We start from the raw sequence: 57,671 nt of genomic DNA, 5'->3' as shown, positions 1-57,671 counted from the left end.
GCGGTCACCGAGGTGCTCGGGCTCGACGAGTCCGCAGGCTTCCGAGCGCTGCGTAACGCGATCCTCGAAGTGCTCCTGGTTCGCGCGTTCAGGAGGCGAGTTCCGAGCGCCGCTCTCATCGTGATCTACTGGCATGCACGGCAGTTACTCGGAAAGTAGTAGAGCTTCAGTCCTGTGATCAGTAGTGCCCGACGGCTCGTGAGCGGAACGGGTCAGCGAAATTGAACGTCGGTTCGTCGCACTCCGGGGTGAAGCAGACTTCTGGGCCATCGCCGGAATAACGCGGTGTGTCATAAACGGTCTTTTCGCAACGTATGGCGTCAGTGACGCGAATGTAGGGAGGGGGCTCCGACGCCGCACCTCACTCATCAGCGCCATTGCTGAGCAACTGAGGCCCGCTTCGTACAAAGTGACTGCGTTCTAGCGAGGATCTGTGCAGGTCAGCGCGGAGAAGCAGTTGTTCGTCGATACCCTGTCGGAGTGAATCCGCTTGCGCCGTTCGACCGTCAGGACCCGTGTTGGTGTGGCTCGGGGAAGACCTATCGACTCTGTCACAAGCGGTTTGCTACCCCTCGTAGTCCTGCTGGCGCACCTGTGCCCCCAGACACCGGGGACTTCATCAGTCTGAGTCCCGATGTTCGTCTCGCTCGTTCCGCTCTTGGCGAGATGTTGCCTCAGGGAACACCCATCACGATGCCATCCCCCGAGCCCGCTGCTCGCCAGTTGACCTCGACCGCATTCGAGCGCGCGGTCGCAGCTTCGACGTCGGCAGACGAGCCTTCGGATGCGGCCGAGCTGGGTCGAATCCGGGTGGCATTGCTTCGCGAGCTTTCGTCGTTACCGGACAACTCGGAGTCCGCAAAGGACAACATCGTCGAGGCGATTGCCGAGTTTGCGGTTGAGGCATGGAAGACATCCGCTGGTCTTCGTCAAATCGTCCCGCGTCGAACGATTCTATGGAACGAAGAGCTCGCGCCCAACAAGCTCATCGAAAGGACCATGCTCCTCGCAGATCACGTGCTCTACCCGGACAAATTGTTGCAGGCGCTGAGAGGGTCGTCGACGAATCGAAGGATTCGCGCAGAAGCCACTCGAGAGTTGCAGTTTCAGCATCTGATACGCGCGGGCTATGCCTTGCCCATGCCGGACGGCGTCGCACAGACCACTGGGGTCATGCAGATCGAGGAGGATACGCGAGCGACTCTAGCGAACACCGAACTCGTTCAGTGGGTCAGGTCGCAACTCGTCGTCGAAGGTCCAACCGCCCGTGACGTTTTGTTTGTGAATGCCATAGACGACCTTGAGCGAAATAGTGGCATGTGGTTTCATGGGCGCATCGACCCGAGCCGGACCGATCCGGAGTCGGGAACTTTCGAGTTCAGGACGCTCGGAAAGTATGACCCAACGTTCGATTATTCGCCCTGGATCAGTCAAGTCACTGACGGCGCGGTCGCCAACTACGTGCAGCGAACCGAGCGCAGACTCGCGGTGTCGGATGTTCTTGGAGCTGAGTACGTTGCGGCCTCTCCATTCGAGGCGCGAATGCTTCAGCGCCGTGGTCGAGGTTCCGGAGCGTCAAACGCGACTCTCTGGGCTGATGTACCGGCCCTACGGGATGTGCGAGCCAGGGATCTGGCAAAGATGTTGTCTATGGAAGATGCCGTGGAGGATCTCCGGGCGCAAGTGCGGGCGGCGATGACTGCAGCGCAGGATTTTGGCTCTGAGGTCTCCGCAGTGCAGGCGCTGGCGTCCGATATCGAGCGGTCGTCCCGGACTCTCACGAAGCGCATGGCCACCTACCGTAATTTCAGTGTTGTCGCGCCTGCGGCCGCCGGCGGGCTTGGAGTGGTCGTGGGCGCGGCGGGGGGTGTGTCGGGCGTCGTCGGCGCGGCGCTTGGGCTCGCCGGCGGTCTCAGCCCTGCTATCGGGGAGTACTTGAGCCAGCGCCGGGAAGCGGCCTACCTCTTCACGATGCCGAAACGTAGGCTTCGTTGATCTGCTCGGAGCTGTCGACTCGAAGATAATGAAAACCCGCGGTAGACGGGACGGTTTGGTCGCAGGTGCTCGACGCAGAGGGACCCGCAGCACTTTGGAGGTACGAGTTACTGAATGTCCCCGGTTCCGGCTGTCGCGCACGATAGCATCCGGACGATCTTAGGCCTGTCGGGTTGGCCAGCTCCAGGACCCTGGCGGGGGTCGAGCGCGGGAGACTGGTCAGACGGTCCGCTGCTGATACGTCGCGTAGAGTCGAAGACGGTTACGTCTGACGGTGGGATCTGACCTGACGCGGATGGGTCAGAAGTCCATGTGCATCGGGGCTTCGTCCTCCCAGGGCTCCGGCTTTTCGAGTCTCTTGACCTTGACACGGCGCTTCACTCGATGCTCGGTGACGTCGTCTCTTGAAAGCGTCAACGCGGGCTCATTGGAAGTACGCCGTTTCTCTGTTTCGGTAGGCGGATCCGTTCGGAACTCATGACCTGGGCCAAAGAACAGTGCAACGTTCTTCCCGTTCCCTGCACCGACGTGAGAGGGCCAGGCGATGCCGTCGATGCGAGTTTCTGGGACATATCGCAGGTACTCCGCCACGACCTGAGTCGGTGCGTAGTCAACCAATTGTCTTCCGTCGAGGAGCACGGGTGCCGTGATGTGCTTCGTGAATCGCTCCGCGAACCGCGAGAACAGCCAACGGTTTCGGCTCTCCTCATCGGTCGCAAAGATGCTTGGGAGCGTTGTGAGACTTCGGGTGAAATCGAGGACCTTCAGGTGGCGCTGCGTCACGAATCCACCCATGATCGCCACGTCGTATGGCGAGTGGAGTGCGATTTCGCCAACTGCGGTGTCGACGTCGTCGGCAGCGTAAAACAAGCTGATGCCCTTGCTGTTGAGGCGTCCCGCCTCCGCTTTCTCCGAGGGAGCCGGGCCAAGTCGCGTGCTGGGCTCCGCGGCGATGGCTGCACGATGGTTATCAAGTTCATCCACCATGCGCCCGCGGTACAACTTGGTTCCCCGAGGAACATCGACGAGTAATTCGGACTCGACATAGGTGAGCAACGCGTTGAGAAACTTGGCGAGGCGTGCTGGCGGCTCGTCCTCATGGCCCGGTCTAGCGGACGTCCCGATGAAGACAAATCTCGACTGTGTCTTCACGGTTTCCTGGAAGGCGGCCCAAGACAGCGAGAATCTGTAGTCGTGGTCGTTGTAGCTCCAATATTCGCGGTCGTTGATGGCGTTCGTCAGAGCGAGGAGCACGTCATCCAGGACAGCCTCCTCCAAGGCGTCGCCGGCGATGTCGTACATGACTTCGTTGTTCTCGATTAAGCCCTCAGTGGACCATGGTTCGCCGTCGTAGTACTCGATATAGCCGGGGTCCGAGTACATCCACGATGCCGCTTCCCAGACGTACTGGCCGAGGAGGTCCATCGAAACCGCGAACGGTGTTTCAGCAGCGGGTTTCACTAAACCGCAAAAGCTGCACTCGAACCCGTCTAAATCAGGCAGGAGGCGCTCCCGTAACACGTCGTCGGTGACGTGTCTGATGCATAGCGTTGCGTTGATGCTGCTGAAGCCGTCGGGATACTCCACGATCAGATCATCGCATCGAGCGAAGCTGTTCGTCGAGGGTTAAGAAAGCCGGTGTCGGACGTTCGGAACGCCCTGGGGCAGCTGGGCGATGCTCCGAAACGACGGACCGTCCAACATCCCCAGCGCGTCGACACTGTCTCGCTCGGCCAGTCAAATCACCCTTGGGGATCTCTTAGATGGAAGGGCGTTTCGCTCTCCCGCGTCGGGCGAGGGCTGCGACACGGAGCGTCAGCGCTAACGGATGCGCCTATCTCTCCAGCAAAAGTCGTTCTGATCTGTGCAGATGTGCACTTCAAGGTTCCGTCCCGAGAGCTCTGACAGCACGTGCGAGTGAGGATGGGCGTTGCCCGTGCCACCGTGCGCATTGTGTGCCTGAATAGTTACGCGTCTCACGTTCGGCAATGAGTCCCAGAACTGAGCCGACGAGTCCAGTCGCGAGCCGTGGTGTGGCGCAGACGTGATGCCGACCCTATCGAGCCTGTGAGTCGTGAGAGCGACGCGGAGACCATCAACGTCTTGAGGGCGAAGTAGGCCTGCGTCGCCGGTGCCGAGCCAAGCCGGCGCTATTGGGATGGCGGTCGGGGTGACCGCCAGCGGTAGCCACCCGTTTCGGAAGTGACACCATTCGTACGGCGAAGCCGGGCCCGAGTACACGCAGAGGGAGGAGAGATTGGAGCCGGTTCGAGCGCTTGATCGTCGCGTCGTCCGGGAGAGCCCTCGGTGATGCGCCAGCACGGCATCGTGGAAGTCTTTTCGCAGCATCGCGTCGCCGGCGAGGGCCACAAGCTCGTCGATGGTGCAGTCCGCGACTCCCTTCCCCGTCACGCGTCTCACCGCCGCCTTGACGTTGGCCGCGCCCTCGAGGACAGAGGGGATGACGTATGGCTGAATTTCCCACAGTACCTCGCGCTTAGCGGCACCACCTCGTCGGGCGACCAAGCCCCTCCCCGTCGGTGCAGGTTCGAGGAGGACCTCGTCACCGTCGATGTCCTCCTCAGCATCGGCTGGATCCCGACTGGTCGGAGGGAGGGGGATGGGCTCCCCGTCTGCACGAATCATTGACACCTCGGCACCCGCAAACAGCTCGGTGAGGCGTCCAGTGGGATCAAGGAGCAGGCTGTCGTATGTCCCTGATGCGCCGCCCGCGTCGTCAGACGATGTCATGGCGTAGAGCGCTTCGAGCTTCGACAGCACCGGCGCCCACACCCGGGAGACTCCAATGTGTCGCTTCTTCAGTTCGGCGGCAAGATGGTCGAGCCCATTCACATGGTCGCGGTCAAAATGCGAGATGACGAGAAGGTCGATGGTCGAACCTTCAGGGATATCCCTGAGCATCCTCGCGACCGCGTCGGCAAGAGCCGGCTTGGGGGTTACGCCTCTGCCCGACCCACAATCGTAGATTAGCCGAAGCATCGAGCCCGCGCCCAACGGTCTCCTCGGTGCGCGCAGGTGCCTCCGGAAGAAAAGCGATTGTGAATGGAAGCCGCCGTGGCCCACGCCCCACTGGTTGAGCGTCAATTCATAAGACCCCTGCCACACGACTGGTCCCCCCGGTTCTGTGCTTCGACTTCTGACATACAAGCAGATCACCAATGAAGTCGTTTAACCGGGCCGAGCAGACTCGCTCTGCGCCGCGCGCTACAGCTCCTCATCGCGACGCTGGAGAGGGGACCGCTGCCAATGTCGGTGGCCGCTCGTACACTGAACAAAGCTGCAGTTTGCAGTCAGGCGGACAGTTGTATTGGCGGGTCTGCCGGCCTGGGGGCAGGGGCTCGTGTTCTGGGGAACGCGGACTCACGACAATGACAGATCCTCCGCGGCAAGCCGTTCTTGAACTGGCTGTAACTCAGAAGGAGGAACAAGTAATGACCGATGCACTGCCCACCCGGGGCGCTGTCTTCTGGCCCGTCGGCACCGGTGACAGCACCACACTGGTCATCAGCGAAGAACTCGTCATGCAGATCGACTTGCATGACATGGCGAAAGCTGACTCGGAAAGCTCCCCGGAGCGGCCGGTCGTCGATGAACTCGCCGCGAGCCTGCCCATCCGAGACGGCCGCCCATATCTGGCTGTGTTCGCGCTCACGCACGCAGACAAGGACCACTGCCTCGGATTCGCGGATCTGCTCGAGAAGGTCACCATCGGCGAACTATGGGCAACCCCTCGGTTGTGGCGTGAGTACCTCGACGGCGCAGAGGATGACTTGTGCGAGGACGCGCGAGCATTTCAGGAGGAGGCGGAGCGGCGGGTTGCTGCGGTTCTGTCTGACGTTGCGAACGGTAAGACGCCTGAGAGCGGTGACAGGATCATTGTTTTCGGCTACGACACGGACCACGACAAGCACGCGTACAACGAGCTTCCTACGGAGTTCAAGAGCGGACCCGGCAAGCCTGTCACTGCACTGGACGGCGTCGACTGCAGTGATGTCTTCGAGGCTTTCATTCATGCTCCCTTCGCGGCAGATGCGGCAGCGGCACGCAACGAGACGTCCCTCGCGATGCAGGTGACGCTCCGCGATGAGTCCGGAGTCGATGGGAAACTCTTGCTTTTCGGTGACCTCGCTCACGACACCATCATGAAGATCATGAGCTACAGCGAGGAGCACGAACGCGCGGAGAAGCTGCAGTGGGACCTTCTCCTTGCTCCTCACCACTGCTCGAAGAAGGTGATGTACCTGAAGTCGATTGATGGCTCCGAGCAGCTTCTCGACGATGTGCTCGATAAGTTCGTGGAGCACCAGCGCGATGGCGCCGTTATCGTGTCCAGCAGCCACATCGTGCCGGACGCAGATAACGACGGAGCCAACCCTCCCCACAAGATGGCGGCGGACAGGTATCGCGAGATCGCGGACGAGTTCCTGGTCACCATGGAATGGCTCGACGTCAACGAGCCGTCACCCATCGTCTTCGGCGTCTCCGCCTCCGGAGCCGGCATCGTGCGCGATGAGACAGTCGAGCTGGCCGCATCCGCGAATCTTTCCAAGGAGGCCGCTTTCGCCCACTCGGATTCGAGACTGGCAACAGTGCTCGCGCGCGCAAGCATCCTCGCAGGAGCCGTTGCAGCCTTCGGGACCACGGCTGCGGCCGCCTCGGGTCCTGAGCAGGTGCGTGCGGCAACAGCTCAGGACCGTGGGGGAGAAGATGCGCCGGAGACTGCGGTCGGTTTCGGTCAGTGAACGAGCTCGCAGTCGGACAGATCGAGGCGCTCTCGACCCCCGACGGGCCTATACAGCTGCTGTCCACCTCAGAGAAGGACGGGTGGACGTATCTTGACGTCTCTCTCGACACCCGAGGCATCATGCACGCACCTGGAGGCATTCAGGTACGTGCGCGCGAGCGGTTCACGATCACGGTGCCCGAGGCCTTCCCGTTCGCAGCCCCGAGCGTTTCGTCACGGCACACGCGTTGGGCGGGAACAGCGCACGTGCAGTGGGGAAGGCACCTGTGCCTCTACGCTGCGCCGGCCGTTGAATGGAAACCTGGAGATGGGATCCGCGGTTTCCTGGATCGGCTGACGAGCTGGCTAGAGAACGCCGCCGCAGGAACGCTGGACCCGGAGGGGCAGCCTCTCCATCCTCCTGCCGTCTACCCCACCGCGTCCGCTGGCCACCTCTTGGTCAAGCCCAACCTCGGACACCTCGTGCCCTGGGCGCGCGACGAGCAAGCGCAACGCACCCAGATCTTGTATGCGTGGTGCGTGATGCGGGCTCATCGCAGCGAGGTCGTCGAGTGGCTCACTTGGTTGGAAGCACTCAATCGGATACTAGATGACGACTTCGCGCCACTCGACTCGGATGGTGGCACCTTCTTCCTGGCCACCACAGCGTTGATCTCCGACCAGATTGCGTTTGAGTTTCCTAGCGGAGCGAAGCCGCTCGTTGACGCTCTTGAACTCAGCGGAGTCAGCCGGGAGGACCTCCTTCACGAGCTCTCGAGAGTGCGGCTCGTCAACCGGGTCGTCGAAGACAAGTTGTCGCGCAACGAACAACTGCCGGCCATCGTCATTGTCGGAACGCCGGCACGTCGAATCGATGAGGCCCTTCTTGCTCACTTGAGTGCATGGAGGCTTGACGACACCGGGGCGAAAGTCGCGGACCTCCTCGCCGCCGGCGACTTCGGTGTCATGAAAGACAAGCGGGAGGAGATGTACGAGCTCGGGCGTCTCTGGGTCGAGCATTCGAAGGTCGCCTGGATGCGCGTGTGGGAGGGGCGCTCCGAGGTCACCCGTGCCCGCGATGGCGAGTCGGACTCAGCGTTCCTTCGCGGCAAACGCGTGCTCGTCCTCGGGTCAGGAGCCTTGGGGGCGCCCATCGCTGAACACTGCCTGCGGGCCGGAGTGAGCGAACTGACGGTGGCAGACAATGGTCGCGTGAACCCGGGGATTCTCAGTCGGCAGCCGTACGCAGATGCGGACATCGGTCGATTCAAAGCACAGGTGCTCGCTGAACGCTTGAGCGGGATTCGGGGAGACCTGGTTGTGCAACCGCTCGTCGGCGACGTCGTGGCCAGCCTGTTCTCCGCGACGGCTGAGCAACCTGATGTCGACCTGGTCATCGACGCAACAGCTGATGTGGGAGTGCGCCACGCGATTGAACGCCACCGCATGGTTCGCCGCGAGCAGTGGCCGAACCTGCTCAGTGTGATGATTGGTCACGACGCGAAGAACGGGATCGGAACGGTGGCCAGGCGAGGTGTTTCGGGTGGGCCGGTAGACATCCTTCGCCGGGTTGCCATCGAGGCTATCGCCTCGCCCAGCCTCGACGACATCGCCGACGACTTCTTCCCGCGCGAGTCGCGCACCGCGCTCTTCTTCCCCGAGCCCGGGTGCTCGTCACCGACGTTCATCGGATCGCACGCTGACGTCAGCGCACTTGCGGGCATGCTCCTAAACGAGGCCCTCGCAGCGCTCGCGGAGCACTCCGATGAGATGTCTGCAGTACTCGTGCGTCGCTCGAGCCGAACGAGACCTGCTGTGGACATGCGGACGTGGGCGTCGGATCTGATACTGCCGGATAGTAACTCCGGAGCTTACGAGATTCGGATGTCTCGGCATGCCCTCGCTGACATGCGCACGGAAGCTCGTCGTGGGCGGCGGCTTCGAGGCCAGCGCGTCGAAACCGGCGGGATGATGCTCGGAGCGTTCGATGACGCGTGCCTCATCCTTCACGTCGACCGTGCGATCGGCCCGCCGCCTGACAGCACTCTGTCGGCCAAGTTCTTCGACCACGGGATCGTCGGCACCCAGGAGCTGGTTGACCACCGCCGCGAGGCAACGCACAACCGACAGAGTTTCGTCGGGCTCTGGCACTCGCACCCGCACGGTGTCGCGCACCCGTCCATCACGGACGACGAGGGGATGTGGCGCCTGGTCAATCGGGAGCGCGTCGGCAAGAAAGCCCTCATGGTCATCGTCGGAGGTCAGTCCTGGGAACGGTGGCTCGACGATGACGTGGAGCCGTCGATATACGCGCGCCTCTCCACGCTGAGTGGACAACACCCGGAAATGCCGATGATGTTCGGCGCTGGTTCTCACGGTGCGGATAGAGCCTTTCCGGGGGGCTTCGCGTATCCACCGGGATTCCACTCAGTTCCTGGAGCAACATCGTGACCGCCACGTCGAGACGGATCGGACTTGCGCTATCTGGCGGAGGTTTCCGGGCGATGGCTTTCGGGCTCGGTGCGATGCGCGCGCTCCACGACCAGGACTTGCTGAGCTCCGTGCGGGTGGTGTCCGGGATCAGCGGTGGGAGCGTGCTCGCTGCGATGTGGGCGTACGGGCCGCGCGACTTCGACGCGTTCGATTTGAACGTTCGTCAGCTTCTTCGGAAGGGTCTGCAGGCCGAGCTCGTGCGACGCGCGTTCAATCCTGCCGCCATAGCACGCTCGACCGCGGCGTCGGTGGAAGGTGCGTGGCTGGGAAGGCCTCGTGGCTTTTCGAGGACAGAGGCCCTGGCCAGGGCGCTACGCGGACGAGGGCTTGACGTTCCGATGAACGCGGTCAACCGTACCGACCTCGACACCGTCATCACGGCAACGGACCTCAGCCGCGGACAGGCGGTGCGATTCGGCAGCAAGGTGAGTTCGAGCTGGTCGTTGGGCCGCATCACCGACAAGGTCACGGTGGCGGATGCGGTGGCCGCGTCTGCGGCGTTCCCGCTGTTGCTGCCGGCGCTGGTCCGGCATTACGAGTTCGAGTACCGCGACGGAACGAAGACCCGGACGAAGCTCGCCCTCACGGACGGAGGGGTCTACGACAACCTCGGAGTGACGCCTCTGTTGCCCGGACGTTCGACGGATCACACCGCGCACGTCTACGACCTGGACGCCATCATCGTCGTCGACTCCGGGCGGGGACAGTACCGTCGCAACCCAGCCAGCTACCTCCCGGGCCGGGCGGCACAGACGTTTGGCATCGCCCACGGGCGGGCGCAAGACGGGACGCGTAGCCGTCTCCACCACCACGCTGCAGAGCTCAACGGAATGCTGCACATCTACTTGGGGACGAACGACCGGAAGCTTCCGCCGATCGCTGATCTGGTTCCGCGGGAGACCATCGCGCATTACCCCACAAACTTCGCGAAGATGCCTGCGGACAAGCTTGAGGCGCTCTCCGTGCGTGCAGAGCAGATCACGAGGACCCTGGCAGCCGAGTATCTGCGATAGAGCAAAACTGCGGCTGCGTGGTTGCTTGTCGGTGATAGCTTCACTTGCCGCCAGGTCAATCCTTTGACTCGAAAACCGCGGTCGACGGATGCCGCGCCGCGAAGGGAGAGAACTGTCCGACCGTGAATCGCGAGGCAAGCGTGTCTGCCGAGCAGCCAGGTTGCGTCCGCCACGCGGGCGAACGAACCGAGATCTCGCTCGTCACGCCGAACGGCACGTGCAGCTGCCGGGGCGTCTCGCGTCTTCACCATCCACCACGGCGCCTGCATGAGATTCGCTTCGAGATTCACACCGTGACTCTTGGTCTGCTTGACGTGCGCACCGGTGTGAGTGATCCTTTCAAGCCTCGTCAGAAGCGACCGGTGCGCATCGGTGACCACGAACCGGACGACCCGCCTACCTCTCGCTGCTGAGCAGGCTCGAGATCGAGGTGGCGGAAGCGGCGACAGAGTTCGCGGCGGCCGCGAACCTTCGGCTCACGGTCGAGGCAACTCACGCTGGCAGGGCTCTCTGCAGCCTGTGGCTGTCCTCGGCGACGCTTGCCGTCTTTCGGGACGGTGAACAAGACGACCGACACGATGTCTGCCGCAGCTTCGTGGAATCCCTCTTCGCGGCGAGACCCAGCGCGCTGGCGGAAATCGCAAGAACCCGGCCGAGCTGTCTCCTGGCTGGCCGAACACTCGGTCCGAGAACATCGCCGCCGAGATCGCGCGCGGCATCACTCTCCATGTACGCGACGCTGTCGCACGGATCGTGGCCACGGAGCTCGCGGCATCCGCCGGCGTGACGCTCGAGGAGATCCGGGCTGTTCTCGACGGAACCGCGTGGCCGAACGTCGTCTTCATTGTCCGCGTTGAGCGCGCCTTAGGACGACAGATCTGCCCGCGGCTGTAGATCAGTCGAACGTTCGGACTGTGACGGAAGTGAGGCCGGGTGTCGAGCAGCGACGGCGCGACGCCCGTTCTCCGTAGCGGTGATGAGGCGGCGGCGTGCATCCTCCTCATCGACGGTATAGGTCAGAAGGCCGAGCCGAGCCAGCGGCTGGATCTAGACCCTCCAGGGACGGCCGGGGTGCGATTCGGGCCGGATGCTATCCGCGTCGATGCGAACCTTCTCCGCTCCACGCGCACGGCCGCGGGCATCGAGTGCTGGGTGTGGGGGAGCGAGTGTTCCGGTGGTGGGTGTGGGGGAGCGCGGTCGAGCTGGCTAGGGATGTTTGAAAGGGTGGGGCACCGCCCGAGGCGAACATCGTGGCGGGGGCTGGGCCTTGTGCAGCCACCATCGCGATCCTTCGTCAGACACGGTGCGAGGTTGGAGCGGTGTGGCGGTCGAAGGGATGGCTACAGTGAGCACGTGACTGAATCGCAGCCGTGGTCTGATGACCCCGTCCACAGCTCAGACCAAGACCAATTTGGCCGGTCGCCGTTCGCCGCGCTCGTAGCAGAGACCATCGACGCGGTCCGCCTGGGAAGTGCCTCGACAGTGTTCGGACTGGTCGGACCCTGGGGAAGCGGGAAGTCCTCCGTCGCGGCAATGGTCCGGGAAGCGCTGCCGAGTACTTGGATTACGACGTCATTCACCCCGTGGTCCGCTTCGGGCACCGCGGAGTTGCAACTCGAATTCGTGGCCGTTCTCGACAAAGCACTTGGGGGTGCGCTACAAGACAAGAAGCGGGCCAAGCGAGAATTGAAGCGGTATGTGGATCTGCTGAGTCCGCTTGTCGCTGTCGCCGGGGGCTCAGGTTTGGCTCGCCTTGTCGGAACGGCAGCGAGCAACCTCACCAACCGAAAACCCTGGTCTGAGGAGTTCGGGGCGTTGTCCCAGTCTTTAGAGGCGATGGAGCAGCGCGTCCTTATCGTGTGCGACGACATCGACCGGCTCGACGCCCCCGAGCTGTTGCAGTTCCTGAAGGTAGTGCGACTGCTTGGGCGATTCCCCAACATTCACTATCTGGTCGCGTACGACGCGGACACGGTAGAAGATCTGCTCGCTGCGGAAGGCATCAGCGGACGCACAAGCTCCTTCATGGAAAAGATTGTTCAGCATCCATTTGAGCTTCCGCAGATAGATGTCGCGAGGCGCTGGCACCATCTATCGGAGACGTTAAACCGTGCGCTCGGGGACCATGAGATCTCGCTGGGCGAAGAGGGAATCTCTCGGTATCGGTTGCTCGTCGATAGGCTCGCAGCCGCCCTCAAGACCCCGCGCCAGATTGCTCGGTACGAACAACATCTGCGAGCCGTTGCGAAGCTCATCCCCGGGGAGGTAGACATGCTCGACTTCGCTGCGCTCGCCTACCTCCGGCTGAATCACCACGAGGTATACGAGGCGCTATCAGACTGGGCTCCGAAGCTGCGCGCTGGATTGAGCTCCGACTCCACCGATGCGGTTCATGAGATTGAGAAGTGGAACCGGGAGATCCGCGACATCTCTAGGCGCAAGGACGTCGCGGGCGTGTGGCCCATACTCGTTTTCCTTTTCCCGAGTCTCGACTCCGCCCAGCCGATGTCATTGCATCCGCAAGCGCTCGCGGATCCCGTGTATGAAGAGCGCTACTTCAGCCTCGGCATCCCGAGCAATGACTTATCCGATGTGCTGGGTCGTCGAGCACTCCGGTCGTTGCTTGAGCAAGCGGAAGATCAGATTGCCGAAAGTCAAGTGTTGACTCAGATTAAGAGCGTTGAACTCGTTGCCGTTCGGGTGTTCCTGAACAGACTCTGGCAACAACGCACCGAGATGGGGGACACTCAACAGGTCTCGCGTCTGGTCAGCTTCCTTCAGGCGTTGCAGATAGCTTTTGAACCGACGCGCGGAGACTCCGATTCCCCGGTTGACTTGATTTTCGAGTGGCTGGGGAGGGAGGTCCTTCGGGGGTACTCTTCTGGTGAGTTCAATCGTGTGCAACTCCTTGAGCGGTTCGGAGAGGGGGATGCACTCAAGGTTGTCATGCGAGCTATCTCAGTGCCGGGCGCGAGCAAGGACGCACGGAAGGCCCGATTGTTGGCCGACTTCGCGCAATTCTCCTCCGACTCACTCGCGCGGCCAGGTGCGCTCGTCGTCGACAGTCCCGAGATGCTCCGTGCGAAGATCGCATTGCAGGTTCGGGCGGCTGGACACGATGCGATGCGGAATGCTTTCGATGATCTTGTTGATGGTGATCTTGAAGCGTTCTTGGCGCTAGCAACTGCCATGGTGACGACAGAAGCTTGGTACAGCAGCAACGGGTCCCGAACGGAACTTGCTTTTGATCCGGAGACTTGGATGCTCCTGGTCTCGAATAACGTTCGAACCCGGATGACTGCGCAGATGCCGGCTGAGGCCGACGAGGTTCGTATCGACGATATGGATCTTTCTGACTCCAATCGGCGGCGTTATGCCATGCAAACCCTGCGCGCGATGGGGAAGTCGGCGGCCGGTGAGGCGTGAGGGCGATGCGTCCGCCGATGTGAATCGTTCACGAACTTATTGAGTCGTCTGCGTCGGGCGGGTCTGCGGGCTCGCGGTTTGCGGATGCGGTGGCATCGCGTTCAGTGTTGCCGAACTCCTCAGCAATGAGCTTCCACGTCATCCACCAGGCATAGAACGGGTACGGCGACTGTTCGTCGCGGTCTGAGAGCAGTCCGTGCGCCGACTGATTCCTCAGGTTTGCCCCGCCGTTGCCGCCGAATATCGCGCGGATCTCGAACGCCTCGTTATGCCCGAAGATCGACTCCATCTTGTCCGACTCGACCAACGTGGCGAGCGGGGCGGAGAATGCCCGCCTTGTCGGAGGAACATCATCGTCGGTCGAATGACGAGGAGCATTCCACTCGAAGCAGATCTGGATCGTAACCTCGTTGAACGTCCTCAGACAGAGCGCCCGCCAACCGTAGGCCGGGTTCGCGACGAAATCACAAAACCCACTCCGTTGTGATCAGTAGTTGCATCTAATGCAACTCCAGTGAGTGGATATCCGATAATGCACATTATGTCAGATTGCGGGAAACCGGCCTATCCCCGATCACCGAAGATCTGCTGTGCGCGGGCCACGATGTCGTCGAGACGGGATTGCAGGTAGGGACCGGGGCACTCGGTCCCCGACCAGGCTTCGCGATGAGAGATGACGTGGGCTCGGTCGATCGTGAACGACACCGGCACGCCGTCCAGACTCTTGCCGTCGAAGGTCGCAAGCCACGCGATCATCTGCGCGAGTTCTTCGAGTTGCGCCTCCGTCACCGCGTACTCAGGTGCCCCGCTGGCGTTGAGAGTCTCCACCGCGACGGACCGCCAGTTCCAGTCAGCGCCGGTTGCGGACGGTTTCGCGGACGGACGAATCAACTCGATGACGGAACCGTCGTTGCGTAGGTAGAAGGTCGGTGCGGATGATCGCTTGTTGCAGCGGGACAGGAAGTCCAACTGGTCCGCGGTCGTCCCGGTGTGGTGGATGATGAACCGGTCGATGACCGGTCTCACCACGTGGCCGTCGCTTCCCGCGGTGTCGCGGTTGGCCCGGTTCGTGGGATTCGCACAGTCCGTGAACCCGAGAGGCGCCTCGAGGCCGCGAACCGCCCGCTCGTAGACAGGGTCGTACTCCGGCAGCCCTCGCGGATTGTCCGGGTCCACTGCCGGCGTCGCATCGTCGGGGCCCTCAGCAGTCGTGGTGAGCCAGATCCCCACTGCGGTCACGGCCGCCCCCGCGCCGGCAGCGATGAGAAACCGCCTTCGGGTATGCGCCTCCGGGCGCACAGCAGGCTCGGGCGGGTGAGAGTGCGGCATCTGCCCATTCAACACGGCCAGCCGTCACCAGGCGTGATGATCACCGATCTACCCGCCGCGGGTTGCGAGAATGGTTCGATGGCTGACACCGGCAGTGACTCCACCCGTCTCGTCATCTTGCGCGGCGATGCGGCGTCGGGCAAGACGACGACGGCGACGGCGCTGCGGCCGGAGCTCGGTGTGCGGGTGGCTCTCATCTCGCAGGATCACTTTCGCCGGGAGCTGCTGCACGATCCCGATCGGCTGAGGCGGTCCAGGGATGCCAGCGTCCTGATCGTCGGCGCTGCCAGACAGGCACTCGACCTCGGATACGACGTGATTCTCGATGGGGTCTTCAACCTGCGCGACTACTCCGACGTCTTCGAGAGCTTGTATCGCGACCACCGCGGGACGACGTGCATCTACCAGTTCGACGTCGGTCTCGACGAGACGATCCGGCGCCACGCGGGGAGGCCGCTCGCGAACGACTTCGGTGAGGACAGGATCCGCGGATGGCACGACGGGTGGCAACCACTCCCCTGGTTCGATGAGCGGCGGGTCGGACCGGAGACGACTACCGAAGAACTCGTGAAGATCATCGTGGAAGACCTCGGCGGCGGCATGCCCGTGTGATTGCGCCACACACGATCACCGGACAGTGAGGCGACCGAGATCGACGAGTCCCGCCCGCCTGCGCTGCCGCGGTCTCAGCTGGCTGTAGACGAGCATGTCCCTGCGCTCATCACCGATCGTCTGCCGCGTTCCCGGAGGAGTAGCGTTGGGGAGGTGCAGCAGGTCTCCCACTCCCCCGTCTCGACACCGGGGTGGCGAGCATGGCTGATCTGGTCCGTCGGAGTCGCGGCATATGTGCTCGCGATCACGAACCGCACATCTCTCGGCGCCGTGGGCGTCGAAGCGGCGGACCGGTTCCAAGCGGATGCGTCGACGCTGGCGCTGTTCGCCGTGGTGCAGCTCGCCGTCTACGGCGGCATGCAGATCCCCGTCGGTATTCTGCTGGATCGCTTCGGGTCGCGTCCGATCATGACGATCGGCATGTTGCTCATGGCCGCGGGGCAGTTGACCATGGCGCTCTCCCCCAGCATCGGCGTCGCGATCTTCGCACGCGTGCTGCTCGGCGCAGGCGACGCCGCGATCTTCCCCGCTGTGCTGCGTCTGGTGGCGACCTGGTTTCCTGCGCAACGAGGGCCGATCATGGTCCAGTTCACCGGCATCATCGGCCAGACCGGCCAGCTGATCGCCCTGGTTCCCGTCGCTGCACTCCTGCACGCCACCAGCTGGAGCATCACCTTCGGCAGCATCGCCGGCCTCGGCGTGCTCTTCACGATCCTCGTCGCCTTGGTCATCCGCAACCATCCCGCAGAGCGCGGTGCCGACGTGACAGTGAACACCGATACCGGCGTCATCCGCGTCGTCACCTCCGCGATAGATACCGGAGTCGGCATACGCGCAGCCTGGGCGCACCCGGGAACGCGTCTCGCGTTCTGGTCGCACTTCACCACGCCGTTCGCGGGCACCGCGTTCGTCCTCCTCTGGGGTATGCCGTTCCTCACCGCTGCGGAGGGACTCGATACCGCGCACGCCGCAGGCATCATCTCGGTATATGTCATTGCAGGCATGCTTCTCGGACCGATCATCGGCGATCTCTCCCGCCGGCTGCCGAATCACCGCTCCCTCGCTCTCGTGCTCCCCGCCGTCGGAGTGCAGATGGTCGCCTGGATCGCCGTCATCGCCCTGCCAGGCACCGCACCGAGCTGGCTCCTCTACGTACTGGCCATCGCGCTCGCGACCGGCGGACCCGCATCGATGATCGCCTTCGATCACGCGCGCACACACAACCCGTCCCACAGGCTCAGCACGGCAACCGGGGTGACGAACGCCGGCGGCTTCATCGCCGCACTCATCGCCATCTTCCTGATCGGACTCGCCCTCGACCTCCAGGGCGCCGGCACTCCCGAGACCTATTCGCTGGATGCCTTCCGGATCGCGTTCCTCATGCCGATCCCCCTCTGGATCATCGGCACCGTGTTCATCCTCATCGAACGCAAGCGGACGCGGATCCGCATGGGTCTGGATCCCGAACGGCGGCGCTGAACCTCAATCCGCACAGCGTTTCCCGCTAAGTGGCTCGAAATCTGCGCGCGGAGTCCGGTGCGGTCACGGCGGCGCTGACGACGGTGAGATCAACGACCGCGCGGGGTCCACCCAGAGGGAAGCGGCCCCTCCTGCACGGCTCGCTCCCGGTCGGCCCGTGCGGACCAGCCCTGTGCACGGTCGACCGTGTCGAACGCACCACGAGCCAGTCGAAGACCGACATCCTCATGATGCATGCGCGGTGCTCCCCCACGGCGGACAGATGCGCGCACGCTCCAGGCGTCGTCGGCGAACCCGCCGCCACGGAACACGCGGTAGTCGTCGTAGCGGGCGGGGTCCAACAGGTCCCAGCACCATTCCCAGACGTTGCCGAGCGTGTCGAAGAGACCGTGGAGGTTCGGCAGTTTGCCGCCGATGTCCTGCGGCGACGAGACGCCGTCCGCGCTCGTCCACGCGGCGTCGGCCAGAGGCGCATAGTGCGGTCCGGTGGAACCGGCCCGGCACGCGAACTCCCACTCCGCTTCGGTCGGCAATCGGTACCCGTCTGCGGTCGTGTCCCAGGAGACGTCCTCACCATCGAACAGGTAGACCCGATCCAGGCCCTCCCACTCGGATGCGGCGTTGCAGAAGTGGATGGCCCGCAGCCAGCTCAGGTCGGATGCGGGGCGACGAGGGTGGCGCACCGGGATGCCCAGCACCTCTGCGAGCTGCTCCTCCGTCACCGGATACACACCGATCTCGAAAGGCTCCAGAGCGACCACGCGCTGCTCCTCGCGACGTGCGTCCCGCAGTGTCAGCACGCCGGCGGGGATGCGGGCGAACTCGAAGTCGCTCACCGGTCCCCCGCGTCCAAGCGTCGGACTCGATTCACGAGGGCACTCGCTCTACCCAGGACGGGAACTTGGCCGTGCGACCGTCGCCGGAGGATGTGCGGGTCACGCGCCGACGGACCCAGGGGCCCACGAACTCCCGATAGTAGGCGAGCCCCGACGGCCCCGCACCGAGGCGATCGCTCGGCGCCCACCAAGTCTCCGGCGGCTCGAAGCCGAGAGCATGCAGCACCCGAGCCGCCACACGGTGATGGCCCGCCGCGTTCATGTGCAGCCGGTCGTCCGCCCAGTAGGCGCCACGGGAGAGCTCACGATCCGGCCAGTTGAATGCACGGACCACATCGGGGCGCTCTTCGATCCGTCGAAGCACGGCATCAGAGAGGAGATCTCCGCGCCGTTGAACGAGGGATCCCATCGGAAGCTGTCCACTCGGGTTCGCCCCGGAGAGCAGGATCATGGTCACCCCCTCCTCGTCGCACCGGCGCAGCACGCGGCTGAACGCATCGGCGATGTGCTCGACATCGGTGCGTGGGCGAAGCATGTCGTTGCCTCCGCCGTTGAAGGAGAGATGTGTCGGCCTCAGCGCGAGCGCGGGCTCGAGCTGCTGCTCGACGATCGGCCAGGCGAGCTTGCCTCTGATCGCGAGGTTGGCGTACTGGATCGAGTGTCCTGCGGCATCCGCCCACCCTTGAGCCGCGAGATCCGCCCAGCCGCGCTCACGCCCATCCGGGAGGACATCGCCGACCCCCTCGGTGAAGGAATCGCCGATCGCCACGAACCGCACATCTGCCATCGTCCCAGCCTATTGCGGCAGACGAGAGCAGGCGTCAACGATCGTCGAGCGCCTGCCCGCCGCGGTCGACGAGCCCCCATGCTGCGGCCGCAGCACCGAGGAAGCACACCCCGAACACCGCGAACAGCAGCGGCGCTCCACCGGCGAGCAGCAGCACCGGAACGGAGAGCGGCGCCACGATCGATGCGATGCGACCCACTCCTGCCGCCCAACCGGCGCCCGTTCCCCGCAGCGAGGTGGGATAGATCTCGGGGGTCACGGCGTACAGGGCTCCCCAGGCACCCAGGTTGAAGAACGACAGAGCCATGCCCGCGGCGATGATGGCGCCCTCGGTCGTCGCCGTGCCGAAGACCACTGCAGACACCGCAGAACCGAGCAGGAACACCGACAGCGTCAGCCGACGCCCCCACACCTCGATCAGCCACGCCGCGACAGCATAGCCCGGCAGCTGGGCCAGCGTGATGATGAGGGTGAAACCGAACGAACGCACCAGATCGAACCCGGCATCCACGAGGATGCTCGGTATCCAGATGAACGCCCCGTAGTAGGCGAAGTTCACGCCCAACCACACCATCCACAGGCACAGTGTGCGCACTCGGAACTCCGGGTTCCAGAGCGTTGCCAGCCGCGCGCGTGCGGTGACCGCGATCGCACGTGATGCCGGCTCCTTGCGGATAGCGGGGGCACCGCCCAGCCCGGCATCGGCCTCGAACGCCGAGACGATGCGGTCTGCTTCCGCGATGCGTCCTCGCGAGGCGAGCCAGCGGGGCGATTCCGGCATCCGCCACCGGACGAAGAGTGCGTACACGGCGGGGATCGCGCCGAGCGCGAAGGCCCAGCGCCACCCGTCATCGGAGGCCGGTATGACGAGGAAGCCGATCACCGCGGCCGCGGTCCATCCGAGTGCCCAGAAGGCTTCCAGCACCACGATCAGCCGGCCGCGGATCCGGGCCGGAGCGAACTCGCTCACATACGTCGAAGCGACCGGGAGCTCGGCGCCGAGACCGAGACCGACCAGGAAGCGCAGAACGAGCAGTGCCGCGAGACCTCCGACGAGCGCGCTGGCACCGGTCGCGATGCCGTACACGAGCAGCGTGAGCGCGAACACCTGCCGTCGTCCGAAACGATCCGCCAGCAGACCACCGAGCGTCGCGCCGATGGCCATGCCGATGAACCCGACCGAGGCGATCCAACCGGCTTCGCCCTTCGTCAGCCCCCACTGCTGCGTGAGAGCGGCGAGGATGAAGGAGATCAGACCGACATCCATCGCGTCCAAAGCCCAGCCGAGCCCCGACCCCGTCAGGAGGCGCAGGTGGCGACGGGTGAACGGCAGGACGTCCAGGCGCTCGGCCAGAGATGAGCGGCTCGGCAAGGCGGTATTGGCCATGCTCTTCATCGTAGAGCCGAGCGCCCGACGTCCCGCGCCCGATGACGTCAGTCCTGAGCGTCGAGGATCCGCTTCACCCGCGGGATCACCTCGGTGCCGTACAGCTCGATGCTGCGCATCATCGACTCGTGCGACAGGGTGCCTGTGGCGTACTTCAAGTCGAACCGGCCGAGTCCCAGCGTCGTGATCGTGTCGGCGATCTTCGCCGCGACGCGATCCGGCGAGCCCGCGTAGATCGCTCCTTCAGGACCGATGTCGTTCTGGAAGCGCGCACGGCTGTATGCCGGCCATCCGCGCTCACGTCCGATCGTGTTGTTCATGGCCTCGAAACCGGAGTAGGCGGCGTCCCAGGCCTCCGCATCCGTCTCGGCGATATGGCCGGGCGAATGCACCGAGACGGGGTGCGACGTCGTGCCGAAGGAGGCCACGGAGCGGTGGTACAGGTCGACGAAGGGCTTGAACCGCTCCGCTGATCCCCCGATGATCGCGAGCATCAGGCCGAGGCCATGGCGTGCGACACGGACGACCGACTCAGGGCTGCCCCCCACACCGACCCAGGTGCGCAGACCCTTCTCGGTCTTCGGGAACACGTTCGCATTCTCGAGCGAAGCGCGCATGGTGCCCGACCACGTCACCGGCTCCTCCTTGAGGAGCTCGACGAACAGCTCGAGCTTCTGCTCGAAGAGTGCGTCGTAGTCGCGGAGGTAATAGCCGAACAACGGGAACGACTCGATGAAGGAGCCGCGGCCGAGAACCACCTCGGCACGACCGTTCGAGAGAGCATCCAACGTCGAGAACCGCTCGAAAACGCGCACAGGGTCGTCGGACGAGAGCACCGTCACCGCCGTGCCCAAACGGATGTGCGTGGTGCGGGCCGCGATAGCGGCCAGCACCATCTCCGGGGCAGAGACCGCGAACTCCGCGCGGTGGTGCTCCCCCACCCCGAAGAAGTCCACACCGACCGTGTCGGCCAGCTCTGCCTGCGCGACGATGTTGCGGATCGTCTGCGCGCCGGTGAGGAGCTCTCCGTCCGCGTTCCTGGTGATGTCGCCGAACGTGTCCAACCCGAATTCGATGCCCATGTCATCCCTTCCTATTCAGATGAATGAACACGCCTCGGCCGGACCGCATTCCCGTCAGCGCGGAAGCAAAGCGCTGCGCAGCGTGTCGAGGCCGACACCGCCCATGTCGAGTGCGCGCTTGTGGAAGTCCTTGAACGAGAACGCATCGCCTTCGGCTGCGCGGACGCCGTCACGGACCTGTTCCCAGATACGCTGACCGACCTTGTAGGACGGCGCCTGACCAGGCCAGCCCAGGTAGCGATTCACCTCGAACTGCACGAACTGATCGGACATGTTCACGTTCCGGCGCATGAAGTCCAGTGCGTACTCGGCGTCCCAGACACCCGTGCCGTCGAGTCGAGGCTTGCCCAGGTGCACGCCGATGTCGAGCACCACGCGGGCAGCCCGCATGCGCTGTCCGTCGAGCATGCCGAGACGGTCGGCGGGATCGTCGAGGTAGCCCAGCTGCTCCATCAGACGCTCGGCATACAGAGCCCAGCCCTCGGCATGACCCGAGGTGCCGGCGAGCAGACGGCGCCAGGAGTTGAGCTCGGCCCGGTTGTACACGGCCTGGGCGATCTGGAGGTGGTGTCCCGGCACGCCCTCATGGAACACCGTGGTCAGCTCGCGCCAGGTGTCGAACTCGGTGACGCCCTCGGGGACCGACCACCACATGCGGCCGGGGCGAGAGAAGTCGTCCGTCGGCCCGGTGTAGTAGATGCCGCCCTCCTGCGTGGGGGCGATCATGCACTCGAGAGTGCGGATGGCCTCCGGGATGTCGAAGTGCGAGGCGCCGAGCTCGGCGACAGCGCGGTCGCTTGTCTCCTGCATCCACCTCTGGAGCGCGTCGGTGCCGACGAGCTTGCGGGCCGGGTCGGCCTCGAGGTGGGCGACGGCCTCTTCCACGGATGCACCGGGCAGGATCTCGTTCGCGATCGCGGTCTGCTCCGCCACCATGCGCGCGAGCTCCTCGCGCCCCCACTCGTACGTCTCATCGAGGTCGATCGTCGCCCCGAGGAAGCGACGGGAGTTGAGCGCATACAGGTCGCGTCCGACTGCGTCGACCTCGCCCGTCGCGGGAGCGAGCTCTTCCACGAGGAAGCGACGAAGCTCGTCGTAGGCGACCCGTGCCGCGGCGGAGTTGTCGGCGAGGCTGCGCGCGAGCGAAGCGGGCAGCTGCCCCTCGTCGGGATCGGCATCGGCCACGAAGGCGGCGAAGAAGCCGTCGTCGGCCGTGTAGCGGTCGATCTGCGTCGCGACCTCGACGACCTGGCGTCGCGCCGGCGTCACGCCCTCGGCGATACCGGTCCGCAGGGTCTCGATGTAACCGCGCAGTGCCTCGGGGACCGCGGCGAGCCTCGTCGCGACCACATCCCAGTTCTCGACGGTCGCGGTCGGCATCAGATCGAACGCCGCGCGCACATCCTGTGCGGCCGAGGCGATGACGTTGAGGTCCCGCAGATGCCACTTCGCGTCGTGCAGCTCGAGGTCGAGACGCAGCTCGGCTCCGAGGTCGGTCTTGGTGACCTCGTCGATCGCATCGACCGGCTCGAGTGCGGAGAGCTTGTCGAGCGTTGCGCGGGTCGCCGCGGCGATCTCCTCGTGCCCCGCCGGGCTCAGGTCGCCGAAACGGTCGTTCACCTCATCGCGGCCGATATACGTCCCGAGCGTGGGCGCCAGGACCGCGATCGTGTCGACCCATTCATCGGCGACGGCGTCGATGGCGGAGGGGGTTCGGGGAGCTGAAGTCATAGCTGTCAGCCTAATCCCCGGCCCCCTTCCGCCGCCGGACCTCAGTGCGCGGCTTCGTTCCAGTCGCGACCGCGTCCGACCTGCACGTCGAGCGGCACCGACAAGTCGGCGGCGTCACCCATCCGCGCCCGCACGATGCGCTCCGTCGCTTCCCACTCCCCGGGAGCGACCTCGACGACGAGCTCGTCATGGATCTGGAGCAGCACGCGCGAGGAGAGCTGCTCGGAGCGGAGATCATCGTGGATGTGCAGGAGCGCGATCTTCATGATGTCTGCGGCGCTGCCCTGGATGGGGGCGTTGAGGGCCGCGCGCTCGGCGTTCTCGCGCAGCACCCGGTTCGGGCTCGCCAGGTCGGGAAATGGACGGCGGCGGCCGAAGATCGTCTCGGTGTAGCCGACCTCCTTCGCCTTCATGACCGACGCGCGCAGATAGTCGCGCACCGCGCCGAACCGAGCGAAGTACTCGATCATGAGCTGCTTGGCCTCGGACTGCTCGATGCGCAGCTGCTTGGAGAGGCCGAACGCGGAGAGCCCGTAGACCAGGCCGTACGACATCGCCTTGACCTTGGTGCGCATGGCCGCCGTCACCTCGCTCGGCTCGACTCCGAAGACCCGCGCACCGACGAAACGGTGCAGGTCTTCCCCGCTGTTGAACGCCTCGATGAGGCCTTCGTCGCCGGAGAGGTGCGCCATGATGCGCATCTCGATCTGCGAGTAGTCGGCGGTGAGAAGCGCCTCGTAGCCCTCGCCCACCTCGAACGCGCTGCGGATGCGACGGGATTCCTCGGTACGCACCGGGATGTTCTGCAGGTTGGGGTCGGTGCTGGAGAGACGCCCCGTCTGGCTTCCGGTCTGCACATACGTCGTGTGCACCCGGTGATCGTCGCCGATGGCGGTATCGAGCGACTCGATGATCTGACGCAGCTTGGTGGCCTCACGGTGCTGCAGCAGCAGGTTCAGGAACGGGTGGGGGTTGCTCTCCTGCAGGTCGGCGAGAACCGCGGCATCCGTCGAGTACCCGGTCTTGGTCTTACGGGTCTTCGGCAGCTGCAGGTCTTCGAACAGGACCTCCTGCAGTTGCTTGGGCGAGCCGAGGTTGAACTCGCGTCCGACCACGGAGAAGGCCTCCTGCGCGAGTGTCTCGGCGCGGGCGGCGAGCTCTCCGGAGAACGTGGACAGCACGTCGTGCGAGACCGCCACGCCCGCGACCTCCATGTCGGCGAGGGTGAGCAGCGTCGGCAGCTCGATGTCGACCAAGACCTTGGCGACCGGCTCGGGGATGTCCTCCCGAAGAGCATCGGCGACACGCAGCGCGAACCACGCCTCCTGCGAAGGCGTCGCGCCCTCGGTCTCGGGCACGAGCTGCGACGGGTCGGCCTCGGGGAGCTTCTCGCCCAGGTAGCGCTCGACCAGGTCGGAGAGGGTCTTGTCCGGGAAGCTGGGTCGCAGCAGCCAGCCGGCGAGACTCGTGTCGTACGAAAGGCCGCCGAGGCGGATGCCTTGACGGATCAGTGCCTTCACCTGCGCTTTCGCGTCGTGGAGCACCTTCGGCGCGTCGGACTCGAGCCATCCGCGCAGCGCCTCGGGCGCGGCTTCGGTCCAGTCGGATTCGCGGAGCTCGGTCAGGGTGGCGGCACCGATGCGCACGGGAACTCCGCCCTGTGTCGTGACACGGAGGGAGACTTCGCCTTCCTGTGCCGAACCCCAGGCAGCGAGCTCGGCGGGCGTCACCTCCACAGGCACAGGAAGGACGACCACGGATGCGGGATCGTCGGCGACCTCGCCCGCACCGACGGCCTCGAACACCCGCGGGAGCAGCGTGCGGAACTCCAGGCGGGCGAAGATGTCACGCACGGCCTGGGCATCGATCGGCGCGACCGCGAGATCGGCAGGGCCGACGGGAAGCTCCACGTCGGTGAGCAGACGGTTGAGTTTGCGGTTGCGGCGCACGTCGTCGATGTGATCGCGGAGGTTCCCGCCGACCACACCCTTGATCTCGTCGGCTCGGGCGATCAGTTCGTCGAGCGACCCGAACTGCGTGAGCCACTTGACGGCGGTCTTCTCCCCCACCTTCGGCACACCGGGCAGGTTGTCGCTGGTCTCTCCGACGAGAGCGGCGATGTCGGGATACTGCTCCGGCCGGACCCCGTAGCGCTCCTGGACGGTCGTCGGGTCGTAGCGCTTGAGCTGGGAGACGCCCTGCACCGACGGGTACAGCAGCGTGACATCGTCGTTGACGAGCTGGATCGTGTCGCGGTCGCCCGAGACGACGAGCACGTCGAAGCCCTGTTCGGCACCCTGAGACGCGAGCGTGGCGAGGATGTCGTCGGCCTCGATCCCCTCCTTCGTCAGCACCGGGATCGACATCGCGGTGAGGCACTCCTGGAGCAGGGGGATCTGCCCCTTGAACTCCTGAGGCGATTCGGAGCGCGTGGCCTTGTACTCCGGGTACTCGTCGGTGCGGAAGGAGTGACGCGAGGTGTCGAAGGCGATCGCCAGATGCGTCGGCTGCTCGGCCTTGATGAGGTTCACCAGCATCGACAGGAAGCCGTAGATGCCGTTCGTGTGCTGGTTGTCTTTGGTCGTGAAGTTGTCGACCGGGAGGGCGAAGAAGGCACGATAGGCGAGCGAATGGCCGTCGACGACCATGAGGGTAGGCTTTGCGGAGTCCGTCACCCTGTCAGCCTAACGAGGACGACAGACACCCGCTGAGGAGGATGCATGAGCGACGTCGCGACGAGCGAGGGACTCGACTGGGCCACAGCCCGCGGAATGGGCGCTCTGGCCGAGAAGATGGGCATGGAGTTCGTCGAATTCAGCGTCGACCGCTGCGTCGCGACGATGCCGGTCGAGGGCAACACGCAGCCTGTCGGACTCATGCACGGCGGCGCCTACGTGGTCCTCGGGGAATCCCTCGGATCGATGGCGGCCAATCTGCACGCCGGTGCCGGACGGCTCGCCGTCGGCGTCGACATCAACGCGACGCACACGCGTTCGGCGACGTCGGGCGTCGTCACCGGCATCTGCACCCCTGTCCACCTGGGACGCAGCATCACCGTGCACGAGATCGTGGTGACCGACGATCAGGGGCGACGTTGCTCCACGATCCGCATCACCAACATGATCAAGGACCTTCCCGCCGGGCGCTGAGCGGTTCCTCCAGCAGTCGCTGGAAGAGCAGGTGGTCCTGCCACTCCCCCGCGATACGGAGGTACTTCGGCGCCATCCCGATGCGCTCGAAGTCGTTTCCTCGCAGCACGCTCTGGGAGCCGAGGTTGTGCACCAGTGTGGCCGCCTGCAGCCGATGAAGTCCCAGTTCCGTGTGCGAGTACTCGATGATCTGCGCGACGGCGCGGTGCGCGAGCCCACGACGCAGCCGCGAGACGTCGACCCAGTAGCCGAGATCGGCGCTCCAGAACGCACCACGGACGATGTTGTTGATGTTCATCCGTCCGCGGATCTCACCGTCGTCGGACGCGATCACGAAGCGGACGCTGCGACCTGCGGACGCATCGTCGACGCACTGCTGCGCGTGCTGCTCCTGCGACGCGACGGTGAAGAACGCCTCCGTGCGTGAGGGCTCCCACGGTGCGAGGTGCTCGCGGTTCGCCAGATACGCCCTCGAGAGCGCGGCGCCATCTCCGAGGCGCACGGGCCGCAGGATGTGCTCGGTATCGAGCCGGATGACCCCGGCGCTCACCCTTACTTCTTGGGCGCGAGCTGCTCGATGATCGCCTTGGCGACGTCCTGCATCGTCAGACGGCGATCCATGGAGGCCTTCTGGATCCAGCGGAACGCCTCGGGCTCGCTCAGGCCCATCTTCTCGTTGAGCAGACCCTTGGCCCGATCGACGAGCTTGCGGGTCTCGAAGCGCTCGACCATGTCGGCCACCTCGGCCTCGAGCGTGATGATCTGCTCGTGCCGAGCCAGCGCGATCTCGATCGCCGGCAGGAGGTCGTTCGGAGTGAACGGCTTCACGACGTACGCGAGAGCACCGGCCTCGCTGGCACGCTCGACGAGCTCCTTCTGGCTGAAAGCCGTGAGGAGCACGACGGGGGCGATGTTGCCCTTGTGCAGCTTCTCGGCGGCGCTGATGCCGTCGAGCTGAGGCATCTTGACATCCATGATGACGAGGTCGGGGCGCAGCTCGGTCGCCAGAGCGACCGCGGTCTCTCCATCACCGGCCTCACCGACGACATCGAAGCCGTTGTCGCGGAGGATCTCGACGATGTCGAGACGGATCAGCGACTCATCTTCGGCGACGACCACGCGTCGGGGTGCGGATGACGTGGGCTGCTCAGCCTGCTCTTCTTGCTCTGTCACAGAACCATCCTAGTGGAGTGCCCCTGTCTGCAGGCCGTAACCACTCTGCGCGGAGGATCACTCCCCCTCCCCTGCGCTAAAGTCATAGACGCGACACACGAGCCGGCGTGGCGGAATGGCAGACGCGGAGCACTCAAAATGCTTTGTCCGAAAGGGCGTGTGGGTTCGAGTCCCACCGCCGGCACCCTTGCAGCGCAGATCACCTCAGACGACGGCGCGCCCTTGAAACGAGGATGAGCGCGGCGCCGATCGTCATCATCATCGCTGCGCTGATGAGCAGGGGCGGCAGGCCGCTCGTGTCGCCACCCGTTCCCGCCAGACCACCATGCGGGGGTGCGCCCGGATCCGACGGACCCGGAGCGGGAGGAGGGCTGGGCGCCGGAGTCGGGATGGTGAGCGCGGCAGAGGTCGCCGTGGCCGGACTGTAGCAGTCCGCCGTACCGGAGACCGCCACGCTGATGTCTCGACCGACGTCGGCGGCGACCAGGGTGTAGGTGCTCGAGGTTGCTCCGTCGATCGGCTGGCCGTCGCGGAGCCACAGGTAGTCGATCTCTGTCGGCACGGGGACCCATGGGGCAACGTCGACGGTGAGCTCGCTCCCCTCGCTCGGTGTCCCGCTGATGATGGGGGCTGACGTGGCGAAAGTCTTCAGACTCACACGGATCGTGTAGTCGGCGGTGTCCCGAGTGATGGTGTCGGGTGTCGGTGTCACACCGTTGAATGCCTGGATCGTGAAGCCGAAGTCGCCGTCGATGGTCGGGACGCCCGCGATCTCGCAGGTATCGCCGTTGAGCGTGATTCCCGGGGGCAGCACGCCGCTGATGATCTCGTAGAAGCTCGGTGGCGGTGTACCCGTGGCGGTGACGACGTCGCTGAAGGCTTCGCAGCTGAGCGCCGTGAACGCCGTGCCGACGATGTCCGGGGAGCGCAGCGGCTGAAGCGCCGTGATCCCGGGAGTCGACTCGCCGGTGACGGGGTTGTATGCGTATCCGCTGACGAATATCGTCCCCCCGTCGGTCGCAGCTGTGATTCCGATCGGCGATATCTGAGACGGGGCGAAGGCGGTCGGGGGGATGGTGTCGAGCACCGCACCGCTCGTGTCCGAGATGACGATCGTGCCGTCGTACTGCACGGTGAAGAGTCGGTCGTTCGGGCCGAGAGTGGTCTGCGCGGCATTCGGGAGTGCGGTGACGGCGAGGCCCCCGCCATCCGTTCCGACTCCGACGAGGACCGAGTTGCCGTCGGCGAGGCTGTACGCCGAGAAGTGAAGCCGACCGTCGGCGGCGAGGTTCAGGTTGAATGCGGCGTAGCTGATCTGCAGGCCCGGCAGCGGCGCCGCCGGTCGAGCCGTGCCGTCCGAGGAGTAGCTTGCGATCTCGTTCGGGGAGGCGCCCGCGTTGATGGTGTAGATCGTGCCGTCCTCGGCAAGGGCGAGCCCCGCGAGGCTGCTGTCCTCGCTGCCGGTGAGCACGGTCGTGTTGAGGGTCACCCCCACCGGGTCGTACGTGGTGACCTGCCATAGCCCGGTCATGTTGTTTCGTTCCAGGACGTGCGGATTCTCCGCAGCATCCAATGCCAGACCTGTCGGCGAGGTGTCGGGGTTGTACCAGGAGGCAAGGCGCGATCCGGTGTCGCTGTCACGGATGATCGCTTGAGACGAACCCGAGGAGTAGTTCGCGATCCCGTAGATCTCACCCGCCGTCGTGGCGAGAATCGTCGAAGGAACCAGGAACCCGGTGGGCTCCGATTGGGTGGTGTTCCAGCTCCGGACAACGTGGTAGGAGCCGTCATCCCCGAGCGGAGGCGGCACGGCGGCGTCGGCTGCTGCCGCCGTGGCGAACACGACGGCCACACCCAACACAAGCCCTGTCCATACTCGAAGTCTCAGGTTCGTTCTCACGATGTCTTTGCTCTCCTCATCGGAAAAAGTCGGTCGCCCCGGTCGGTGGAGCGATGGTCTGCGGTGCGTCGCCGGCTCACAGGGACGCGGCGGTCCCGTCGTGCGTTGGGACGACATCGGCGGTGTGATACTGGAACACGAGGCGGGCCGGCACGGTCCCCGCCAGCACCTCGTCGACCGATGCGTTGACCTGGTCCAGCTCACGGGGCTCGGTGACGACCCGCGTCCGTCCGGCGGCGTGAAGGTCGAAGACCTCGGCCAGATCCTGCCTGGTCCCGACGATGGAGCCGATGATGCTGATCCCCTTGAGCACGGTGTCGAAGATCGGCACCGTGAGCTCCCCACCGGCGGGGAGGGATACCAGCACGAGCCTGCCGCCGCGGTTCAGAGAGCGGAACGCCTGGTCGAAGACCGCGGGCGCGACCGCGAGGACGACGACGACGTCGGCACCACCGAGATCTCGGATCGCAGCGACAGGATCGGCGTCGGCGGCGTTCACGACGTGGTCTGCACCCAGCTCGGATGCCAGGTCGAGTTTCTCGTCGGTGATGTCCACCGCGATGACCTTGGCGCCCACCAGGCGGGCGTACTGCACCGCAAGGTGCCCGAGCCCCCCGACACCGAAGATCGCGACCGTCTCGCCCGGCGTGACATGCGCGTTCTTGATCGCCGCGTAGGTCGTGACTCCGGCGCAGGTGAGCGGTGCGGCGTCGATCGCGGTGACGCCGTCCGGAACGGGAACGGCGAAGCGGGCGTCTGCCAGCATGTACTCGGCGTAGCCGCCGTCGACGGCGTAGCCGTTGTTGTACTGGCTCTCGCAGAGGTTCTCCCGACCATCGACGCAGTACCGGCATTCGCCGCATGCGTGGCCGAGCCAGGGCATCGCGACTCTCTGTCCGACCGTGCGGCTGGTCACGCCGTCACCGAGCTGTTCGACGATGCCCACGCCTTCGTGCCCCGGGATGAGCGGGAGCGGGGGCTTGACCGGCCAATCTCCGCGCATGGCGTGGATGTCGGTGTGGCACAGTCCGCATGTCTCCACCCGGACCAGGACCTGTCCCGGACCGGGCTGTGGGATCGGACGCTCTTCCACCTGCGCCGGTGCACCGAACTCTGTGACGACTGCTGCTCGCATCATTCCTCCTGGACGGGACTCGTGGATGCTTCAAGCCTGACGCCGCCGGACCTTCTTCCCCGGGTCGAAGGTCCCACCGTGCCGGGCGCTCAGCGGACGAGCACGGTGACAGTGGAGGGACTCGAGAGGACCTCTTGGCTGGTCGAACCGAGGAGGAATCGGGCGATCGCGCCACGGCCGTGAGAGCCGATGACCGTGAGACGCGCGTCCCGCGAGAGGCGGTTGATGACGGTTGCGGCATAGCCGCGCTCGACGACTCGATGCACCTCGAGCTCCGGATACAGGCGAGGGATCCCCTTCAGAGAATCCGTCAGTGCCTCCTCCGTCACCTTCTGCATGCCGGAGAGATAGTCCGCAGGATAGGCCGACATGTTGAGCGGCAACGGGACCGTGACCCAGGTGTTGACCACGGTGAGCGGATCGCCGGTGCGCGCGGCTTCTGCCGCGGCGAAATCGATGAGCTTCCCGGAAACCGCGGATCCGTCGACGCCCACGATCACGCCCCGCCGACCGGCGAGATCGATGTCGGGAACGACGACCACCGGGCAGTGGGCACCTGCCGCCACACGGATGCCGTGGTGGATGCTGCGCGCACCTGCATGATCCCCCCGGAAGTCGCTTCCGATCACGAGGAGATCGAACACCATCGATGCGCTGATCAGTTCCTCCACCGGGTTTCCTCGCGAGACCACGGTGTCCGCCTTCACCCCGTGCGCCCTGACCCGCTCCGCTTCGCGTTCGAGCAACGTCTGCGTCAGGCTGATGGCCTCGGCGACGACCGCCCCTTCGCCGACTGTTCCGATCGCGCCGCCCACCACAGAGAGGAGTTCCACCCTGCTGAGCCGTTCATTCGCGCGGCGCGCCGCCCACTCGACGGCTCGTCGGGAAGCAGAAGTATCGACGACTCCGACCAGGATGCTCTCTTGCATGAGTGGTTTCCTTTCAGGGGGCGAAACGTGCGCGGGGTCGGGGCTCGGGACTGATCGGTACTTCTTCTCCGTGGGCGGGAACGCGCGCCGGCCACCCCAGCTCGTGTTCGATCCGAAGCCGCAGCGCGTCGGCGGCGGCGGGTTCGCCGTGCGTGACGTAGACGGCACCGGGCGCGTGCGAGGCGCCCCGCATCCAACGGAGCACGCCATCGGCATCGGCATGCGCGGACATCGAGTCGATCGCCACGACCTCGGCCTCCACGGCGATCTCTCTGCCGAATAGGCGCAGCGTGCGCGCGCCGGACAGGAGACGAGCTCCGCGTGTACCGCCGGCCTGGTACCCGGTGAGGACGATCGCATTGCGCTCATCAGGGGCGTAGGCCTGAAGATGGTGGAGGATCCGCCCGCCTGCGAGCATTCCGCTGGCCGAGATGATGATCATCGGCCCTCCGCGCAGATTGAGCAGTTTCGAGTCGTCGACGCTGTGGATCGGCGTCGCGAGCCCATACAGCCGATCGACCTCTTCTCGGGACAGCCGATGTTCCTCCGGGTGGCGTCGATACACCTCGGCGACGCTGATCGCCATCGGGCTGTTGACGTAGATCGGCACATCGGGGATCTCACCGCGGTCCCGCAGGCGGGACAGATGCAACAGCACCGTCTCGGTGCGTCCGACGGCGAAGGCGGGGATGAGCACCACACCGTTGCGACGCACCGTGCGCCGCACGATGTCCCCCAACGACGTTTCCGGGTCGACAGTGCTGTGTGCGCGATCTCCATACGTGGATTCGGTCACGAGGACGTCGGCGCCTTCGAAGGGGTGCGGCGGCCGCATGAGGGGGTCATCGGTTCGTCCGAGGTCACCGGTGAAGCACAGCCGACGACCGTCGACGTCGACATATGCGCTCATGGCGCCCAGGATGTGACCGGCCGGATGAAGCACGACGCCGGTCGCGCCGGATATAGATGTCTCCTCCCCTTCCGGCACGATGACGAACCGTTCCACGGCGCGCTCCGCATCCTGCGTCGTGTAGAGAGGTCGGGGATGCTCATGCCGAGACCACTTGTGCTTCGCCGCATGCCGTGCATCCTCCTCGAGCAGATGCGCACTGTCCATGAGCATGATCCGGGAGAGGGAAGCCGTGCCGGCACTCGCGTAGATGCGACCCCCGAACCCGTCTCTGACGAGTGCCGGGAGGTACCCGGAGTGATCCAGATGCGCGTGGGTGAGGACCACCGCGTCGATGGAATCCGGAGGGACCGGAAACGGTGCACGATTGCGCTCGCGGAGCACCTTGAATCCCTGGAACAGCCCGCAATCGACGAGGATCCGCGAGGAAGGGGCACTGACGAGATAGCGGGAGCCGGTCACCGTATCGGCGGCCCCGAGAAAGGTCAGGCTCGCGGCACTGCCCTTCGTCGCGGTCATGGTCGTGACCGGCTGCTCGCTGCCGACGATCCCGAGAGCGCCTCGAGGGCGAGTGCGGCACCCCAGGCATGGGCGCGTTCGAGCTCACCGGCGAGGAGCCGGCTGTCCTTGTCGACCAGGAAGCTCTCGGGGCGGACGAGCTCTCGCAGCCCCCGCTTCCGCAGCCGCGTGCTGATCGCCGTCGCCGCCGAGCCGGTGAAGATCCTCGGCATGTCGACACGGGTGTCGAACGCGGCGAAGCCGGACACCGCGCGCGGGTCGGTCTCGATCCACTCCCGGATCCCGGTCGCTCGGCTTCCCTGCTCGAGCGCCAGGTGCTTCCCGAGGTCCTTGGCCCACATCTCGGCTTCGCGCCGGGAAGCGGGTCTGCTCAGCGAGTGGGCGTGAGTGGGCGCTCCGACCACGAGGACGCCGTGCTCATTCGGGGGAACCTCATCGCGCACGTCGACGAGGGCGGCGACGAGATGCTGCCGCACACCGTCTGCGATCGCCTCGGCCACGCGACGGGTGTTGCCGAAGAAGGACTCGAAGACGATGTCCGTGGACGGGGCGTCGGTATGCGCGTATCCACCCGTCACGATCGCGTTCCCTCATGCAGGAGAGCGGTGATGTCGATCGGCTGAGTGGGGGGAAGCTGCAGATCGGCGGGATCGATCACGAGTGGACGATGTGCGGCGAAGGTCGAGTCGGCCATGATGCTCCTCTGACGGTGGTGGGAGTGCCCCGACGAGACATGCTTCTCCCGTGCGGTGCCACTGTCAGGGTCGAACGTCCCATGAACGTTCACGACGGATCGAAGCGTTCCCCCGTCGCTCGATCGGAGAAGTGCTCCGTGGCACCGTAGACGGCCGCCTGCGTGCGACGCTGCATGCCGAGCTTCGCGAGGAGACCAGAGACGTAGTTCTTGACCGTCTTCTCGGCGAGGCCGAGGCGCTCGCCGATCTGACGGTTCGTGAGTCCTTCCGCGATCAAGCGCAGAATCTGGCTCTCGCGCAGGGTCAGCGGCGCCTCGGGGGCGGGAGGGGCCGTCGCGCGAGAAGCGAGCTCGGTGCGCACACGCGCTGTGACTGCCGGAGGCGTCAAGTCCTCACCAGCCGCCGCCCGGCGGATCGAGTCGATGAGAGAAGTGCCACGGATCGTTTTCAGGACATACCCCGACGCGCCGGCGATCACCGAGGCGGCGCTCGCCGCGTCGTCGTCGAAGGCCGTGAGCATGAGGCATCGAATCCCGGGGTGCGCCGATCGGATGCTCCGGCAGAGGTCCACGCCGCTGCCGTCCGGGAGCCGCACGTCGAGCACGACGACGTCCGGCGAAGTCGCCTCCACCCGCCCGAGCGTGCCGCGCACGGTGCCGGATTCTCCGACCACCTCGAGCCCCGGCTCCGCGTAGAGGATCTGCGCGATTCCGCGACGGACGACACTGTGGTCATCCACCAGGAACACGCCGATCATCGGGAGCCCGTCGTCTCCGCCTCGAGCGGCGCCCGCCAGTGGACCCTCGTGCCGCCGAGGTCTCGGGCCGCGACCGTGCACGTGCCGCCATGCGCTCGCGCGCGCATCTCCAGATTCGCCGTCCCGCTGACGCGCTCCGGGTTCTCGGGCATACCGATCCCGTCGTCGTCGACGACGACCGTGACATGGGATGCCGTGACGGCGACGATGACCTCCGACGTCGTGGCGCGCGCATGGCGGGCGACGTTGCTCAGCGACTCGCGCACCACGGCGACGATGTCCTCACCGAGTGCGCCGGTGACAAGGAGATCGACGGGACCGGAGAACGAGACGCGGGGAGCGCTGCGAAGACTCGGGGTGAACTCGCCCACCACGTCGAGGAGACGATGACGGACCGACTCGGGGTCCGTGGTCTGAAGAGCGAAGATGGCCGTGCGGAAGTCGGAGATGGCCGCGTCGATCTCTCCGGCGTGCGCGGAGATTGCTTCGGCTCGATCAGGCGTGGTCGCTGCCAGCGCCTGCAGGCCGAGCCCTGTTCCGAACAGCCGCTGTATGACGTTGTCGTGAAGGTCTCGTGCGATCCGGGCACGATCCTCGATCAGATCCAGCCGCTGACGGTCAGCACGCGCATGCGCGAGGGCGACGGCGATGCCCGCTTGCGCGGCGAACTCGGAGAGCACCGACAGATCCTCGGACGAGAAGTGCTTCTGCGTCGCGTCGCGGACCACGCATAGGGCTCCCGCGGGCGTGCCCGCGACGAGAAGGGGGACGGCGATGGTCGATCCTCCGGAGAGATGCCCTTCGAAGGAGGGCGACTCGGCAGGATCGGCGTTGGAGACGACGCTTGCGCCGCTCATCGCCCGGGCGATCAGGGAATCGCCATCGGGAACCTCCGTGCCCTCGAGCCGATCGGCACCGACTCCTCGGGCTGTCTCCACGTGGTAGCGCCCCTCCTCGGCTCCTGGCGCAACGATCAGCACCAGGTCGGCATCGATGACGGAGGCCACCTTCTCCGCCACCACGCCGAAGACGTCACCCGCGTCCGCCGAGAGCAACGCCGCGGAGATCTCAGCGAGGGCGTGGCTGAGGCGTTGAAGGCGCTGGGACTCCTCATAGCGACGCGCATTGTCTATCGCGATCGCGGCCGTGGTCGCGAGGGCGAGCACCAGCTCTTCGTCTTCGTCGGTGAATTCGCCGCCCGTGCGGTTGGTGAGATACAGATTCCCGTATATCTCCCCGCGCACCCGGATCGGAACACCGAGGAACGTGCGCATGACCGGATGGTGCGGGGGCAACCCCACCGATCGCGGATCGGCACCGAGGTCGACCAGGCGGATCGGATGCGCGCTCTCGATGACCGCCCCCAGCACACCATGCCCCTCCGGAAGATCACCGATCCGATCAGCGACGTCATCCGGCATCCCGACGTGGATGAACTGCTCCAGGCGCCCCTCGCGGTCGATCACACCGAGCGCGCCGTATTGCGCATCCACCAGGGTCACGGCGGCCTCGGCGATGTGGCGAAGAACCTGTTCGAGGTCGAGGTCCTCCACGACGATCTGGCTCGCACGGAGCAGGCTGCGCAGTCGGCCCTGGGCGCTGAGCACGTGCTGAGCTCGTTCTACCAGCTCGCCGATCGTGCTCTCCAGCTCGGATCGGCGCTGGTCGGGGAACCGAAGCTCTTCGTCGTCCATCACCCCCACTTTCCGCGGCAGTCATTGCCGACACTACTCTCGAAAGGCCTCTGCGGGACCTTCGACTCTTCAGACTCGACCTCCCTCATCGGACGATGGCATTCCACCGAGAGAGGAAGCGCGCGAATGCCTGCACGATATGTCCTGGCGCTCAAGGGACGCGGTGGCGAGGAAACGGCGCATGCGTGGGCCGAGTCTCATGCTGCCGCGGCCGGCGTCCCGGTCGTCCGCGTGCATGTGGCGACCGGAGACGATGCGGATTTCGCGCACCCCGAACCGCACAGGACGACGGACGTCATACTCCCGAGGGGGCCCGTGCCGGAGCATCTCGCCCGCTTCCTCCAGGATGATGACGCCCTGGTGATCAGCACCGGCAAGACGGGGTTCATCCACAGCCGTGTCTTCGGCACCATGAGTCTGCGCATCGCAGCGGTGGCGCGCTGCGCCGTCGTGGTCGTGCCGCACCTCGATCTGCGCTTCCGCTCAGGGGTCGTCGCCGGGGTGAAGGCCGATGACCTGCTCGATCCCGTCGTCCGCGCGGCATCCGACGAGGCCGCACGGCGCGGGGAGCCGCTGCAAGTCGTGCATTCCTCGTTCTCCGGGATCGTTCCGGCGCCCGTGGAGACGTCGGCATCCGCGCTGGAGCAGGCGGCCGCTCTCGTCCAACGGCTGCACCCTCGGGCCACGCTGCGAACGCGCGAGACCGTGCGGCCGCCGGCGGAAGCGCTGTTGGACGCCTCCCGGAATGCCGCACTCGTCGTCATCGGCGCAGGGCACGCGCATCGCAGCGAGCATTCCCTCGGACCTGTCGTCCAGGACGTCCTCGTCAACATCAACGCACCCGTCCTCATCGTGCCCGGCGATCGGGCCCACCACTCGGGATGAGCCGAGACCACACCGTGGGACGTTCGCCTCTGCGAGCCGCTCCCGCGGGGTGAATCCTGGACGGATGACAGACATCGTCGAGCCGCTCCCCATCGTCGTCGGCGTCGATGGCTCCGCCGCCTCCGTGGAGGCGTTGTCGTACGCGGCGCGCATCGCCGCTGCACTCGATGTCCCACTCGCGGCGGTGACCACCTGGACGTATCCGGTGATGCTCGATCCGTTCGATCCCGGCACCGAATGGTCTCCCAAGATGGATGCGCAGCGGTGCCTCCTCGATACCGTGCGTGCAGCGTTCCAGGGATCGCCTCCGGAGCATTTCTCGCAATCGGTCGTTCCCGGCCGCGCCGCAGAGGTGCTCATCGAACAGAGCGACCGGGCGTCGATGCTCGTCGTCGGCAGTCGTGGACATGGGGGATTCGCCGGGCTGCTCCTCGGCTCCGTCAGTGCGGCGTGCGCGGCCCACGCCCGCTGTCCGGTGCTCGTCGTCCACACACCGATGCCGCCCGCTGTCACATCCGAAGCCCCTCGGGCCTCCGCTCCCCCGGGACAGCCCTGATCGTCACGGCCGAGAGAAGAGAGAGGAACCGCACTGCCCCTGGAGCGCGGCCCCTGTCCCTTTTTCTCGGAGCAGCCCTCCCGATGCGGGCGACTCCCCCCCTCTTTTTCCCAGAAGGCGAGGATACGACGCGAAGGCCGCCCCACGGTGGGTCTTTGGTCCCGTGACGAGTCCTGTTCCCGTGCGAGTCGCGAGCTGTACTGTGAGCTGCACGTCCGCACCCGTTTTGATGGCCGCCCCGCCGCCCGACAACGAAGAGAGGGACGAATGCACCGAGTGTTCCTGGTCGACGATCACGAGATCGTGCGCCGCGGCATCGCCGGACTCCTCGACGCGCACCCCGATCTGACAGTGGTCGGGGAAGCATCGACCTGCAGCGAGGCGGTCATCCGGATCGCCGAGACGCTCCCCGACGTCGCCGTCCTGGACGTGCATCTCCCTGACGGCAGCGGTATCGATCTGTGCCGCCACATCCGCCAAGCCCATCCGAGCGTGCGATGCCTGATCCTGACCGCATTCGACGATGACGACGCGCTCGTCGCCGCCGTCATGGGCGATGCCTCCGGCTACCTGTTGAAGAGTCTGCACACCGATGAACTCGTGCGTGCCGTCTGCGCCGTGGCCGACGGAGAGTCACTGCTGAATCCCTCGATGGTTCGCCGCATCACCCATCGCGTGCGCGACGCCCGCACAGAGGACCCTCGTTACGGATCGCTCAACCTGCGCGAGAAGCAGACGCTCGCGCTGATCGCCGAAGGGCTGACCAACGCTCAGATCGGCGACCGTCTCGGGCTCGCGGAGAAGACGGTGAAGAACTACGTCTCCTCCGTGCTCAGCAAGCTCGGGCTGGAGCGCCGGACGCAGGCGGCCGTGCTCGAGACGGAGCGGACGGCCGGAATCGGGTCTCCCGGTGCGCCGTCGGCGCCACCTCATCAATAAGGGCGGACGACGATGCGGTTGTCGACCTCGGTCACATGCGGAGAGGCCCAGGCCGCTTCCACAGCCTGATTCTTCTCCGCCCATGATCGGACGGTGCCGGTGAGCATGACCGAGGTGCCCGAGACCGCGACCTCGATCGTGTGCGCGTCGACGAGCGCGTTGCGCCTGATCGCGCCGCGGATGCGTTCCTCTGCATCCGCCGCCGAGGGCCGGGCGGTGAGCGTGATCATGCTGTTCACGGTTCGCACACCTTTCAGATGCTGCACCGCGCGCTTCGCGGCGTGCCGCTCGTAGTCCCAGTCCACCTCCCCCATGAGGCTGACGTCGCCGCCCTCGATCACCGCCTTCACGCCGGGAGGGACGTCAGCGGCAGCGCGAAGAGCGTGCTCCACCTCTTCCGCGACGGCGGTGTCGGCCATGCGTTCGTCCGGCGACGACGGCAGGACGAGGTGGTCGATGACGGCATTCACGCCGCGCACGCGCAGGGCGGCGTGTCGTGCCGCCAGGCGCTCGGTGTGGCTGTCGACTTCACCGGAGAGGGCCACTGTGCCGTCTTCGACCGCGACGCCGATCCCTGCGCTGTCGACATCGGGGGTCCACTCCAGTTCCTGCTGGACCGCTCGCTGGAGGTCTTCGTCATCGATGCGGGTGGTGGATGTCATGGTGCTACTCCTTCTGATCGTGGTGCTCGGGTTCGACGGAAGGCGCAGAGATCCCGCGGTCACCGCCGTTCGGGGTGGAGGCGCTGTTCCAGGTCCACCCCGCGATCTCAGGCGCATCTTCGCCGTGCGCGCGCGTGTAGGCCCGCGCACGAAGCCGCGCATCCTGCATCTCCTGTCGCAGCACCGCGTGCGTGGAGGCGAGGCCGGGCACCCGGTCGATCACGTCGATCACGAGGTGGAACCGGTCCATGTCGTTCATCATGACCATGTCGAACGGTGTCGTCGTGGTGCCCTCCTCGATGTAGCCGCGCACATGGAGGTTGTCGTGTCCGTGCCGCCGGTACGTGAGGCGGTGGATGAGCCACGGGTAGCCGTGGTAGGCGAAGATCACAGGCCTGTCCTCAGTGAAGACGGCGTCGTACTCCCGGTCGCTGAGTCCGTGCGGATGCTCGCCCTCGCTCTGGAGCCGCATCAGGTCGACCACGTTGACGACCCGGACGCTCAGCCGAGGCATGCGCTCACGGATGATGGCTGCTGCGGCGAGGACCTCCAGCGTCGGGACATCACCCGCCGCCGCGAGGACGACGTCCGGTTCCTGATCCGTCCGCTCGTTCCCGGCCCATTCCAGGATGCCCAGCCCCCGTGTGCAGTGTTCGATGGCCTCCGACATCGTCAACCAGTTCGGCGCCGGCTGCTTGCCGGCGACGACGACGTTGACGTAGTCGACCGAACGCAGACAGTGATCGTAGGTCGACAGGAGCGTGTTGGCGTCGAAGGGCAGGTAGACGCGCACCACATCCGCTTTCTTGTTCACCACGTGGTCGATGAATCCCGGGTCCTGGTGCGACAGCCCGTTGTGATCCTGACGCCAGACGTGTGAGCTGAGCAGGTAGTTCAGTGAGGAGATCGGGCGGCGCCAGGGAATGCCCTTCGCGGTCTTCAGCCATTTGGCGTGCTGATTGAACATCGAGTCGACGATGTGCACGAACGCCTCGTAGGAATTGAAGACTCCATGGCGCCCCGTCAGCAGGTAGCCCTCGAGCCACCCCTGACATTGGTGTTCGCTGAGCATCTCGACGACGCGGCCGGCCCTGGCCAGGTGGTTGTCGTCATCGATCGGCCACAGCGCGGCGTTCCACTGCTTGTCCGTGACCTCGAAGACGGCGTCGAGACGGTTGGAGGCGGTCTCGTCGGGGCCGAAGATCCGGAAGTCCTTCGGGTTGGCCGCGATCACATCGCGCAGCCAGGTGCCGAGAACGCGGGTGGCCTCGCTGACGGACCCTCCCGGAGACGGGACATCGACGGCGTAGTCGCGGAAGTCCGGGAGAACCAGGTCTCTGCGCAGGAGGCCGCCGTTCGCCACGGGGTTGGCACTCATCCGCGCATCTCCCTCCGGCGCGAGAGCGGCCACGGACGCCCTGATCGAACCCGCCTCGTCGAACAGCTCCTCCGGCCGGTAGGAGCGCATCCAGTGCTCGAGCAGCTGGGTGTGCGCGAGCGTGTCGCGGGCGTCCCGAAGGGGAACCTGGTGCGAACGCCAGTTGTCCTCCGCCGGATGTCCGTCGATCACCTTCGGGCAGGTCCACCCCTTGGGTGTGCGCAGCACGATCATCGGCCAGGCGGGACGGGCGTTGAGCGCGCCCGACGCCGCATCCGCCTTGATCTGCGCGATCTGGTTGAGCACCTGATCCAGGGTGTGCGCGAATCGTCTGTGGACTTCGAGGGGATCCTCACCGTCGAAGCCTCCGGAGACGAGATACGGCGTGTGCCCGTACCCGCGCATCAATTGCAGAAGCTCCTCTTCGGGGATGCGGGCGAGCACGGTCGGATTGGCGATCTTGTAGCCGTTCAGGTGCAGGATCGGCAGCACCACCCCGTCGTGCTGGGGATCGAGGAACTTGTTCGAGTGCCATCCGGTCGCCAGGGGCCCGGTCTCGGCTTCGCCGTCGCCGACGACGGCGGCGACCAGCAGGTCCGGATTGTCGAATGCGGCCCCGTAGGCGTGGGCCAGCGAGTAGCCGAGCTCGCCACCCTCGTGGATCGACCCCGGGGTCTCCGGTGCCACGTGGCTGGGGATCCCCCCGGGGAAGGAGAACTGGCGGAACAGCGCGCGGACGCCGTTCTCGGTGCGAGGGATCGCGTCGTACACCTCGCTGTATGTGCCGTCCAGGTAGGCGTTGGCGACCATCCCGGGCCCTCCGTGACCCGGCCCGGCGACGAAGAGGACATCGAGCGCACGCTCCCGGATGACGCGGTTCAGGTGGGCGTAGATGAAGTTGAGGCCGGGCGTGGTCCCCCAGTGGCCGAGCAGTCGCGGCTTGATGTGGTCGCGGGTGAGCGGCTCGCGCAGCAGAGGGTTGTCGAGCAGGTAGATCTGCCCCACCGACAGGTAGTTCGCTGCACGCCACCAGGCGTTCAGAGCCTCCAGCGTCGGGGGTGACGGTTCGGTCAGCTCGATGCTCGGCCAGCTGAGGGCTCCGGACGCACTCATCGCGTTTCGTCTCGGAAGGGGGTTCGCGTCATGAGCACGAGTACATCTCCGTTCGCTCGGGCGCTCCAGTGCCGAAGGTCCCGAGCCGGTCCACGAGACCCTCGGACGGCGTTCGCCGCAGACCCTTTCGCCACACGACCTCTGGAGTGAGGTCGGTGTGACCTTCGTCCCGGGGATCGCGCACCGGACCCGCGATCGTGGGGGGATGGAGACCACACCGACCGACCGCATCATCGTTGGCGTCGATGGCTCGGCGTCATCCGTCGAAGCGCTGCGCTACGCCGCTCCCCTGGCAGACGCCCTGAACAGACCTCTGCACGTCGTCACCACATGGACCGCACCACCCATCGATCCCTATGCGGCCATCGAGTGGTCGCCCGAACAGGACGCCGAGGAGATTCTCGGTGAGAGCATCCGGAAGGCCTTCGGCGGACGACCACCCGCCGGACTGACCCAGCGGACACTGCTCGGTGCTCCCGCACGAACGCTCATCGGACTGAGCGAGAACTGCTACATGCTCGTGCTGGGCAGTCGCGGTCACGGAGGGTTCGCCGGATTGCTCCTGGGATCGGTCAGCGCCGCATGCGCGGAACACGCGCACTGTCCCGTCCTGATCGTCCACACACCGAAGACCGCAACCGCAGACGGCGACCACACTCGACTCTGATCCCGAGAGGCCCTCTCGACGCCAGGACGACGAAGCCGGTCTTGCCCGCCGGTGCCGACGGACATCTGCGTGCCGACGACCGCTCTGGCCTCCGACTCCGACTACTGTCGCGCCTCCGAGTGCGCTCGTCCGAGGTTCACGAGCGATACGAAGACGAAGACGATCACGGTGACCGCGGTGGCCAGCCCCAGGGCGACCGCTGCGACCCAGACGAGTCCGACGTTGACGCCACCCGCTCCTGGCGGCTGGAGAGCGGAGTCCAGCTGGACGAGGAGCATCGCTCCGGTGAGGAGGATTCCGGCTGCTTGGGCGGCGATCAGGACCGTCGAGCCGCGACGAAGCTCTCGGAAGCGCCCCACGGTCAGCAGGCGCACGGTCGCGACGAGGGCCACGAGCAGCGACACGCATACGACGACGGTCTGGATCACGTCGGCCACCGTGACAGGGAGGAAGACACCGCGCGCCACACACGTCTGCGCGAACGGGAACAGCTCGAAGACCCAATCACGTCCGCCCTCGCCCGGTCCAGGACAGACCCCTGTGTAGCGGTCACGCCCTGCATTCGTGGACACCACGAAGACGCTCAGGATGAAGAGGCACCATGCCACCCACCCGATGACCGTGGGCCGCAACGACGACCGTCGGGTTCTCGGGACCGTTGGCGTCATGAGCGCCATCGTAACGGGACCCTCCTCGTGCTCTTTCGCTGCGTGCGCTAGAAAGTCCTTATGCACAACGGTGACGGTCTGCCGGCCGCGCATGCCACGCGCCCGCGGCGCCGACGCCGCGCCCTCATCCTGATCGGCGCCCTCGTGATCGTGGTGCTCGTGCTCGTCGCGATCGAGGTCACCCGCCGAACGCTGGCCGAACAGGAGGATGCGCGGACGGATCCGGCCTTCTATGCGCTTCCCACTCCCCTGCCCCGCGACGATCCGGGCGAGATCATCCGCATCGCACCGATCGAAAGCGCTCCCGTCGGCACCAGCGCGTGGCGTGTGATCTACCACTCGCGCGATCAGGCGGGCGCGGATATCCCGGTGTCCGGCGTCGTGATCGTCCCGAACGGGCCGGTTCCCGACGGCGGACGCACGATCGTGTCCTGGGGCCATCCCACCACGGGGGCGGCCACACGGTGCGCACCGTCGCTCGGGATGGACCCGTTCGAGTACATCGAGGGGATGCACGAGCTGCTCGCCGAGGGGTACGCCATCGCCGCCACCGACTATCCCGGCCTCGGGATCGAAGGCGCCTCGTCGTATCTGCTGGGCATTCCCGAATCCAACAGCGTGCTGGACATCGTGCGCGCAGCACGCCGCATCGACGGCGCAGGGGTGAGCGACAGGGTCGTGCTGTGGGGACATTCGCAGGGAGGCCAGGCGGTTCTGTTCGCGGCGGAGCGCGCGGCGGAGTACGCGCACGAGCTCACGATCGAGGGCGTCGCGGTGGCGGCGCCGGCGGCGAATCTGAACGCCTTGATGACCGACGACATCGTCAACCTCTCGGGCGTCACCATCGCCTCCTTCGCCATCCCGGCCTACGACGCCGCCTACGCAGAGCAGTACGGCTCCGAGGCGATCACCGACGTGCTCACGCCCGCCGGGCTGTCGGCGACCCCCGACATGGCCGCCCTGTGCCTGCTCACCCAGAACGCGCAGATCCACGCGATCGCCGACCCGCTCGTCGGTCGCTACGTGCGAAGCGACCCTGCGACGACAGAGCCCTGGCAGACGATGCTCCAGGAGAACAGTGCGGGGAACAGCCCTCTCAGGGTGCCGGTCTTCGTCGGTCAGGGAGAAGCAGACGAGCTCGTGCTCCCGAGCGCGACCGAGGGCTACGTGAAGCTGCTCTGCACGCAGAACACGGAGGTCACCTTCCACCGCTATCCGGATGTCACCCACGGCCTCGCCGCCTACGCCGCGCTGCCGGATCTGCTCCTGTGGCTCCCGACGCTCGGTGGAGGCCGCCCCGCTGCCGACGGCTGCGACTGAGCGCTACTCCGCCAGGACCGCGAGCTCTGCCAGAACCCGCGGGTGGGCGAGGATCCGGAAGTGTCCGCCCGTCTCGAGGCGGACGTTCTTGGCGCCGGCGAGCTCGCTCCCCTCCGGGATGTGCGGATCGAACTCCGCGTAGACCGAGACGATCCGCTCGTTCACGCTCAGCTGCCGTGCGAGACTCACGATCGACGGGGCTTCCGGAGAGAACTCCCGCAGAGTGCGTGACAGCATGCGGCGGGCGTAGCGAGATCCGCCGAACGGTGTCGCGACCGCGAGCATCGACCGCACCCGCTCTCCCGCCGGGCCGGTCATGACGAGTTTCCCTGCGAGGCCGCCCTTGCTGTGGGCGACGAGGATCACATCGGTGAGGTCATGCTCCTCGAGGAAGGCCGTCACATCGGCGGCCAGGTCGACCACCGGCTGCTGATTGCGGCGGAGCGCGTCGACGATGTGGACGGGGTGCCCGCGCCGATGCATCGCCACGACGAGCGGTTGCAGGAACCTCCAGGTCTCGTACACACCGGGGAGCACGACGATGTGGGCGGCGCGCCCGGATGCGAAGGAGGCCGGATCGGTGCGGTCGAACAGCGCACGCACCTGCCAGTACCCCGCGTAGACGTAGTCAGCGACCCACCACCCGGCGTTCCTCAGCACGCCGATGATGTGCTCCTCGGACGACGGCACGGCTCCATGAGTGAAAACTACCTGACGCATATGACAGAGGGGGCGGGACCGAAGTCCCGCCCCCTCTGGATGCTGTCCGTCAGACGCCTGCCTTGTAGATGGGGGCGGCACCGCGGATCGCATCGCCGACCTTGTGCACACGAAGGTCGTTCGTCGATCCGACGATTCCGGGAGGGGAACCGGAGATCACGACGACCTTGTCCCCTTCCTCGGCGAGACCGTTGCCGAGCAGGTACTCGTCGACCTGGTGATACATCAGGTCGGTGTGCTGCACCATGTCGACCAGGGTCGAGCGGATGCCCCACGTCAGCGCCATGCGGCGGCGGATACCAGGCTCCGGTGTGAAGGCGATCATCGGGATGCGCGAGCGCAGACGCGACAGGCGGCGTGCCGAGTCACCGGACTGCGTGAACACGCAGAGGAACTTCGCGTCGACGAACTCGGCGACCTCGAGAGCGGCGAGGGTGATCGCGCCACCCTGCGTGCGGGGCTTGGTCGTGAGGGGCGCGATGCGCTCCAGGCCGTGCTCCTCAGTCGACTCGATGATGCGAGCCATGGTCTCCACGACCACGACGGGGTAGTCGCCGACGCTCGTCTCACCGGAGAGCATGACGGCGTCTGCACCGTCGAGCACCGCATTCGCGACATCCGAGGTCTCGGCGCGCGTCGGAACGGGGCTGTTGATCATCGACTCGAGCATCTGCGTCGCGACGATGACCGGCTTGGCCATGCGACGTGCGATCTCGACCGCACGCTTCTGCACGATCGGCACGGCCTCGAGCGGAAGCTCGACGCCCAGGTCGCCACGGGCGACCATGATCGAGTCGAAGGCGTCGACGATCTCCTCGAGCGCGTCGACGGCCTGCGGCTTCTCGACCTTGGCGATGACGGGCACGCGGACGCCCTCTTCCGCCATGATCTCGTGCACACGGGTGACGTCGTCGGCGTTGCGGACGAACGACAGGGCGATCAGGTCGGCGCCGATGCGCAGACCCCAACGCAGGTCGTCCTCGTCCTTCTCGCTCAGCGCGGGGACGTTCACGGCGACGCCGGGCAGGTTGATGCCCTTGTTGTTCGAGACGGCACCGGCGACGATCACCTTGGTGGTGACCGTGACACCGTCGGTCTCGACGACCTCGACGCGCACCTTGCCGTCGTCGATGAGGAGGAAGTCACCGGGCTTGACGTCCTGCGGGAGACCCTTGAAGGTCGTACCGCAGATGTCCTTGTTGCCGATGATGTCTTCGGTGGTGATCTTGAAGATGTCGCCCTTGGCGAGCTCGTAAGGGCCGTTCTCGAACTTGCCGAGACGGATCTTCGGCCCCTGGAGGTCGACGAGGATGGCGACCGGACGACCGGCGTCCTCTGCGGCACGACGCACGTTGGCGTAGTTGTTCTCGTGCACGGAGTAGTCACCGTGGCTGAGGTTCAGTCGAGCGACATCCACCCCCGCATCGATCAGTGCGCGCACCGTCTCATAGGTGGAGGTGGCGGGGCCCAGGGTGGCGACGATTTTCGCGCGTCTCAAAGATTTCTCCAGGGTAGAAGTGGGGGAAGGTAAATCAGGCGACGGTGCCGGCCTCAGCCTACGCGGGCTGGAGACCGATCGCGACATCGCTCGGACGCACCGGCTCGGGCAGCACGGTGCTGCCCATGAGGAATCGGTCGACGTTCGCGGCCGCTGCACGGCCCTCGGCGATGGCCCATACGATGAGCGACTGTCCGCGGCCTGCGTCGCCGGCGACGAACACGCCGGGAACCGTCGACTCGTACGACGAGTCGCGCCCGAAGGCACCGCGCTCGGTCACCTGCGGAAGCGTGTCGTCGGTGTACCCGCCCTGCTCCGGTCCGGTGAACCCCATCGCGATCAGGATCAGATCCGCCGGGATCTCCCGCTCGGTGCCGCTCTTGGGCACACGGCGCCCGTCGATGTACTCCGTCTCGGCCACACGCAGCGCGCGGACCTCGCCGACCTCGTTCCCGAGGAACTCGACGGTCGATGCGAGGAAGACCCGCTCACCGCCTTCCTCGTGCGCGGAGGAGACCTCGAAGACGGTCGGCATCATCGGCCACGGCTGGTGGTCGGGACGCGTGTCGCCTGGCTGCTTGCCGATCGCGAGGTTGGTCACGCTGAGCGCGCCCTGACGGTGAGCGGTGCCGATGCAGTCCGCACCGGTGTCTCCGCCGCCGATCACGATGACGTGCTTGCCCTCGGCGCTGATCTGGTCGGTGACCTTGTCTCCGGCGACTGCGTGGTTCGACTCCACGAGGTACTCCATGGCGAAGTGCACGCCGTCGAGGTCGCGTCCGGGGATCGCGAGATCACGCGGCACGGTCGATCCGGTCGCGATGACGACGGCATCGTAGCGGGCGCGGAGGTCGGGCCAGGAGATGTCCTTGCCGATCTCGACACCCGCACGGAAGCGGGTGCCTTCCTCCTGCATCTGACGCAGGCGCGACTCGAGCTGCGTCTTCTCCATCTTGAAGTCCGGGATGCCGTAGCGCAGCAGACCGCCGATGCGATCGTCACGCTCGAAGACCGCGACGGTGTGCCCGGCCCGGGTCAGCTGCTGGGCGGCCGCGAGGCCCGCGGGCCCTGATCCGACCACGGCGACCGTCTTGCCGGTGAGGCGCTCGGGCGGCTCGGGCTCGACCCAGCCCTTCGCGAAGGCCTCGTCGATGATCGAGACCTCGATCTGCTTGATCGTCACCGCAGGCTGGTTGATGCCGAGCACGCACGAGCTCTCGCACGGTGCGGGGCACAGCCGGCCCGTGAACTCCGGGAAGTTGTTCGTCGCGTGCAGGCGCTCGATCGCCGCGCGACCCTCGCCGCGCCACGTCAGATCGTTCCACTCCGGAATCAGGTTGCCGAGCGGGCAGCCCTGGTGGCAGAACGGCACACCGCAGTCCATGCAGCGCCCGGCCTGACGGCGGAGGACCTGCGTGTCTCCGGGCTCGTAGACCTCTTTCCAGTCCATGATGCGCACGGGCACGGGACGACGTGCGGGAAGCTCCCGCTCGGTCACCTTCAGAAAGCCTTTGGGGTCAGCCACCGGTCACCTCCAGGATGCGGTTCCACACGATGTCGCCGTCGGGGTCGATCCCCTCGGCCAGCGCCTCCTCGCGCATGCTCCGCACCGCGGCGAAGTCGCGAGGCAGCACCTTGACGAACTCTGCCGCGGCCTCTTCGAAACTCTCGAGAAGCGCGGACGCCCGCGGAGACGCGGTGCGCTCGATGTGTGCGACGAGCAGGCTGCGCAGCACTTCGAGATCCGCGCGGTCCAGCGGCTCGAGCAGCAGCTCCCCGCTGCCCAGCGACTGGGCGTTGACCTTGCTCGTGTCGAGCGCGTGCACGTACGCCACTCCCCCGGACATGCCGGCGCCGAAGTTCCGACCGGTCGAACCGAGGATCACGGCCAGGCCACCGGTCATGTATTCGAGTGCATGGTCGCCCACGCCCTCGACGACGGCGGTCGCGCCGGAGTTGCGCACCAGGAACCGCTCGCCGACGACACCGGAGATGAACATCGTCCCCGAGGTAGCGCCGTAGCCGATCACGTTGCCGGCGATGACGTTCTCATGGGGTGCGATGGCGGAGCCGCGCGGCGGACGGATGGTGATGTCACCGCCCGACAGGCCCTTGCCGACGTAGTCGTTCGCATCACCTTCCAGCCGCAGCACGATCCCCGGCGGCAGGAACGCCCCGAGCGACTGTCCCGCGGTGCCGTGCAGGGTGACGTCGATCGTGCCCTGCGGCAGACCAGCGGCACCGTGCCGAGAGGTCACCTGGTGACCCAGCATCGTTCCGACCGCGCGTTCGGTGTTGGCGATGGGCAGCTCCACAACGACGGGTTCGCCGTTGAGCAGCGCCCCCTTCGCGATGTCGATCAGCTGCACGTCGAAGTGCTTCTCGAGCTCGTGATCCTGCGCGCGACCGCTGCGGCGAGGCTCGCCCGCCGGGAAGACGGGGCCTTCGAGCACGGGAGTGAGGTCGAGGCCCTCGGCCTTCCAATGCTCCACCGCGGCGTTGACCTCGATGAGCTCGGCGCGACCGATGATCTCGTCGAGCGAGCGGTAGCCGAGCTCGGCGAGGAGTTCGCGCACTTCCTCCGCGATGAACTCCATGAAGTTGACGACGAACTCGGGCTTGCCCGTGAAGCGCTCACGCAGAACCGGGTTCTGCGTGGCTACGCCGACCGGGCAGGTGTCGAGGTGGCACACGCGCATCATGATGCAGCCGCTGACCACGAGCGGAGCGGTGGCGAAGCCGAACTCCTCCGCGCCCAGGAGTGCTCCGATGATGACGTCGCGACCGGTCTTGAGCTGACCGTCGACCTGGACCACGACGCGGTCGCGCATCCCGTTGAGCATGAGGGTCTGCTGCGTCTCGGCGAGACCGAGCTCCCAGGGCGTGCCCGCGTGCTTGAGCGAGTTCAACGGGCTCGCGCCCGTCCCGCCGTCGTGGCCGGAGACCAGGATGACGTCGCTCAGCGCCTTGGCGACACCCGCCGACACCGCGCCGATTCCCGACTGGCTCACCAGTTTGGTGTGGATGCGTGCTTCGGGATTCGCCCGCTTCAGGTCGAAGATGAGCTGCTTGAGGTCTTCGATCGAGTAGATGTCATGGTGCGGCGGCGGCGAGATCAGTCCCACCCCGGCCGTCGCGTGGCGGGTGCGCGCGACCCAGGGGTAGACCTTGGTCGGCGGCAGCTGACCACCCTCACCGGGCTTGGCGCCCTGGGCGAGCTTGATCTGGATGTCGTCCGCCTCGGTCAGGTACAGGCTCGTGACGCCGAAGCGACCCGAGGCGACCTGCTTGATCGCGCTACGACGCTCGGGGTCGACGAGACGGTCCGGGTCCTCGCCGCCTTCACCGGTGTTCGACTTCGCGCCGATGCTGTTCATCGCGATCGCGAGCGTCTCGTGCGCTTCACGGGAGATCGAGCCGTAGCTCATCGCACCCGTGGAGAAGCGCTTCACGATGGCGGAGACCGGTTCGACCTCGTCCAGCGGCACGGGCTTGCGGGTGCCGGTGCGCAGGCTGAACAGTCCACGCAGCGTCTTGAGCTCGGCCGCCTGCTCGTCGACGAGCTTCGTGTACTCGCGGAAGATGTCGTAGCGCCGTGTGCGGGTCGAGTGCTGCAGCTTGAACACCGTCTCCGGGTTGAACAGGTGCGGAGAGCCGTCGCGGCGCCACTGGTACTCACCACCGGTCCACAGTCGCTCGTGCGCGCGGGCCGCGGCATCCTCCGGATAGGCGTAGTCGTGCCGCGCCTGGTTCTCGGCGAAGATCTCCTCGATGCCGATCCCGCCGAGCTTGGACTCGGTGCGGGTGAAGTACGCGTCGATGAACTCCTGGCTGAGACCGACAGCCTCGAACACCTGGGCGCCCGCGTAGGACGACACCGTGGAGATGCCCATCTTCGACATGATCTTGAGCACGCCCTTGCCCAGCGCGTAGATCAGGTTCTTGACCGCCTTCTCGGGCGTGATGCCGGTGATGTAGCCGGTGCGCACGAGGTGCTCGACGGTCTCCATCGCGAGGTACGGGTTGACGGCGGAGGCTCCGTAGCCGATCAGCGTCGCGACGTGGTGCACCTCGCGCACGTCTCCGGCTTCCACGATGAGCCCGACCTTCATGCGGTTCTCGCGGCGGATGAGGTGGTGGTGGATCGCCGAGACCATGAGCAGGGACGGGATCGGCGTCAGGTCCTTGTTCGAGTCGCGGTCCGACAGGATGATGAACTCGGCGCCGTTCTCGATCGCCTCGTCGACCTCGGCGCACATCTCGGTGAGACGGTCCTGCAGAGTCTGGGGACCCGCGTCGAAGTGGTAGAGGCCACGGATGGTCGCGCTCGACCGACCCGGCATCGCCTTGTCGATGTGGCGGATCTTCGCGAGCTCGTCGTTGTCGATCACCGGGAAGTCGAGCGAGACGGTGCGGGTGTGCTCCGGTCCCCAGGAGAGCAGGTTGCTCTCCGGACCGAGGCCCAGCTTGAGGCTCGTGACGACCTCTTCACGGATCGAGTCGAGCGGCGGGTTCGTCACCTGCGCGAACTGCTGCGTGAAGTAGTCGAACAGCAGGCGAGGACGCTTGCTGAGCACCGCGATCGGCGTGTCCGACCCCATGGCGCCGAGCGGCTCGACACCGGTCTGCCCCATGGGCGTGAGGAGGATGCGGACTTCTTCCTCGGTGTATCCGAAGGTGCGCTGTCGACGGGTGATCGATGCCGGCGGGTGCACGATGTGCTCGCGTTCGGGCAGCTCGGCGAGCCGGACGGCGCCGGCATCCAGCCATTCCTGCCACGGGTGCATGGTGGCGAGGTCGTGCTTGATCTCGCTGTCCTCGATGATGCGACGCTGCGAGGTGTCGACGAGGAACATCTTGCCCGGCTGCAGGCGACCGCGACGCTTGATGCGTTCAGGCTCGAACTGGAGCACACCGGTCTCGGAGCCGATCACGACCAGACCGTCGGTCGTCTCCGTCCAGCGTCCAGGACGCAGGCCGTTGCGATCGAGGGTCGCGCCGACGAGCGTGCCATCGGTGAAGATGAGCGCTGCCGGACCGTCCCACGGCTCCATCTGGTTGGAGTGGTACTCGTAGAACGAGCGCAGCTCCGGCGTGATGTCGGCCTGCTTCTCGTACGCCTCCGGCACCATCATCATGATGGCGTGCGGGAGGCTGCGTCCGGTGAGGGTGAGCAGTTCGAGCACCTCGTCGAACGAGGCGGAGTCACTGGCGCCGTCGGTGCAGATCGGCAGCAGCGGCGTGATGTCGCCGAGGAGCTCGGACTCGAGCTGCGACTGGCGGGCGCGCATCCAGTTGCGGTTGCCGCCGACCGTGTTGATCTCGCCGTTGTGGGCGAGCATGCGCAGCGGCTGGGCGAGCGGCCACGACGGGAACGTGTTGGTGGAGTAGCGCGAGTGCACGACCGCGAGCTCGGAGGCGAAGCGCTCATCCTGCAGGTCGGGATAGAACGGCTCGAGCTGCAGCGTCGTGACCATGCCCTTGTACCCGAGTGTGCGGGCCGAGAGCGAGACGAAGTAGGCGCCGAGTTCATGCCCGGCGCGCTTGCGCAGACGGTAGGCGACCCGGTCGAGGGCGATGCCCGTGAGGGGGGCATCGGTATGCGTCGCCCCTCCGGCGCTCACGAAGAGCTGTTCGAAAGCGGGACGCGCCTCGTCGGCGAGCTTGCCGAGGTTCTCGTTGGCGGTGGGGACGTCGCGCCAGCCGAGGACGCGGAGTCCCTCGGAACGGGCGATCTTCTCGATCCCGGCCTTCTGCTGGCGGCGCTCGCTCGAATCGCGAGGCAGGAACGCCAGTCCTGCGGCGTACTCCCCCACGGGCGGCAGTTCGAAGCCGACGACGTCGCGGAGGAATGCATCGGGCATCTGCGTCAGGATGCCGGCGCCGTCCCCGGTGCCCGCATCCGAGCCGATGGCTCCGCGGTGCTCCAGGTTGCGCAGGGCCTCGAGGGCCAACGCGATGATGTCGTGCCCGGCTTCGCCGCGCAGTGTCGCGACCATGGCGAGGCCGCAGGCGTCTTTCTCGAACGCCGGGTTGTACATGCCCTGCTTCGGGGGGTATGCGCCGGAGGCGCCGTAAGGGGGCTGGAAGTACACCAGTTACCGTCCTCAGATCTTCGAGTGAAACCCGGGGACGACGTCGGCCCGCTCGTTCAGTGCAATGGTTCTCCCGCCACGAGGCGGCGTTATCGAGAGCCGTCCTCGCTCGTGGGAGCAGTGCTTGTGGCGGTGGCTCCTGCGGTGACTTCTTCGGTCGGAGGCTCGCTCACGTCTACGAAGTCAGAGGGATTGTTCTGCGATTGTACATCAGCGCCCGCGTCCTTCCGTTCGCGGCCCGGCTGGTACGGCGAGGGCTCGAGGCCGGGGTGACGACGCGTCTGCACGATGAGGATCGCGAGGCCGACGAGGACGCCGATGATCGCCGCGAGCACGTTGCTGCGCAGACCGAGGATGATCTCGCTCGGATCGATGCGGATCGACTCCCAGACGATGCGGCCCGCGCTGTACCAGATCAGGTAGATCGCGAACAGACGGCCCCACTGGAAGAAGAGCTTGCGCCCGAGCCAGAGCAGCACGATGACGCCCAACCCGTTCCAGAGGACTTCGTAGAGGAAGGTCGGGTGGAACAGCGTGCCCTCGGGGAGGCCCGGAGGGAAGGCCGAGTTCGTGGAAGGGATCTCCAGACCCCACGGCAGATCGGTGGGCAGCCCGAAGAGCTCGTTGTTGAACCAGTTGCCGAAGCGGCCCATGGCCTGAGCCAGCAGCAGTCCGGGGGCCAGCGCGTCCGCGAACGTCCAGAAGCGGATGCCCGTCCAGCGACACCCGAGGTACGCGCCGATGGCTCCGCCGATGAGGGCGCCGAAGATCGCGATTCCGCCCTCCCAGATCGCCCACACCGAGCCCGGCTGGAAGGGGTTCCAGGTGTTGATCCCCTCGCCGAAGTAGTCGTTCGGGTGCGTCAGCACGTGGAAGATGCGCGCTCCGATGATCGCCAGCGGCACCGCGAGGATCGAGATGTCGATGACCACCCACGGCTCCGCACCGCGCTTGGTGAGGCGGTGGTTGGTCAGGAACGTGGCGGCGATGATGCCGGCGATGATGCACAGCGCGTAGAAGTGGATCCGGATCGGCCCGAGGTCGAAATAGGAGACCGTGGGGCTCGGGATGCTGGCGAGCACGTTCGTGAAGGTGCTGTGGAGCGCGAGTGACATGAGTGCGATTCTAGTTCTCGTGATCGGGGCGTGCCGACGCGGTGCCGGTGGCCAGGTTGCGGGTGACTTCGGCGAGAGCGGGTACGCCGCCGTCGCGCAGGGCTCGGACCAGGGCCGTGCCGACGATCGCGCCGTCGGCGTACTCCGACACCCCGGCGATCTGCTCGGCGGTCGAGATGCCGATGCCCACGCAGGCGCGGTGCGCTCCGTGCGCACGCAGACGTCCGACCAGGGTCCGGGCAGCGCGGTCGAGTTCGGCGCGCTCCCCCGTGATGCCCATCGTCGAGACGGTGTAGACGAAGCCGGTGGACGACTTCACGACGAGGTCGAGACGCTCGTCGGAGGAGGTCGGGGCCGCCAGGAACACCCGGTCCAGGCCCGTCCGCTCACTCGCGGCGATCCACTCCCCTGCCGCGTCGGGCGTGATGTCGGGAGTGATGAGGCCGGCGCCGCCCGCCGCGAGCAAGTCGTCCGCATAGCGATCGATGCCGTACTGCATCACCGGGTTCCAGTACGTCATCACCAGGACGGGGACGTCGGTGGCCGCGGTGATCGCGCGGATCGCGGTGAAGAGGTCGGCCATCCGGAAGCCCGCGGCCAGTGCTTTGGTCGTCGCCTCCTGAATGATCGCGCCGTCCATCACAGGGTCGCTGTAGGGCGGGCCGAGCTCGATGATGTCGACGCCGTTCTCGGCGAGGGCGATGGCCGCCTGGATGCTCGTCTCGAGGTCGGGGAAGCCGACGGGGAGGTATCCGACGAAGGCGCTGCGGCCGGCGTCCTGGGCGCGCTGGATCGCCTGTTCGACACGGCTCATAGCTGCGGCTCCCCCTTCGCGGCCAGTTCTTCCTCTTCGCTCTCCGCGGAGACGTCGTGTGCCAGAGCAGCCTCGTCGTAGAGCTGGAAGTAGCGGGCGGCGGTGTCCATGTCCTTGTCGCCTCGGCCCGACAGGCAGATCGCGATCAGTCCATCGGGGCCGAGATCGCGCCCGATGCGCAGAGCGCCGGCGAGGGCGTGGGCCGACTCGATGGCCGGGATGATCCCCTCGGTGCGGCTGAGCAGGCGCAGTGCCTGCATCGCCTCATCATCGGTGGCCGGGATGTACTCGGCCCGACCGATGTCGGCGAGCCAGGAGTGCTCCGGACCGACGCCCGGGTAATCGAGCCCGGCGGAGATCGAGTGCGACTCGACCGTCTGGCCGTCCGCATCCTGGAGGACGTACGTCTTCGCGCCGTGCAGCACGCCGGGGCGCCCGCGCTCGATCGACGCCGCGTGCTTGTCGGTGTCGACGCCGTCGCCGGCGGCCTCGACGCCGTAGAGCTTGACGCCCTCGTCGTCGAGGAACGCGTCGAACATGCCGATCGCGTTGGATCCACCGCCGACGCAGGCCACGACCGCGTCGGGAAGCCGACCCACCTCGTCGAGCAGCTGGGCGCGGGCCTCTTCGCCGATGATCTTCTGGAAGTCGCGGACCATCGCGGGGAACGGGTGCGGTCCCGCCGCGGTGCCGAAGATGTAGTTGGTGGTCTCCACCGACGCCACCCAGTCGCGATAGGCGTCGTTGATCGCGTCCTTGAGAGTGCGCGAACCTGAGGTCACCGGAACGACCTCAGCGCCCAGGAGGCGCATGCGCGCCACGTTGAGCGCCTGACGCTCGGTGTCGACCTCGCCCATGTAGATGGTGCAGTCCAGGCCGAACAGCGCGGCTGCGGTCGCGGTCGCGACGCCGTGCTGACCGGCACCGGTCTCGGCGATCACACGGGTCTTGCCCAGGCGCTTGGTCAGCAGCGCCTGACCGAGCACGTTGTTGATCTTGTGCGAGCCCGTGTGGTTCAGATCCTCACGCTTGAGGAAGACGCGCGCACCACCGGCGTGCTCGGCGAACCGCGGCACCTCGGTGATCGCGGACGGGCGGCCGGCGTACGAGCTGAGCAGATGCGCCAGCTCGGACCGGAACTCCGGATCGTCGATCGCCTCCTCGTACGCCGCGGTCAGCTCATCGATCGCGGCGATGAGCGACTCGGGCATGAAACGCCCGCCGAACTCACCGAAGAAGGGGCCGTGCTGGTCGCGCAGGCTCATCATGCCTCCAGGAAACTCTTGAGAGTGGCGACGGGGTCGCCGGTCACGAGCGCCTCGCCGATCAAGACGACGTCAGCACCCGCGGAACGGTAGTGCACGACATCGGCGGGCGTGAGCACCGCCGACTCGGCGATCTTCACCGCCGTGTCGGGGATGCGCTCGACCAGGCGTCCGAACAGGTCGCGGTCGAGTTCGAGGGTCTTGAGGTCGCGCGCGTTCACCCCGATGAGCGGTGCACCCAGGTCGATCGCGGCTTCGAGCTCCTCGGCGGAATGCGTCTCGACGAGGGGGGTCATGCCCAACTCGCCGATGAAACCGTAGAGGTCGCGCAGAACGTCGGGTTCGAGCCCCGCGACGATCAGCAGGACGAGGTCGGCACCCGCCGCACGTGCCTCGAGCACCTGGTAGCGGGTGGCGATGAAGTCCTTGCGCAGCACCGGAAGCGACACCCGGGCCGTCACGGCCTCGAGGTCTGCGAGGCTGCCGCCGAAGCGGCGCTCCTCCGTGAGCACGCTGATCGCCGATGCCCCGCCGGTCTCGTAGAGAGAGGCCTGGAGAGCCGGATCGGGGATCTCTGCGAGAGCTCCCCTGGACGGGCTCGCCCGCTTGACCTCGGCGATGATCTTGACACGATCCGCCGGTGCCAGGAACGACAGTGCGTCCTTGGCTGCGGGGCGCGCGAGCGCTTCTCGTTCGAGGGCGGCCAGCGGGCGCGACAGGGCGCGACGCTCAGCGTCTGCGACAGCGCCGGCCGTCAGGTCGGCGAGCACCATTAGTGTGCCTTCGGAGCGTACTTCGGACCCTTCACGCCGTAGCCGGCCTTCGCGAGCACCCAGCCGACGATCGCGCCGATCGGGATGAGCGCGACCGAGGCGACGACGAGGGCAGGCTGCTCGAAGCAGAAGGCGACGGTGCCGGCGGCGACGCCGACCAGCATGATCACGACGGCGGTCCAGGCTGCAGGCGAGTGTCCGTGGCCGGGGTCGGCGATCGGGTTGGTCATGTTCTCCTCCGGGGGACGACGTGCAGTTCGGAATCAGTCTATCGGGGTCAACGGGTCGGATCTGTTCCCCGGGACAGCTCGTCCCAGGAATCCACGGCGTCGACGGGGCCATCGTGCGCGACCTCGACGTGGTCGGTGCGGTAACGCCGGCCTCCGACCTTCCACCCACGCCAGGTCATCAGGACCACGACGGAGGAGAGAAGCAGGAGGGCCCAGCCCACCAGAGCGATGAAAGGCCAGGCCGAGGGCACGATGCTCACCACGACTTCACGGACCGCGTCACCACCGGCGAGGCCGGTCACCTCGGTGACCGTGGCGGCGACGGCGTCGAAGGGCTCGGCGAGCAGCAGCTGGAGTGTCGACCAGCCCAGGAACAGAGCCGTCGCCCCCGCGAGCACGCCGAACACCAGACGGACGACCTTGCCGGAGATCGACAGCGCGGCGCCGAGCGCCAACACCGCCAGGCTGAGCGGAGCGAGCAGCACCAGGGCGGACGCGCCGGGGACCAGGATCGCCTCGCCCGCGTCGGCGCGTTCGACCGTCAGCCATGTCTGGGTCGACGAGATGATGCCGATCGCACCGGCGAGGAGGAAACCGGAGACGGACAGGGAGCGGCCCCGCTGCGCGAAGGTCATGACTGCTCCGTCCCGGTGAGGGCCTGGAGATCGTTGGCGTCGAAACAGGTGCGGGTTCCGGTGTGACAGGCGGGACCGGTCTGCGCCACGAGGAGCAGGATCGCATCCCCGTCGCAGTCCAGACGGGCCTCACGCACGACCTGGATGTGACCGGACGTGTCACCCTTGCGCCAGTACTCCTGACGCGAGCGCGACCAGTACGTGGCTCGCCCGGACGTGAGCGTGCGGCGGAGGGCCTCCACATCGACCCACGCGAGCATGAGCACCTCGTGCGTGTCCCACTGCTGCACGATCACGGGCGCGAGTCCGTCGGCGTTGAAGGCGACCTGGGCGATGCGCTCGTCCACGGAAGTCGCCTGCATGTCTGCGTCGGTCATCGTACGAGCACCCCTTCGGCGCGAAGAGCGTCCTTGACGTCTCCGACGGTGAGCGCACCGGTGTGGAAGACGCTCGCCGCGAGGACGGCATCCGCACCGGCCTTGATCGCCGGAGCGAAGTCGGCAGCCCGCCCGGCGCCTCCCGAAGCGATGACCGGCACGGAGGCGGCCTCCCGCATCAGGCGG

Annotated in this window: 47 protein-coding genes, 1 tRNA gene and 1 pseudogene (1 of these 49 running past the window's edge); 15 read left to right on the top strand and 34 right to left on the bottom strand. The window is 66.2% G+C overall.

Translation table 11 applies throughout. The features are described 5' to 3' along the window. Positions 1-480 precede the first annotated feature (480 nt). Together ASC55_RS17840 and ASC55_RS02420 are read left to right on the top strand one after the other, a co-directional pair. Positions 481-558, top strand: a pseudogene (locus ASC55_RS17840) (SEC-C metal-binding domain-containing protein); the annotation flags it as partial. 165 nt (positions 559-723) lie between these two features. Beyond that, the gene (locus ASC55_RS02420) at positions 724-1,995 is read left to right on the top strand and encodes a hypothetical protein (RefSeq protein ID WP_157559401.1); all 1,272 of its coding nucleotides are present in this window, start codon (positions 724-726) and stop codon (positions 1,993-1,995) included. A gap of 300 nt (positions 1,996-2,295) precedes the next feature. On the opposite strand, the gene ASC55_RS02415 is transcribed toward ASC55_RS02420, so the two are convergent. After that, a complete protein-coding gene (locus ASC55_RS02415) occupies positions 2,296-3,582 on the bottom strand; it encodes an RES domain-containing protein (RefSeq protein WP_055872532.1) in 1,287 nt (428 codons plus the stop codon). 234 nt (positions 3,583-3,816) lie between these two features. Next, a complete protein-coding gene (locus ASC55_RS17450; RefSeq protein ID WP_157559400.1) occupies positions 3,817-5,100 on the bottom strand; it encodes a hypothetical protein in 1,284 nt (427 codons plus the stop codon). Between the two features lie 347 nt (positions 5,101-5,447). On the opposite strand from ASC55_RS17450, the gene ASC55_RS02405 reads away from it, so the two are divergent. The 4 genes from ASC55_RS02405 to ASC55_RS17225 all read left to right on the top strand — a co-directional run bounded on the left by ASC55_RS02405 (position 5,448) and on the right by ASC55_RS17225 (position 13,671). Beyond that, entirely contained in the window at positions 5,448-6,758 is a 1,311-nt protein-coding gene (locus ASC55_RS02405) for a hypothetical protein (RefSeq protein ID WP_055872530.1), read from the top strand. Continuing rightward, positions 6,755-9,190 carry a ThiF family adenylyltransferase gene (locus ASC55_RS02400; RefSeq protein WP_055872529.1) on the top strand — a complete coding sequence of 812 codons (2,436 nt, stop codon included), beginning with the start codon at positions 6,755-6,757 and terminating at the stop codon, positions 9,188-9,190. The genes ASC55_RS02405 and ASC55_RS02400 overlap by 4 nt, the downstream gene beginning before the upstream one ends. Next, entirely contained in the window at positions 9,187-10,245 is a 1,059-nt protein-coding gene (locus tag ASC55_RS02395; RefSeq protein WP_268775613.1) for a patatin-like phospholipase family protein, read from the top strand. Before ASC55_RS02400 ends, ASC55_RS02395 begins: the two co-directional genes overlap by 4 nt. A gap of 1,353 nt (positions 10,246-11,598) precedes the next feature. Then, complete coding sequence (locus ASC55_RS17225) at positions 11,599-13,671, top strand: KAP family P-loop NTPase fold protein (RefSeq protein ID WP_162243035.1); 2,073 nt, start codon at positions 11,599-11,601, stop codon at positions 13,669-13,671. Positions 13,672-13,699: 28 nt separating this feature from the next. Here ASC55_RS17225 and ASC55_RS02385 read toward each other — a convergent pair whose 3' ends face one another. Both ASC55_RS02385 and ASC55_RS02380 read right to left on the bottom strand, forming a co-directional pair. Beyond that, positions 13,700-14,065, bottom strand: a complete 366-nt coding sequence (locus ASC55_RS02385; protein WP_268775888.1) for a DUF4209 domain-containing protein — start codon at positions 14,063-14,065, stop codon at positions 13,700-13,702. A gap of 170 nt (positions 14,066-14,235) precedes the next feature. Further along, entirely contained in the window at positions 14,236-14,910 is a 675-nt protein-coding gene (locus ASC55_RS02380) for a peptidoglycan recognition protein family protein (RefSeq protein WP_055872525.1), read from the bottom strand. A gap of 168 nt (positions 14,911-15,078) precedes the next feature. Here ASC55_RS02380 and ASC55_RS02375 point away from each other — a divergent pair, with 168 nt between their 5' ends. Further along, positions 15,079-15,612 carry an AAA family ATPase gene (locus ASC55_RS02375; protein WP_055872524.1) on the top strand — a complete coding sequence of 178 codons (534 nt, stop codon included), beginning with the start codon at positions 15,079-15,081 and terminating at the stop codon, positions 15,610-15,612. 153 nt (positions 15,613-15,765) lie between these two features. Beyond that, a complete protein-coding gene (locus ASC55_RS02370) occupies positions 15,766-17,091 on the top strand; it encodes an MFS transporter (protein WP_055868225.1) in 1,326 nt (441 codons plus the stop codon). An 89-nt stretch (positions 17,092-17,180) separates the two neighbouring features. Here ASC55_RS02370 and ASC55_RS02365 read toward each other — a convergent pair whose 3' ends face one another. From ASC55_RS02365 to polA, 6 genes are read right to left on the bottom strand one after another with little or no spacing between them, the layout of a single operon-like run. Continuing rightward, the gene (locus tag ASC55_RS02365; protein ID WP_055872523.1) at positions 17,181-17,927 is read right to left on the bottom strand and encodes a formylglycine-generating enzyme family protein; all 747 of its coding nucleotides are present in this window, start codon (positions 17,925-17,927) and stop codon (positions 17,181-17,183) included. Between the two features lie 31 nt (positions 17,928-17,958). After that, positions 17,959-18,714 carry an SGNH/GDSL hydrolase family protein gene (locus tag ASC55_RS02360; RefSeq protein WP_200935131.1) on the bottom strand — a complete coding sequence of 252 codons (756 nt, stop codon included), beginning with the start codon at positions 18,712-18,714 and terminating at the stop codon, positions 17,959-17,961. A 34-nt stretch (positions 18,715-18,748) separates the two neighbouring features. Next, on the bottom strand, positions 18,749-20,101 hold the full coding sequence (locus ASC55_RS02355) for an MFS transporter (RefSeq protein WP_055872522.1): 1,353 nt from the start codon (positions 20,099-20,101) through the stop codon (positions 18,749-18,751). Positions 20,102-20,148: 47 nt separating this feature from the next. After that, positions 20,149-21,183, bottom strand: a complete 1,035-nt coding sequence (locus ASC55_RS02350; protein ID WP_055872521.1) for an LLM class flavin-dependent oxidoreductase — start codon at positions 21,181-21,183, stop codon at positions 20,149-20,151. A gap of 54 nt (positions 21,184-21,237) precedes the next feature. Next, complete coding sequence (locus ASC55_RS02345) at positions 21,238-22,914, bottom strand: DUF885 domain-containing protein (protein WP_055868209.1); 1,677 nt, start codon at positions 22,912-22,914, stop codon at positions 21,238-21,240. A gap of 41 nt (positions 22,915-22,955) precedes the next feature. Continuing rightward, entirely contained in the window at positions 22,956-25,589 is a 2,634-nt protein-coding gene (gene polA, locus ASC55_RS02340) for a DNA polymerase I (protein ID WP_055872520.1), read from the bottom strand. Between the two features lie 45 nt (positions 25,590-25,634). Here polA and ASC55_RS02335 point away from each other — a divergent pair, with 45 nt between their 5' ends. After that, positions 25,635-26,063, top strand: coding sequence for a hotdog fold thioesterase (locus tag ASC55_RS02335; RefSeq protein ID WP_055872519.1), 429 nt, complete (start codon positions 25,635-25,637; stop codon positions 26,061-26,063). Here the strand turns inward: ASC55_RS02335 and ASC55_RS02330 are convergent. Next, complete coding sequence (locus ASC55_RS02330; RefSeq protein ID WP_082524201.1) at positions 26,038-26,613, bottom strand: GNAT family N-acetyltransferase; 576 nt, start codon at positions 26,611-26,613, stop codon at positions 26,038-26,040. The genes ASC55_RS02335 and ASC55_RS02330 overlap by 26 nt on opposite strands. Positions 26,614-26,615: 2 nt before the next feature. Next, complete coding sequence (locus ASC55_RS02325; protein WP_017830602.1) at positions 26,616-27,236, bottom strand: ANTAR domain-containing response regulator; 621 nt, start codon at positions 27,234-27,236, stop codon at positions 26,616-26,618. A 101-nt stretch (positions 27,237-27,337) separates the two neighbouring features. Between ASC55_RS02325 and ASC55_RS02320 the strand changes: the two genes are divergently transcribed. Beyond that, positions 27,338-27,420: transfer RNA gene (locus tag ASC55_RS02320), tRNA-Leu, on the top strand. A 15-nt stretch (positions 27,421-27,435) separates the two neighbouring features. Here ASC55_RS02320 and ASC55_RS02315 read toward each other — a convergent pair. The 7 genes from ASC55_RS02315 to ASC55_RS02285 form a co-directional block, all read right to left on the bottom strand. Beyond that, on the bottom strand, positions 27,436-29,088 hold the full coding sequence (locus ASC55_RS02315) for a hypothetical protein (RefSeq protein WP_055872518.1): 1,653 nt from the start codon (positions 29,086-29,088) through the stop codon (positions 27,436-27,438). 124 nt (positions 29,089-29,212) lie between these two features. Beyond that, entirely contained in the window at positions 29,213-30,271 is a 1,059-nt protein-coding gene (adhP, locus tag ASC55_RS02310) for an alcohol dehydrogenase AdhP (RefSeq protein WP_055873133.1), read from the bottom strand. Between the two features lie 89 nt (positions 30,272-30,360). Beyond that, on the bottom strand, positions 30,361-31,200 hold the full coding sequence (locus ASC55_RS02305; RefSeq protein ID WP_055872517.1) for a universal stress protein: 840 nt from the start codon (positions 31,198-31,200) through the stop codon (positions 30,361-30,363). A gap of 13 nt (positions 31,201-31,213) precedes the next feature. Beyond that, positions 31,214-32,629 (bottom strand): MBL fold metallo-hydrolase, encoded by a 1,416-nt coding sequence (locus tag ASC55_RS02300; protein ID WP_055872516.1) that lies wholly within the window; start codon positions 32,627-32,629, stop codon positions 31,214-31,216. Then, positions 32,626-33,207: a flavodoxin family protein gene (locus ASC55_RS02295; RefSeq protein WP_055872515.1), complete on the bottom strand. Its 582-nt coding sequence runs from the start codon at positions 33,205-33,207 to the stop codon at positions 32,626-32,628. Before ASC55_RS02295 ends, ASC55_RS02300 begins: the two co-directional genes overlap by 4 nt. Positions 33,208-33,412: 205 nt before the next feature. Continuing rightward, positions 33,413-34,081 carry a response regulator gene (locus ASC55_RS02290; protein ID WP_055872514.1) on the bottom strand — a complete coding sequence of 223 codons (669 nt, stop codon included), beginning with the start codon at positions 34,079-34,081 and terminating at the stop codon, positions 33,413-33,415. Continuing rightward, complete coding sequence (locus tag ASC55_RS02285; RefSeq protein WP_055872513.1) at positions 34,078-35,775, bottom strand: sensor histidine kinase; 1,698 nt, start codon at positions 35,773-35,775, stop codon at positions 34,078-34,080. The genes ASC55_RS02290 and ASC55_RS02285 overlap by 4 nt, the downstream gene beginning before the upstream one ends. 315 nt (positions 35,776-36,090) lie before the next feature. Here ASC55_RS02285 and ASC55_RS02280 point away from each other — a divergent pair, with 315 nt between their 5' ends. The 3 genes from ASC55_RS02280 (at position 36,091) to ASC55_RS02270 (ending at position 38,155) form a co-directional block, all read left to right on the top strand. After that, complete coding sequence (locus ASC55_RS02280; protein ID WP_235563072.1) at positions 36,091-36,660, top strand: universal stress protein; 570 nt, start codon at positions 36,091-36,093, stop codon at positions 36,658-36,660. A gap of 64 nt (positions 36,661-36,724) precedes the next feature. Beyond that, the gene (locus ASC55_RS02275) at positions 36,725-37,216 is read left to right on the top strand and encodes a universal stress protein (RefSeq protein ID WP_055872511.1); all 492 of its coding nucleotides are present in this window, start codon (positions 36,725-36,727) and stop codon (positions 37,214-37,216) included. Positions 37,217-37,483: 267 nt separating this feature from the next. Beyond that, a complete protein-coding gene (locus ASC55_RS02270) occupies positions 37,484-38,155 on the top strand; it encodes a response regulator (protein WP_055868178.1) in 672 nt (223 codons plus the stop codon). On the opposite strand, the gene ASC55_RS02265 is transcribed toward ASC55_RS02270, so the two are convergent. Next, a complete protein-coding gene (locus ASC55_RS02265; RefSeq protein ID WP_055872510.1) occupies positions 38,149-38,817 on the bottom strand; it encodes a BON domain-containing protein in 669 nt (222 codons plus the stop codon). The two genes, ASC55_RS02270 and ASC55_RS02265, sit on opposite strands and share 7 nt — an antisense overlap. A gap of 4 nt (positions 38,818-38,821) precedes the next feature. Next, positions 38,822-41,308: a phosphoketolase family protein gene (locus ASC55_RS02260; protein WP_055872509.1), complete on the bottom strand. Its 2,487-nt coding sequence runs from the start codon at positions 41,306-41,308 to the stop codon at positions 38,822-38,824. A 205-nt stretch (positions 41,309-41,513) separates the two neighbouring features. Between ASC55_RS02260 and ASC55_RS02255 the strand changes: the two genes are divergently transcribed. After that, positions 41,514-41,975 (top strand): universal stress protein, encoded by a 462-nt coding sequence (locus ASC55_RS02255; RefSeq protein ID WP_055873130.1) that lies wholly within the window; start codon positions 41,514-41,516, stop codon positions 41,973-41,975. 101 nt (positions 41,976-42,076) lie between these two features. On the opposite strand, the gene ASC55_RS02250 is transcribed toward ASC55_RS02255, so the two are convergent. Next, entirely contained in the window at positions 42,077-42,643 is a 567-nt protein-coding gene (locus tag ASC55_RS02250; RefSeq protein ID WP_157559399.1) for a hypothetical protein, read from the bottom strand. A 60-nt stretch (positions 42,644-42,703) separates the two neighbouring features. Between ASC55_RS02250 and ASC55_RS02245 the strand changes: the two genes are divergently transcribed. After that, entirely contained in the window at positions 42,704-43,963 is a 1,260-nt protein-coding gene (locus ASC55_RS02245) for an alpha/beta fold hydrolase (RefSeq protein ID WP_055872507.1), read from the top strand. Positions 43,964-43,966: 3 nt separating this feature from the next. On the opposite strand, the gene ASC55_RS02240 is transcribed toward ASC55_RS02245, so the two are convergent. The 12 genes from ASC55_RS02240 to hisF all read right to left on the bottom strand — a co-directional run. Beyond that, positions 43,967-44,653 carry an esterase/lipase family protein gene (locus tag ASC55_RS02240; protein ID WP_200935130.1) on the bottom strand — a complete coding sequence of 229 codons (687 nt, stop codon included), beginning with the start codon at positions 44,651-44,653 and terminating at the stop codon, positions 43,967-43,969. 79 nt (positions 44,654-44,732) lie between these two features. Next, a complete protein-coding gene (pyk, locus tag ASC55_RS02235) occupies positions 44,733-46,181 on the bottom strand; it encodes a pyruvate kinase (protein ID WP_055868164.1) in 1,449 nt (482 codons plus the stop codon). A 58-nt stretch (positions 46,182-46,239) separates the two neighbouring features. Next, positions 46,240-47,706: a glutamate synthase subunit beta gene (locus ASC55_RS02230; protein ID WP_017830584.1), complete on the bottom strand. Its 1,467-nt coding sequence runs from the start codon at positions 47,704-47,706 to the stop codon at positions 46,240-46,242. Further along, positions 47,699-52,222 (bottom strand): glutamate synthase large subunit, encoded by a 4,524-nt coding sequence (gltB, locus tag ASC55_RS02225; protein ID WP_157535620.1) that lies wholly within the window; start codon positions 52,220-52,222, stop codon positions 47,699-47,701. Before gltB ends, ASC55_RS02230 begins: the two co-directional genes overlap by 8 nt. Positions 52,223-52,365: 143 nt before the next feature. Next, positions 52,366-53,391: a prolipoprotein diacylglyceryl transferase gene (gene lgt, locus ASC55_RS02220; RefSeq protein ID WP_055868158.1), complete on the bottom strand. Its 1,026-nt coding sequence runs from the start codon at positions 53,389-53,391 to the stop codon at positions 52,366-52,368. 10 nt (positions 53,392-53,401) lie between these two features. After that, positions 53,402-54,205 (bottom strand): tryptophan synthase subunit alpha, encoded by an 804-nt coding sequence (gene trpA / locus ASC55_RS02215; RefSeq protein WP_055872505.1) that lies wholly within the window; start codon positions 54,203-54,205, stop codon positions 53,402-53,404. Then, complete coding sequence (gene trpB, locus ASC55_RS02210; protein ID WP_055872504.1) at positions 54,202-55,470, bottom strand: tryptophan synthase subunit beta; 1,269 nt, start codon at positions 55,468-55,470, stop codon at positions 54,202-54,204. The genes trpA and trpB overlap by 4 nt, the downstream gene beginning before the upstream one ends. Further along, positions 55,470-56,240, bottom strand: coding sequence for an indole-3-glycerol phosphate synthase TrpC (trpC, locus tag ASC55_RS02205; RefSeq protein WP_174799579.1), 771 nt, complete (start codon positions 56,238-56,240; stop codon positions 55,470-55,472). Before trpC ends, trpB begins: the two co-directional genes overlap by 1 nt. A 2-nt stretch (positions 56,241-56,242) precedes the next feature. Beyond that, positions 56,243-56,473 (bottom strand): HGxxPAAW family protein, encoded by a 231-nt coding sequence (locus ASC55_RS02200; protein ID WP_017830578.1) that lies wholly within the window; start codon positions 56,471-56,473, stop codon positions 56,243-56,245. A gap of 47 nt (positions 56,474-56,520) precedes the next feature. Further along, a complete protein-coding gene (locus ASC55_RS02195; RefSeq protein ID WP_055872503.1) occupies positions 56,521-57,108 on the bottom strand; it encodes a Trp biosynthesis-associated membrane protein in 588 nt (195 codons plus the stop codon). Further along, positions 57,105-57,485, bottom strand: a complete 381-nt coding sequence (gene hisI, locus ASC55_RS02190; protein ID WP_200935129.1) for a phosphoribosyl-AMP cyclohydrolase — start codon at positions 57,483-57,485, stop codon at positions 57,105-57,107. Before hisI ends, ASC55_RS02195 begins: the two co-directional genes overlap by 4 nt. Continuing rightward, positions 57,482-57,671: the 3' end of an imidazole glycerol phosphate synthase subunit HisF gene (hisF, locus tag ASC55_RS02185; RefSeq protein ID WP_055868143.1), read on the bottom strand. It continues 572 nt past the right edge of the window; the window shows 190 of its 762 coding nt (coding positions 573-762); its start codon lies off the right edge, out of view — the gene reads right to left on this strand; the stop codon is at positions 57,482-57,484. Before hisF ends, hisI begins: the two co-directional genes overlap by 4 nt.

This window comes from Microbacterium sp. Root322 (genome assembly GCF_001425645.1).
Classification (GTDB): domain Bacteria; phylum Actinomycetota; class Actinomycetes; order Actinomycetales; family Microbacteriaceae; genus Microbacterium; species Microbacterium maritypicum.
This window is presented reverse-complemented; position numbering and strand designations above follow the sequence as displayed.

Coding starts and splice junctions, on each gene's coding strand:
- ASC55_RS02375 (WP_055872524.1), top strand. CDS start 15,079: ATGGCTGACACCGGCAGTGACTCCACCCGTCTCGTCATCTTGCGCGGC.
- ASC55_RS02200 (WP_017830578.1), bottom strand. CDS start 56,473: ATGACCAACCCGATCGCCGACCCCGGCCACGGACACTCGCCTGCAGCC.
- ASC55_RS02285 (WP_055872513.1), bottom strand. CDS start 35,775: ATGGACGACGAAGAGCTTCGGTTCCCCGACCAGCGCCGATCCGAGCTG.
- ASC55_RS02300 (WP_055872516.1), bottom strand. CDS start 32,629: ATGACCGCGACGAAGGGCAGTGCCGCGAGCCTGACCTTTCTCGGGGCC.
- ASC55_RS02195 (WP_055872503.1), bottom strand. CDS start 57,108: ATGACCTTCGCGCAGCGGGGCCGCTCCCTGTCCGTCTCCGGTTTCCTC.
- ASC55_RS02245 (WP_055872507.1), top strand. CDS start 42,704: ATGCACAACGGTGACGGTCTGCCGGCCGCGCATGCCACGCGCCCGCGG.
- ASC55_RS02305 (WP_055872517.1), bottom strand. CDS start 31,200: ATGCAAGAGAGCATCCTGGTCGGAGTCGTCGATACTTCTGCTTCCCGA.
- ASC55_RS02345 (WP_055868209.1), bottom strand. CDS start 22,914: ATGACTTCAGCTCCCCGAACCCCCTCCGCCATCGACGCCGTCGCCGAT.
- lgt (WP_055868158.1), bottom strand. CDS start 53,391: ATGTCACTCGCGCTCCACAGCACCTTCACGAACGTGCTCGCCAGCATC.
- adhP (WP_055873133.1), bottom strand. CDS start 30,271: ATGCGAGCAGCAGTCGTCACAGAGTTCGGTGCACCGGCGCAGGTGGAA.
- ASC55_RS02405 (WP_055872530.1), top strand. CDS start 5,448: ATGACCGATGCACTGCCCACCCGGGGCGCTGTCTTCTGGCCCGTCGGC.
- ASC55_RS02335 (WP_055872519.1), top strand. CDS start 25,635: ATGAGCGACGTCGCGACGAGCGAGGGACTCGACTGGGCCACAGCCCGC.
- ASC55_RS02275 (WP_055872511.1), top strand. CDS start 36,725: ATGACAGACATCGTCGAGCCGCTCCCCATCGTCGTCGGCGTCGATGGC.
- ASC55_RS02260 (WP_055872509.1), bottom strand. CDS start 41,308: ATGAGTGCGTCCGGAGCCCTCAGCTGGCCGAGCATCGAGCTGACCGAA.
- ASC55_RS02350 (WP_055872521.1), bottom strand. CDS start 21,183: ATGGGCATCGAATTCGGGTTGGACACGTTCGGCGACATCACCAGGAAC.
- trpB (WP_055872504.1), bottom strand. CDS start 55,470: ATGAGCCTGCGCGACCAGCACGGCCCCTTCTTCGGTGAGTTCGGCGGG.
- gltB (WP_157535620.1), bottom strand. CDS start 52,222: ATGTACAACCCGGCGTTCGAGAAAGACGCCTGCGGCCTCGCCATGGTC.
- ASC55_RS02360 (WP_200935131.1), bottom strand. CDS start 18,714: ATGGCAGATGTGCGGTTCGTGGCGATCGGCGATTCCTTCACCGAGGGG.
- ASC55_RS02255 (WP_055873130.1), top strand. CDS start 41,514: ATGGAGACCACACCGACCGACCGCATCATCGTTGGCGTCGATGGCTCG.
- ASC55_RS02250 (WP_157559399.1), bottom strand. CDS start 42,643: ATGACGCCAACGGTCCCGAGAACCCGACGGTCGTCGTTGCGGCCCACG.
- trpA (WP_055872505.1), bottom strand. CDS start 54,205: ATGAGCCGTGTCGAACAGGCGATCCAGCGCGCCCAGGACGCCGGCCGC.
- ASC55_RS02265 (WP_055872510.1), bottom strand. CDS start 38,817: ATGACATCCACCACCCGCATCGATGACGAAGACCTCCAGCGAGCGGTC.
- ASC55_RS02355 (WP_055872522.1), bottom strand. CDS start 20,101: ATGGCCAATACCGCCTTGCCGAGCCGCTCATCTCTGGCCGAGCGCCTG.
- hisI (WP_200935129.1), bottom strand. CDS start 57,485: ATGACCGACGCAGACATGCAGGCGACTTCCGTGGACGAGCGCATCGCC.
- ASC55_RS02290 (WP_055872514.1), bottom strand. CDS start 34,081: ATGATCGGCGTGTTCCTGGTGGATGACCACAGTGTCGTCCGTCGCGGA.
- ASC55_RS02270 (WP_055868178.1), top strand. CDS start 37,484: ATGCACCGAGTGTTCCTGGTCGACGATCACGAGATCGTGCGCCGCGGC.